Raw genomic sequence first — 57,671 nt, 5'->3', positions numbered from 1 at the left:
TCACCATGGCTAGCCTCAATACCGCCGAGTACTTTCGCCTGGGACGGCGAGGGGCGATAGCCCCTGGGTATATCGCAGATCTGGTAATTTTAGATGATCTACAGGAATTTAAGGTTAACCAGGTGTTTAAAAACGGGCAGCTGGTGGCTGAACAGGGGCGATGTGAAGGCTGGCCCTTGCCCTCGAGTGCTTATCCAAGGTCTCCTTTTCAGGTCCGGAACCTGGCCCTGGAATCTTTCCAGCTTCCGGTGCAGGGTAGCCGGGTAAAGGTTATTGGTCTGATTCCCGGTCAGATTTTAACTGCCTTAAAAGTGCTTCCGACCCCGGCCCGGGATGGCCAGGTAGTGGCAGACATAAGCCAGGATGTGCTAAAGCTGGCCGTAATCGAAAGACATCGGGGAACCGGCAATATCGGTTTGGGACTGGTGCGGGGGTTCGGCCTGCAGAAGGGGGCTCTGGCTTCCTCAGTCGCTCACGACTCCCATAATATTATCGTGGTGGGCGTAAATGAGGCCGACATGCTAAAGGCCGCCGAGCATCTGGTGGCATTGGGAGGAGGGTTGGCAGTGGTTGCCGACGGGCAGGTAAAAGCCGACCTGCCTCTCCCGGTGGCCGGATTGATGAGTCCTGAGCCTTTGGAAGCGGTAGCGGCCCGCCACGCTGAGGTACAGGCCGCCAGCCGCAGTCTGGGCGGGGTTTTACCTGATCCATTTATGGCCTTAGCTTTTTTGGCCCTGCCGGTAATTCCCGAGCTGAAACTTACTGATCTGGGATTGGTTGATGTGAACCGGTTCCGGATCGTTTCGCTGTTTGGTGAGGACTAACGCAACTTAAGTTGGCAATTATATTGACCAATACTTCCAGGAGGATCATATGAGCCTGGTACTGACCGGGGCCGAGGTTTTGGAAATACTGGACATGGAACTGGCGCTGGCAGCTGCGGAAGAAGCCTTTCAGGCCTATGGTCAGGGCCGGGTCAATATGCCCCCCAAGTCTTATCTGAAATTGCCCCATGGCGATTTTCGGGCCATGTATGGGGCCTTGTCCTTAAAAAGCGGAGAAATTTGCGGCCTTAAATGGGTCAATGTCCACCCCGATAATCCGCAACACGGGCTACCCACCGTGATGGCCAAAATTTTACTCAATAATCCGGATAACGCGGTGGAAATTGCTGACCTGGATGGAACCTATATCACTAATTTCCGGACCGGGGCGGCGGGGGGACTGGCGGCCAGGTATCTGGCCCGCCCCGAAGCCGTCACCCTGGGACTGATTGGGGCCGGGACCCAGGCCCGCACCCAGGTGGCCGCTATCTTAAAGGTGCTGGCCATTCAGGAGATAGTCATTTATGACCTTATTCCGGCCCGAGCTCGGGCCTTACGGGATGAAATCATTTCCCAATATGGGGTCCGGGCCATCACCAGTGAAACGGCCGAGGCCGCGGTCCGGGATCAGGAGTTGGTGGTTACCACTACTCCCAATACCACCCCTGTTATCCAGCGGGCCTGGATCAATGACGGCACCCATATCAACGCCATTGGCGCTGATGCCGCCGGGAAACAAGAACTAGAGGCCGCCATTCTGCAAGATGCCAAAATCATCATCGATGATTGGGCTCAAGCCCAGCATTCAGGAGAGATCAATGTTCCTTTGGCCCAAGGCCAACTCCGGCCGGAGCAGATTTTTGGGTGCCTGGGGGAGGTGGTGACGGGCAAAAAACCGGGGCGGGAAAATTCCCGGGAGATCACGGTATTTGACTCTACCGGACTGATAATCCAGGATCTGGCCTTGGGGTGGGCGGTTTATCTTCGGGCCCGGGAGCAAAAGCTAGGGGAGGATAAGGAATTTATTGCTGGTCTAAAATGAAATCGGTAGGAAAGGGAGATAAATCATCCAAGACAACATGTTAAGCTGAAAAATGAATTGACCGCCATCTCTAATTTGCCCTCCCACCAACCCGCCCAGCCACCATGAAAAGTTGCGCGCGGGTTTCACTCTTTGGTTTCATCCCCCTGACCGGCACAGCGCTGACAAAGATAACCGGTTTCGGTCTGCTGATGTAAACCCTGAATCACCATTGCCCCGCAGCGCTCGCAGATTCCCAGGATAGTAGGGATATTCTGGCCGCCCAAGTGGGTGGGCGGATGTGGGGACCTTTTGAAGCAGGAGATAAGCCGATCCCAGAATCGTGTAATGCTGTTTGCGACCAGGGGCTTTCCCATCCGTAAGGCGGGGGACACAATGGAAAAAATTGTTAATTGGGATACCGGACCTCGAACACCCGCTTGGCCACTACAAAGGTATTAATATAGTACGACTGGTTTAAATCCGTAACTGTAACCCCCTTGCGGTGGTTAGAAGCGTGGATCATCTTGCCTTCGCCCATATAAATGCCGGAATGACCTATATACCCGCCGCCCCGCCGGAAAAACAACAGGTCTCCGGGTAACAATCTGGAAAAATCAAGCCGCTGAGTGACGGTTTTGCCTACCTGAGCCTGCTCCCGGCTGGTGCGTGGCAGATCAATCCGAAAACCTTGATAAATGTATTGGACAAATCCAGAACAATCAGTAGCTCCGCTATATTTTAGCGAGGCCCCCAGGGAATAAGGTGCACCCTGGTATTTTTTGGCCAGGGCCAGAACGAGCTCCCTGAAGCTCCAACGGGGATAAATCGGGGTTTTCTTACGGTGGGTCATAGAATAGTCGTCATCACCAGGGCGACGCTTTTTTTGATCTTTAGCTCTGGGGTTGACGGTAGGCTCGCCCACCTTTTTCGGAGATAAAGGTTCCAACAAGAAACTGCCATCCCGTTGCGGGATAATTTTCATCAGCGGAGGAGTCTCACAAATCCCTCCCTGGTAATAACGCCGATATGATGACCGTGAACGAGAATATCTCCGGTATGACCGGCGCTTCGAGCGTTTATATGCCGTCCGGCGACTTTTGCGGCAACGAGAGACTTTTTTACTACTAGAAGATTTCTTTTTTATTTGGGAAGACGCAGACTTTTTTTTGCTTGACTGGGCCTGGCCCTGGCTGATTAAACAAGAGGAAAAAACCAGCGTCAGTCCCAAAGAGAGGCTGATAACTAGACGGCATACCATCATCGACCTCCTTCCTGGTTAACCATGGATCGGGTCTGGTTAGTAGTCATCCGGAGTCTGTCTCAAAGCAACCGGAAGAGATTAAGCGTAATGTATTAAATTGTTTGATATTTTTTTACCCTCATCCCAACCGTCCCAGCAAGGGAAACAAATAATTGGTTTCCGGATAGACGGTGGTTATCGACTTAGATAAAATTTAGTGATTAAATCAATTAGTTAGGCTAACGAGAGGGTGCAACTTTATCAGCCCTGAAAATTTTGTCAACCTTAGTAGAAGTTCGGCTGGATGTCAACCCTTTTTAGGTGATGTTTGTTCGGGGAGTTCAAAATTAAATATTATTATCGGACAGTTATTCAAGTAAAAAAATTCACTTCTTCTAGCTGGAAAGCTCCAGGAAGATTTGCCGAGGGCTATTTTTTGGCTTTGGGGACCAGCAATAACTTTGTGAACACCCTTTTTTTTGGTAACATAAATTTTGGAGATTACGCCATCATGACCATTAAGGGATATTGCTCGCATCTGGCAGACGGCTTCATTGGCAGTGTCTTGGGCACGGCCTTGGGGGATGCCCTGGGCCAAGGGGTGGAAGGCTGGCCCGCGCCTCTGATTCAGGCTACGTATGGCTGGTTGGATCGGATGGTGGAGGGCTGGCAACCAGCCGGGGCCTACACCGATGACACCGAGATGATGGTGGGTATCCTGGAGACCCTGGTGATGGTGGGTGATTTTGACCCGGAAGTCTGCGCCCAGCGCTTTGTCGCCAATTATCACCCGGCGCGGGGCTATGGTGGCCGTATCTCCGGAATTATGCAACGTCTGCGCCAGGGTGAACCCTGGCAGGAGGTGGGCACCGATAGTTTCGGCAATGGCAGTGCCATGCGCATCGGGCCGTTAGGGGCTTTTTACTTTGATGACCTGGTCCGCGTCAAAGAAAAGGCCCTGCTTTCCTGTCTGATCACCCATAAACATCCCGAGGCCCAGGCCGGAGCGGTAGCTCAGGCCACCGGCGTGGCCTTGGCCCTGGAGGCCGGCTGCCAGGGCTGGCCCCTGGAAGTAGACCGGTTTATCAGCATAATCCAAGCCCAGATTGCCGACCTGTGCCCCCAGTTCGCCGAGCGCTTGGAGTCCTTAAGGCACTCGCCAGGTAATGATCGGGAAAGTCAGCGACAGGCACTGCGGCAAGCCTACCGGTGTGATGTCCGGTCCATCGAGGCCGTGCCGCCAGCCTTAGGGGCCTTTTTGTGGACCCGGGAGCCGCGACCGGCCATAGAGCTGGCCGTCAACCTGGGTGGCGATACTGATACCTTGGGGGCGATGGCGGGATCTCTGGCTGGAGCCTATTATGGTTATTCCTGCCTCCCGACGGAATGGCTGGCCATTCTGGAATCCGGCCCCCAGGGTCGGGAGTTTCTCTTGACGCAGGCTGACTTGGCAGCCCAGCGCTTAATTCACCGTTTGAGTCAAAAAGGCCATTGCAACTAATGACTCAGATAAATTCGGTAACCCCTGGTCATGAGCTTTCTCCAGATCGCCGTCAGGCCTTACTGAGCCTGGCAAACCGTGTGGGATACGTGTTTCAGGACCTACACCGGCTGGATCAGGCACTGACCCATAGCTCCTACGCCTATGAATATCCTGGGGTTGGAACGAGCAATGAACGGCTGGAATTCTTAGGGGACGCGGTTTTGGCCCTGGTAATCAGTGATCTGCTGATGGAACAGTTTCCTCAGGCCAGCGAAGGCGACCTGTCTCGCTGGCGGGCCTATCTGGTTAATGCCAAACAATTGGCCGTGATTGCCCAAAAACTGGAACTAGGCAACTGCCTGCTGCTGGGTCGGGGAGAGGAGCAGCAGGCGGGACGGAAAAAGCCGTCGGTCCTGGGTAATGCCTTGGAGGCGGTTTTGGCGGCTATCTATCTGGATGGCGGCCTGAAGGCGGCCCGGCAAGTAATCGCCCGTTTATTCGCTGATCGCCTGGTCTGGCCTGGACAACAGAATTTACTTCAGGATTTCAGAACCAGATTACAGGAATATACCCAAAAATATTTTAAACTAGTTCCCAACTATCAGGTGGTGAGCGAAGCGGGCCCAGCCCATGCGAAAAACTTTGAGGTCGAAGTTCGATTGGATAATCGGTTTTTGGCCCGGGGTCAGGGGAGGACCAAAAAACAGGCGGCCCAAGCTGCGGCGCGACAGGCCCTGGAGTGCTTGATAAGGAATAAGGGCTGAGTAGGCAATCTGAGGCCCGCCCCACCCTACTGATCCAGGTTGACGGTGATCGATGCCTTTTCTCCCCGCTGTCTGAGCGGAAACCTTGCCGCCGGGATCAACTTGCCGAAGCTGACCCGAAGCTCTTTTTGCCTTGCTCAGAGGCCATGGATTCCAGTTCCTGTTGGCAGGCCGAACATATTCCCAGGAACTGGATTGACACCCTTTCAACCTTGAACGGGCCATCAAGGCCCTCTGGATATGGAAGTTCCTTCGGCCATTCCCAATCGACATCCTCTATCCGGAAGCAGCGAGAACAGACCAAGTGGGCATGAGGATGAAGATTGCCATCGTAACGGGCTACCTCATGCAACGGATTGATTTTAAATATCAAACCTTTTTGGCAAAATGTCTCCAAAGTTTTATAAACCGTGTTAAAGGAGATCGTGGGCAAGGTCTGTCGTACTTCGTCGTAAAGAACCTCAGCACTGGGATGGTCACGATGGGCAAGGATAGCCCGCAAAATCGCCAACCGTTGGGGAGTAACCGAAATACGGCACTCCTTCAATCTATTAATTATGGCATTTATAGTCATAATAGTTTAATTTCTATTTTATAATACTAATTACTATGATTTGTCAAATTTTATTTTAGCCCGGGGTTTTAAACGAGGGGTGATTCAAAATAGTTTTCCTCTGTCAATGGAAGGTATTACTTGCATAAATGATTTCAGTAATAGTAGGCTAGACCGATATGAACAAAATTGACATCAAAGCTTGGGTTGTCGCTGTAGAGAGAGGCGTTGGACGAGTGGCGAAAACGGTACGCCAGAGTCAGGGCATAGCCCCCGGTGAGATGGAAATCTACACCAACCCCGGCTTGGGGACTGAAATTAAAGGTATGGGCAAAGGCTTCGCTGTCAATATTTTCGAAAATGATCCCGGCCCCCCCTTCCAGGTAAACCAGCACCTTATTACCCAAGGGATAGGTAAATTTTAGCAGCGGGGTAAAGCCAGCCTCCCAGCCGTCATGGAGAGCGTCAGCATAGCTGATAACGCCTTCGATTAACAGGGAAATGCGCAGCTTACCCAGGTAAGGATTGTCGGCCCGGGTCAGGAAGAGGCCCCAGCGGGGCAACAGGGTGTAAATATCGATAATTTCTTTGGTCCCGAAGGAACGCCCCCAGCCGAAGCGCAGACCACACTCCCGGGTCAGTTCGGCGTAATTGAAATCCGCGGCCCCAGCCCGAGGGACAGTAAATTCTGGTACAAATAGCATGCCAACCAGGCATATCACTACCATCAACCTTTTCAGGCACTTAAACATTATTTGCCTCCTTAAATTGACAGAGTAAATCCAGGCTACCACCAAGGACTAATAATGTCAAAAAAAATATCCATTATGAGTATTAGTTGCTTGTTGGGCGGGGTGCTGGCAGGGTTGGTTGGGCTCGCCGGATGCGGGATCCACCAGTTGGCCACCGGAGATCTGAAGCCGCCTCTGGTGAGCCTCAAAGCGATCACCGTCAATCCCCCCGCGTCCGAGGATTGGCCGCTGGCCTGCACCCTCCTTATAGAGAACCCCAACCCGCAGCCCATCAATATCAAGGGTTTTGATTATGAGCTGTGGCTTGAGGGTCAGCGCATGGTTCAGGGGGAGAGTCTGGAAGCCCTCAAGCTGCCGGCCCGGGGACGGGGAAAAGTCGTGGTGCCGATGCTGATCAAATTGCCCGTCATCCCTAAAGTATTGCGCGGCCTTTTCCAAAAGCGGAAAATCGCTTATGAGATCGCCGGCAGCTTCCGGCTCGGTCCCGGGCCAGGATTATTAAAGCTGCCTTTCCGATTCCAAGGTCAGATTACCGAGAAGGAGGGATGGGGCAGACTCCAAGAGTTTTTTAGACCCCAGACCTAAACGGCCAACGACCCCAAAGCATCCCTAAAAGGGGATAGGGGGAGCTGGAAGGATGGATGGGGTGCGGCAGTCCCTGGCCCTACCTTCAAATTAAACTGTTTAATGCTCCGATTAATAATGTTCAGTGCCGCCAGAAGGGGTCGTCTTGAAAACGGGCGGCTTGGCCTAGCTGTTCTTCAATCAGTAATAATCGATTGTACTTGGCGATCCGCTCGGAGCGGGATAGTGATCCGGTCTTGATCTGGCCCACGCCCGTGGCTACTGCCAGATCGGCTATGAAGGTATCCTCAGTTTCCCCGGACCGGTGGGAGACTACCGCCCGGTAACCATGTTGGCGGGCCAACTGTATGGCGTCGAGGGTTTCAGTAACGGTGCCGATCTGATTGAGCTTAATCAGGATGGCATTAGCGACCTTTTCCGTAATGCCCCGTTGCAGGCGGTTGACATTGGTGACAAAAATGTCATCCCCGACCAGTTGTAGGCGGTCCCCCAGATTGGCGGTCAGATGCTGCCAGCCCGGCCAATCGTCTTCGGCCAGGCCGTCTTCGATAGAGACAATGGGAAACTTCTGACTTATTTTCTGGTAGAATTCGGTCATGGCCGCGGCATCCCGGCGGGAGCCATCCGACTTGGTGAAGACATATTCCCCAGCCTCAAAAAACTCCGAGGCAGCTGGATCCAGAGCCAAGACTACGTCCTGGCCAGGCTGGTACCCGGCCTGCTCCACCGCCTCGATGATCACCTCCAGCGCTGCTTCATTGCTGGCCAGGTCAGGGGCAAAGCCGCCTTCATCCCCCACCGCGGTGGACAGGTGGCGGGAGGCCAGGACTTTCTTTAAGGTATGAAAAACTTCGGCGCCGATCCGCAGGGCTTCGGCAAAGGTCTGGCCGCCGACCGGCATAATCATAAATTCCTGTAGGTCGATGTTATTGCCGGCGTGGACGCCGCCGTTAAGGATGTTCATCATCGGCATGGGCAGGGTGGCGGCATGGGCCCCCCCCAAATAGCGGTATAGCGGCAGTCCCAGGGAAGCCGCGGCCACCCGCGCCGTCGCCATGGAGACCGCCAGAATGGCATTGGCCCCCAAGCGGCTTTTATTTGGGGTGCCATCCAGTTCGATCAGCAGTCGATCCAGGCTGACCTGTTCAAGAGGGCTTTTGCCAATGATCGCCGGGGCAATGATCTCCTTGATATTCTGGACCGCCTTTAATACCCCTTTCCCCAGATAGCGTTTGGGATCGCCATCCCTGAGTTCCAAAGCTTCGTGTTCCCCGGTGGATGCTCCGGAGGGCACCGCGGCCCAGGCCTGAGTGCCGGTGTTGAGGGTGAGATCTACACATACCGTGGGGTTGCCCCGGGAATCCAAAATTTCCCGGGCATTGAGCGACCGGATGGCTATCATGCCCATTCCTCCTTGCGAATAAGTGAACGCAGTGCCCCCGCCCTTATTAGGGAGAACGGTTAAGATCGAGTTATTATTAGCACAAGCCCGGGGGTCCGACAAGCATTATTTCAGCCGCAGGGCCAGGCACAAGCCATCTTCCTCGGGTGAATGGCCGGGCAGAAAGGACAGAAGCTGAACCGACCGCCACCGGGGATGGGAAAACACCTCCTGGCTGAAGGCCACCGAACTCTGGAAGCCGACGTTATCGGTGACCAGCAACCCGCCCACCCTGAGCAGCCGTAAACAATGAGGCCGGGCCGGAAGGTAACCCTCTTTGTCAATTTCCATAAAGATCAGGTCAAACGGCTCGTTCAGGCCAGCCATCAGGCCGATTGCCTCTCCCACTCGGACTTCAATTCGGTTTCCCAAGCCGGCCCGACAATCGGTATTTTCTCCTGTTCGGTCTCCTGCTCCAATTCCACCAGGAGCTCATCCCGAGACGGAACCAAGTCATTAAAATAACGTTTTAAATCTGATATCATTCTGGACATAATTTCACCTAAAAAAGTGGCGCCTGGGTTAGGCAAGGGGCAGGGGGATTGCCGATGAGCTCCATGGCTTTAATGGCCTCAAGTAAAAGGGGGCTTTCATTCTGCCTTGCTTTTTAGCTTTCTCTAGTCTATATGGTATATAATACCACATTGGAATAAAAACCAACTGCTGCATCATCGAAATAGCCCTCTAATCCCAAAGAAGAATTAGGGAGCAAAGAATGTTATGCACGATGAAGAATTGAAGGGAAAGATCAGGGCGGCGGCTCCGGAAGGCAAAATTGCCTGCGCCCGAGCTTTTCAATTGGCGGAGGAATGTGGCCTAACCCGCCAGCGTTTAGGGGAATTATTGAACGAATTGGAGATCAAAATTATCCAGTGTCAACTGGGATGTTTTTAGATTAACGGATAGGATAAAATGGAATACATTTTCGGGCCGGTGCCGTCCCGCCGTCTGGGCCTATCTCTGGGGGTGGATCTGGTGCCTTTAAAAACCTGTACTTTTGATTGCATTTATTGCGAATTGGGGCGGACTGTCCACAAAACCATGGAGCGGCGAGAGTATCACCCGGCGGCAGTGATCATCCAGGAATTACAATTCTATTTTAAACAGGCCGAGATCTTGCCGGACTATGTCACCCTGGCGGGCTCTGGGGAGCCGACACTCAATGTCGGCCTGGGAGAAATTATCAAGGCGGTTAAGCGGATAACCCGGGTGCCGGTGGCGGTATTGACCAATGGCTCTCTCTTTTTCCTGCCGGAAGTGCGGGAGGACCTGCTTCAGGCTGACCTGGTGCTGCCCTCCCTGGATTCGGCCTCGCCAGGAATTTATCGGGCCATTAACCGACCGGTGGCGGGTCTGGAACTGGAACAAATCATCGCCGGGCAGGAGGCTTTCCGGAAGGCTTTTCAGGGCCAGATCTGGCTGGAGATTTTGCTCCTCCGGGGTATTAATGACGATCAGGCGGAACTGGAAAAACTGCGGCACGTTATCGCCCGCCTGAGACCTGAGCGGGTGCAACTCAATACCGCGGTGCGCCCGGTGGTGGAGGACTATGCAGTCCCCTTGAGCCCCGAGCAACTGAGGGCAGCGGCGGCCTTTTTGGGAGAAGGGGTGGAAGTCATCGCGGAATTCGACCCCGCCACCCACGCCAAACTTGCTTTATCGGATGCGGACTTCCTGGAGACCCTGGCCCGGCGGCCGATGACCGCCCAGAATCTGGCGGAAATCCTGGCCCTGCCCTTGCCGGAGGTCCTGAAAAGATTGAACCAATTGAAAAATCGGGGGCTGATCTCTTATAGTGTGCATCATCATCAGGGTTTTTATTTTTATCCACGCAGCCGGGTTGCGCAGCCTTCTTCGAAATGAACGTCGACTAGGGGATATTTTAATAAGCTGTAAACACCCGGCCAAATTTTAGAGGCCGTCAATTTACGAAAATACCATTTCGAGACTCCAAATGGTAGGCACCCGCGGCGAGAAAGGGGGTAAGTACGACCCTGGCCAGCAAAGGTTTAAAATAAGGGTGTGAATCTGGGGGGATTTGGATCATGACGCATATTTTTGATCTGGGTATGGATATCGGTTCGGTAAGCATCAATACCGTGGTCATAAATGAAGCTGGGGAAGTGGTCTTCGAAGATTATCGGCGGACGCAGGGTCAACCACTACAGGTGGCCCTTAACATCCTGGAAGCCCTCCAGGAGCGGTTTCACTCCTCTGCCATCCGCCTGGCGGCCCTGACCGGGATCGGCGGCCAGTGCCTAGCGGAGCGGCTGGGTGGGGTGTTTGTCAATGAAGTCATTGCTCAGGCGCAGGGGACGTTTGTTTTTCATCCCGAAGCCCGCACCATAATTGATATGGGGGGGGAGGATGCCAAACTGATATTGATTGATCAAGATCCTCAGGGCAACTTAATTATTCAAGATTTCGCCATGAATAGTATGTGTGCCGCGGGGACCGGGTCATTTTTAGATCAGCAGGCCCACCGTCTGGGTTATGGGATCGAAGAATTCAGCCAACTGGCCCTAAAATCCACCACCCCACCCCGCATCGCCGGGCGCTGCAGTGTTTTTGCCAAGACCGATATGATACACCTGCAACAGGGAGCAACGCCCGATTATGAGATCATTGCCGGCCTTTGCCTGGCCATGGCCAGGAACCTCAAGAGTAATATCGCCAAGGGAAAAATCATTCAGCGGCCCTTAGCGTTCCAGGGCGGGGTGGCGCACAACCTGGGGGTCCGGCAGGCATTCCGCAAAATTTATGACCTGGCAGAAGGGGAATTGATTATCCCGCCCCACTTCTGTTCCCTGGGAGCGATTGGGGCGGTATCGGTAGCCCGGCAAAACCCACCCCCGGATTTTCGCCTCGACCTGCAAGGCCTTAGAGATTATCTGGCTCACCGGCCTTCGGAGGCCCAACGTCTGCCCGCCTTACAACCTCCGACGGAATTGGCTGCCGAGCACTATGCCATCGCCGAAGTCAGTCCGGAAGATGAAATTGAAGGGTACTTGGGGGTAGATGTGGGCTCGATCAGCACCAACGTGGTGGTCATCGATGCCCAGATGCGGGTGTTGGCCCGGGAATACCTGATGACCGCCGGACGGCCCCTGGAGGCAGTTTCCAAAGGCCTAAAACTGATCGGCGAGAAAATCGGTCAGCGGGTCCGAATCGCCGGGGCCGCCACCACCGGTTCGGGCCGCTATCTCACCGGGGATTTCATCGGCGCCGACCTGGTGCGCAACGAAATCACCTGCCAGGCCACCGCGTCGGCGGCCATTAATCCTGCAGTGGACACCATTTTCGAAATCGGCGGCCAGGACTCCAAATTTATCAGCCTGGAACACGGCGCTATCGTCGATTTTATGATGAATAAAGTCTGTGCGGCCGGAACCGGTTCTTTCCTGGAGGAACAGGCCGAGAAATTGGGCATTTCCATTAAGGATGAGTTCGGGCGGTTGGCTCTGCAAAGCCAGAACCCGGTGCGCCTGGGAGAACGCTGCACCGTGTTTATGGAATCCGATCTGGTCCATTATCAGCAGCAGGGGGTGGCCAAAGAGGACCTGGTGGCGGGACTGTCCTATTCCATTGTGCAGAATTATCTCAACAAGGTAGTGGAAGACCGGCGCATCGGTGATACCATCTTCTTCCAGGGGGCTACCGCCGCCAACCAGGGCATGGTGGCAGCCTTTGAGGCGGTGCTGGGCAAAAAGATCGTGGTTCCGCCGCACCATGATGTTACCGGAGCGATCGGCGCCGCGATCCTGGCCTGTCGCGAACGGACCTGGAAGACTTCCGGATTTAAAGGCTTTGATCTGGCGGACCGGGAGTATGAGGTTACTTCCTTCGAATGCAACGGCTGCCCTAATCATTGTGAAATTCGCCAGGTCAAAGTGGCCGGGGAAAAGCCCTTATTCTATGGCGGGCGCTGCGAAAAGTATGAAGTCAAGCGCGACCAGATCCAGGTGGAACTGCCTGACTTATTCAAGGAACGGGAGGCCTGGCTGTATGGACCAGAGCCGCCCAAGGAAGGACCCCGAGGCCCCATTGGCCTGCCCCGGGTAATGTTTTTCCATGAATTGATGCCCTTTTTCCGGGCCTTTTTCGAATCCCTGGGTTTTACCGTGGTCTATTCCCAAAAGACCAACAAATCGGTGATTCACCGCGGGGTGGAATGCATGGCGGCCGAAACCTGCTTCCCGATCAAGGTGGCGCATGGCCACATCCTCGACCTGCTGGAAGTTGGGGTAAAGAAAATCTTTCTCCCCAGCGTCATCGACATCCACCATCCTCATCCAGAAATCCGCCAGGGGGTGGTCTGTCCCCTGGCCCAGACTCTGGCGAATGTGGTGCCGGCGACTATTAATTTTGCTGACCATGGAGCCCAACTCTACTCTCCGGTGCTCTATTTCGGTCGGGGCCCCAAAGAGCTCCGACGTTCCCTGAGGACTCTGGCACAGCCGTTGCGGGTTTCACCTTTTGCCATCGAACGCGCCTTCCGCCGCGGAGAGGCGGCGCAAAAGACTTTTTATCAGGCCCTGCAGGCTCGGGGCCGGGAAATTCTTGACCAACTCAGTCCTCAGGATATGGCCATGGTCATTGTCAGCCGTCCTTACAACGGCTTTGACCCCGGGGTTAATCTCAACCTGCCCCGCAAATTGCGGCAGCTGGGCCAACTGGCGATTCCCATGGACTTTTTACCCCTGGATGAGGTTCGGGAAATCGAAGATATCAAGCCGATGTATTGGCGTTACGGCCAGAAAATTCTGGCCGCGGCCGAACTGATCCGGAACGACCGCCGCTTGCAGGCGATCTATGTCACCAACTTCGGATGTGGCCCGGATTCCTTTATCCAGCATTTCTTCAAGGATAAAATGCGCGGCAAGCCTTATTTAGAGATCGAGATTGATGAGCACTCCTCCGATGTGGGGGCCGTCACCCGCCTGGAAGCCTTTATGGATAGCCTGAAAAATGTGGCTTACCAGCCGTTCCAGAAAAAGGTCTCTCCTTACCGACGTCGGATTAAAGACCCAATGCGGCGCAAGATTTTCCTGCCGCCGATGACTGACCATGCCCTGGCACTGGTAGCGGCCTTTCAGGCCTGCGGGGTGGACGCGGAGGCCCTGCCGGAATCCGATGAGGAAACCTTGATTCTGGGCCGGCAGTATACGTCAGGCAAAGAATGTTATCCTTGCATCCTGACTACCGGAGATATGGTCAAGCTGGTCCGACGGCCCGATTTTGATCCAGAGCGCAGTGCCTTCTTTATGCCTTCGGGTTATGGACCCTGCCGTTTTGGCCAGTATCACCGCTTCCAACGCCTGATCCTGGATGAGTTGGGCTATTCCCAGGTGCCGATCTATGCCCCGGATCAGAGTGAGACTATGTATGAAGAACTGGGCATGGTGGGCAGCGATTACCCCCGCGTCGCCTGGCAAGGAATTGTCGCCATCGACCTGTTGGAGAAAAAACTGCGGGAAACCCGGCCTTATGAGGCGCAAGCCGGGTCTACCGACGAGGTCTATAGCTATTATCTGCAAAAGGTTTATGAAACCCTGCGGGATCGCGGTGATTTGGACCGGATTCTCCGGGAGGCCCGGGGAGAGTTTGAGAGTTTGACCCTGAACGGCGATGGCGCCAAGCCAATCGTAGGCGTGGTCGGCGAAATCTATACCCGGGCCAATAAATTTGCCAATGAAAATGCGGTCCAAAAGATCGAGGCCCTGGGCGGAGAGGCCTGGCTGCCGCCGATCGGCGAGTGGCTGCTCTACGTCAATTACACCGCCAAGATCCGGGCCCGCTACCTCAAACACTTTTTGAACTATCTGCAGGTTTATCTGACCGAACGGCAGCAGCTCAAGCTGGAACATCATCTGGAGCAGATCTTTCAGGGGGGGTTGAAAAATCTTTGTGAACCCTGCATTGCCGAGACCATCGCCTATGCTCACGGCTATCTCGATCCTTCCTTTGAAGGGGAAGCCATCCTGAGTATCGGCAAATCCAAGGACTTTATCCGCAAAGGGGCTTCGGGGCTGGTGAACATTATGCCCTTCACCTGCATGCCGGGAACCGTGGTCAACGCCCTGTTCAAGCGCTTCCGGGAGGAGCACGATAACATCCCCTTTATCAATCTGGTCTATGACGGCCAGGAACAGACCAACACTCGCACCCGGTTGGAAGCCTTTATGTATCAGGTGCGGCAATTTCAGAAATACCATCGTTTAGGTCAGGAGTAAGGGGTTAAGGGAGAATTCCTGATGCGGGCCGCTATCTCTTAAAGGGCGTCCTCGCAGATTCTTTTGCACTTTTAAACACTCAGCGCTGGAGGTCTGTTATGCCTGTTTGTCCCCGATGTCAACAAGAAGTCCCCGCCGGAGATAAGTTCTGTCCACATTGCGGCTATCAGTTGGAAGTGGCTGCGTCCAGCAGCCCCGGGGGCCCGGAAGCAAGTACCCCAGCCACCCCCGGGGCCGAGCCGGAAACCATCATAGTCAGCGACTATCAGGTTAAACCAGGATATTATCTCAAGACCGGCTGGGAAATTTTTAAACAGAATATACCCGGCTTTGTGGGCTTTACAGTTTTGGTATTCCTTATCCCGATGGTACTCATAGGCCTTTTGGGCCGATTCGGTCAACTAATCCATCTCATCATTAGTGGCCCCTTATCGGCCGGTTGGTTCGTGGTGAGCGCCAAACTGGTGCAACGTCAGCCTACCCAATTCAGCGATTTTTTCGCCGGATTCCACTATTTTCTACCATTATTACTTTACACCATCATCGGGGCGGTATTGATCTCGCTGGGGTTTGTACTGCTGATCATCCCAGGGATTTATCTTTTTGTGGGTTATACTTTTGCGGCGCTGCTGATCCTGGATCGTCGGTTGGATTTCTGGCCGGCCATGGAGTCGAGTCGCAAGACCGTGCACCGGCAATGGTTCGGATTCTTCGTTTTCATCCTGGCTTTGGTGTTGCTCAATCTGGGCGGGGCCTTATTATTGGGTATCGGACTGCTGGTCACCATACCCTGGAGTTTGTGCGCTATCACCGTCGCTTTTGATGACATCTTCGGCCTAAAAGCAACTTCCTATTGAACTTTTTAAACTCGTTCCCAAGTTGTACTTAACTTAGGAACGGAAATGCATGCCAAGCCAAGCTTGGCCGGGGAAGGCGTTCCCCAGCACAGCTGGGGAACGAGGCTAAAAATTTGATTCCCCCTTCCTGTTGTTCAACCATCAAAGGTAAATTGCTGGACTCCGATCTAGTAGAAGTAGCGGTTATTCTCCCCCTGTCTCAAACCCTGACCTATCGTCTGCCCGCCACGCTGACAGATGCCGCCCAGGTGGGGGTGACACTCAAGGTGCCGGTGGGGAGGCGCCGGGTCACCGGCTATCTTTTGGGTCCAGCCCGAGAAATCCCGACGGTGGCCATCCGCCCCGTGGAAGCGCTCCTTGACCCTGTGCCGCGCTTCGGACCGGAGTTGGTGCCCTTTTATCGCTGGCTGGCCGATTATTACCACTATCCGATCGGTGAGGTCCTCAACGCCGCCATCCCCGGCGGCGGCAGCCCCCGAACCGGCCGCCCGGAGCGCTGGGTCCGACTGGCTCCTGACCAGGAAGGCAATTCTCCCCCCGGCCGTTTCAGTGCCAAGGCCAGAGCCATACTGGGTTACCTACATGAGCTCCCCTGCTGTCCGGTCTCGGAACTGGCCCGCCATTTTCCCAAGCCTTATGCCACATTGCAACGCTTGCGGCGGGCTGGATTTATTACCCTGGAAGAGCGCCGGCGGCCGTATGACCCGTTTGCTGAACAGCTGCTCTCGGCCCGGCCCGAGATCCCGGAATTGGGGCCGGAACAAGAGCAGGCCTTAAGTGCGATTGTCACGGGGCTTCAGGCGGGAGAATTTTCGTCGTTTTTGCTCCACGGGGTGACGGCTAGTGGTAAGACCGCAATCTATCTGGCTGCGGCCCAGGAGGCCTTGAGCCAGGGGCGTACGGCCTTGATTCTGCTCCCGGAGATTGCTCTCACCCACCCCATCGGGTTGGCCTTCCGGCAGCGCTTCGGCCCTCGGGTGACCTTACTCCACAGCGGTATGTCAAAAGCAGCCCGGTTGGGAGAGTGGCGGCGGATTATCCAGGGAGAGATCGATATCGTCGTCGGGCCCCGCTCCGCGATCTTTGCTCCGCTGCCCCGGCTGGGGCTAATGGTGGTGGACGAGGAGCACGATCCCTCCTATAAAAATGAAGGGGGCCTGCCCTATCAGGCCCGGGATGTAAGCCTCTACCGGGGCCAACAGGCCGGGGCCACCGTGGTGTTGGGTTCGGCGACGCCGTCGCTGGGATCATTTTATCGGGCCCAGCAGGGTAAACATCATTATCTCCGCCTGTCCCGGCGGGTAACCCCCCACCAGCAACCCCAGATCAGCCTGATAAATCTTCGGCAGCAGAGGAAGTGCCGTCGCCTGCCCATCATTTCCACCCCATTACGCGCCGCCCTGGAGGAGACCTTGGCCCGGGGAGAACAGGCGTTGTTGTTTTTAAACCGGCGAGGCTATGCCAATATTTATTTCTGTCTGTTCTGTGGGCACATTTTCCAATGCCCGGCCTGCAGTGTGGCCCTAACCCACCATCAGCAGGCCCGGATATTGCTTTGCCACTATTGCGGCTTCAAGCAACCTGTACCGGAGGATTGCCCCCATTGCCAATCGACCGCCTTGAAACGTTATGGGCTGGGCACCGAAAAAGTGGAAAGCGAGGTTCAAAAGCTGTTTCCTGCCGCCCGGGTAGCGCGGCTGGATCGCGATAGCGCGCCCCATAGCCGTCAGGCAGTGGCCCTGCTAAGGGAGTTCGGCGCCCAGCGCCTGGATATCCTCGTGGGCACCCAGATGATCACCAAGGGCCACGATTTTCCCCTGGTCACCCTGGTGGGGGTCATTGCTGCTGATCTCAGCCTCTATTTCCCCGAATATCACGCCGGGGAACGGACCTTTCAGCTTCTGGCCCAGGTAGCTGGCCGGGCCGGACGCGGGCTGGCCCCGGGGCGGGTGTTGATCCAGACCTTTAACCCCGACCATTATGTTCTGCAAGCGGTCCAGAACCTGGATTATCAGGCCTTTTATCAGGCCGAAACGGAAGCCCGCCGCGGGCTGGGATATCCGCCCTTTACCCGCCTGGCCCTGCTTCGCCTCAGCGGCACCGATGCAGCTCGGGTGGAGACCGGGGCTCAGCAAGTGGCGGGCTGGCTAAACCGCACCATCCACAACGACCGTCAGATGGCTGATTATCTAAGGGTATTAGGCCCGGCTCCGGCCCCCTTAGCCCGTTTGAAACACCGTTACCGCTGGCAACTGCTGCTCAAGAGTTACGGCCATCGCCCTTTGCACCGCCTGTTATCCGGCTTAAGCCAAAACCGCGGGCAGCTCATCAGCCAGGACGTCGCCCTGGTCATCGATGTCGATCCGGCCAGCCTTATGTAGCCCAATTTTTTATAATTTTTACAAACTTTGAGCCGACCCGCGGCGATTAGGGCTCGCTATTTAAATCAGAGCCTTTAGGGCCTGTTCGTAAGCCTCATACGTAGGTCTGCCAAACAACACAAAGCGGACCCGCTCGATCTCCGGATGGGCTTTGAGATATGCCATTACCGTGCTCAAGGCCACTTTGGCGGCCTCGGACACTGGATAGCCGTAGGCTCCGGTCGAAATGGAAGGGAAGGCCAAGCTTTTGAGGCCTTTGTCCGATGCCAGCTTCAGGCTGTTCTGATAACAGGAGGCCAACAGCTCGGGCTCCCGATGCAGACCGTCCCGATAAACCGGACCGACGGTGTGGATCACATAACGGGCCTTAAGGTTGCCGCCCGTGGTGATCACCGCCTCGCCGGTAGGACAGCCACCGATCTGTAGGCATTCCTCCAAAATCTTCGGCCCTCCGGCCCGGTGGATGGCCCCGTCCACCCCGCCCCCGCCCCGCAGGCTGGTATTAGCGGCATTAACGATGGCGTCGGTATCCTGTTTGGTGATATCCCCTTCTACCAATTCCAGATGAGACTGGTTGATCGTCACTTCCATGATTGCCTCCCAAATTGTTTTACCAAGCGGTCCTCAAAGAATGAAACCGGCTCCTGGTGGAGCCGATTTCCAACTTCCATTGATGATTTTATTTAGCACGGCCCCTCGTGTCAATTGTCTCCCGATCAACTGCCCTGGCGTTAAAATCGGTTTGCCCATTTTATGATTTTCTGATAAGTTTCTTTAACTTCCTGCTGATGCTGGTAGCCTGCATACTTAAGAGGTTAAAGATGATTCCACGTTATAGCCGGGAACCGATGGCCCGGATCTGGACCGAGGAATATAAATATCACACTTGGCTCCAGGTGGAGCTGGCGGCCCTGGAGGCCATGGCCGAACTGGGGCTGATCCCCCAGGCCGCAGCGAGCCAGATCAAGGCCAAAGCCGCGTTTGATCCGCAGCGGATTGAGGCCATAGAAGCCCAGACCAGGCACGACGTCATCGCCTTCCTCACCAATGTCGCCGAATATGTCGGGGAGGACAGCCGCTATCTCCATTATGGCCTGACCTCCTCGGATATCCTGGATACCGCCATGGCCCTCCGCCTTCGGGAGGCGGCAGAGCTGTTACTGGCCGACCTGGATGAGTTGCTGTCGGTGTTGCACCAGCGGGCCTTAGAATTTAAGGATACGGTTATGATCGGCCGCTCCCATGGCGTCCATGCCGAACCGATTACCTTCGGCCTCAAACTGGCCCTGTGGTACGCGGAAATGCAGCGCCATCGACAGCGCCTGGAGCGGGCCCGGGAAGCAATTAATGTGGGCAAATTGTCCGGAGCAGTAGGAACTTTTGCCCACCTGCCGCCGCAAGTTGAAGAGATGGTCTGTGAGCGCCTGGGCCTTAGGCCGGCGCCGGTGTCCACCCAGGTGATCCAACGGGATCGCTATGCTGAATATTTCACCACTCTGGCCCTGATCGGCGGCGGCATCGAAAAGATTGCCGTTGAAATCCGTCACTTACAGCGCACCGAAGTCCGCGAAGCCGAGGAATTTTTTGCCAAGGGGCAGAAAGGCTCCTCGGCCATGCCCCACAAGCGCAACCCTATTCTCTGCGAGAACCTCTCGGGGCTGGCCCGGATATTGCGGGCCAATGCCTTGGCCGCGCTGGAAAATATGGCCCTCTGGCACGAACGGGATATCAGCCACTCTTCGGTGGAGCGTATCATTGCCCCGGACAGCGCCATCCTGCTGGATTTTATGCTGCATCGGCTGACCGGCCTGCTCCGCAATTTGTTGGTTTATCCCGAGGCCATGCGCCACAACCTGGAACGGACCCAGGGTCTAATCTTTTCTCAAGGGCTGCTCCTGGAGTTGATCCGCCGCGGCGCCACTCGGGAACAGGCCTATCTGCTAGTCCAGGGACCGGCCATGCGGGTTTGGGAGGAAGGCTGCGATTTTTATAAGCTGGTCAGCACTGACCCGGCCATCAGGCAATATCTCTCCGAGGCCGAAATAGCCGCGATCTTTGACCTGCGCCACTACCTGCAACATATTGATCGGGTGTATGAGCGGGTTTTTGCAAATAGGAAGCAACAGGGGCGTTAAGCCAAGCTGACTTTTACCACATCTTCCTGAGGGTTAACCCGATCCGGACGCACGTTTACCTGATCGCCGATGATCAGGTTCAGGGAGGGGGGCGCGGGTAGGTCCACTTCCAGCAATAGGTCAGTTAAAAGCAACCGATAGCGGTTGGCCAACTGATCAATGACCACGGCAGGCATCTTCTGCCCCAATCGGGTGCTGAGGTATTTTAACAGCCAGTAGCGCAAGCGTCGGGCTTTGAGCTGTCCAGCCCGGCGCAGGGCCGGATCCAGCTGCGTCAGGATGGCTTCCAGCTCATCTTGGCGATAAGCTGGCAAATGGCCATTGATGGTAGATAGAATCTGGCGATGCATAATTAGGTCCAGATAGCGGCGGATCGGCGAACTGATGGTGGTATAAGCCGGCAGGCCCAGCCCCCAATGAGGCTGCGGTTCCAGATCCAGGACCACCCGGCTCAGACAACGGCGATTCTGCCAGAGTTGCAACAGGGTCGGCGGCACTTGCCGATTAAGCTCTTCCCGCGGCGGGGGCTGAACCCGATAAATCGCCGGGACCCCGTGTTCGGCCAGAAATTGGGCGGCCAGCCTGTTGGCCAGCACCATGGCCTCGGAGACCATTTGCCGGCTGGGGGTTTCGCTATCCTCCAACTGCACGCTTATCTGCCCCCGAGGATCAATATTTACCATCACTTCGGGGAGTTGCAGGTTAATCCCCCCCTGAGCCAGACGCCGGTCCCGCAGGCGGCTACACAGGCGCTCCAAAGCCGCCAGAGTATTATTCTGGGCCAACAACAGATCAGCCTGGTGGTAGGTTAGTTGCCGCTGCACCTGGATGCGGGAGGGAACGATGTGCCAGTCCAGGATTTCGGCAGCCTCATTCAAGAGCGCGAAAAAGCTCAGAGTCAACCGAGGCTTATTGGCCAGCAGGCTTAAAGTGTTTTCCGATAAGGTTTCGGGCAGCATCGGGATACGCTGATCCGGCAGGTAGATTGAAGTGCCTCGCTCCAGCGCCAGGCTGTCCAACAGATCGCCTGTCCTCACATAAGAAGAGACATCGGCGATGTGGACCCCCAACTGCCACCCCCCCGGTACCCGCTTCAGACTCAAGGCATCATCAAAGTCCCGGGTCTGCTCGCCATCGATGGTGATAATGTCTTCCTCAGTCAGGTCAAGACGAAGATCGGCATAAAGATCTACAAAATACTCCGAGCGGCTTAAAGCCAGTGCCGCGCTCTGGGCCTGTGGAGGAAAATCCTGCGGGACCGCCAAGCGATAAAGGTCCAGGTTCTCATCTTCTTGGAAGACCCCTAAAGCCACCAGGAGTCGAAACGGAGCTTCAGGCTTAACTAGCTTGGCCCGCTGCAGATATTCTTTACCCGACTGGTAATAATGACCCTCGGGACCGAAAACCACCATGTCCTTAAGCACTTCGATCAGACGGGAGCGCCAGAACGGGTCAGTAATCTCCCGGCCCTCCCAGGCCGCTTTGAGCCAGTTGGCCGCGGTTTGCAGTTCCTGCTCCCGTTCCTGCTGGCGGCGGTGTTTTTCCCGCAAACTTTCAACCGTTTCGGCGGGGTGCGGCGTCCATAAGCCACCCTTGTGTTTAAAGAATAACCGATCCTCAAACAGGGCCCGCCCCAAGGCCGCCACCTGATCCGGGCTGACCTCGGCGCCGAACCAGGTTTCGGCTAGCTGCTGCACGGTGAAGGTCTCCTGATCATCGACCAGTAACTCCCACAATTCTTCTACAGGGATTTCCTGCTTCCAGGCCTCCCGCCGCTGGGCCACGGCCTTTAAATGCGCCAGCAACTGCTGGCGGGGAAGTTGGGAATCATAGGGACTGGGCGAGGAATGGATGATCCGCTGGCGCGAAAGGGTCATTTCCCGGTTGTTTTCTGAAAGTAACCGCAGCCGGTCCCCGCGGTCCTCCAAACAGATACCACAAAGGATTTTTCTTTCTTCAAAAAACTCAATAATTTTATTAACTTCCATAAACATAACCCAGACCCTGTTTGTCGCCAAACTTATCCAAGAACAGTTAAAAAGTCAAGGACGGCGGCCCACTGCCCAGTAATTACTCAGGTTATAAAATAAATGATTGGAGTTAGAAAAAAAGCTCTGGGGAGAGGGGGCCAGGGGTTGCAGACCCACTCTCCCAAACCCACTACCCTAACCCCTTAAGGTGGGTTGGAAGGGGAGCTCTAGGGGGGATCTTTTGGCCCCTCCCCGCCCTCCCCTCAAATTAACCTTTTAAATGTTCGGCGTAATAGATAATACCGTCATTGGCAAAAAGTGCTGGTCCTGATATAATGTTTGTTAATCAAACCGCCGTTTTTCCCGATTTTGAGGAAAAGGGATGAAAATCGCCCTCATCTCTGACGTCCATGCCAATCTCGAAGCCCTGGAAGGGGTCCTGATGTCAATTGCTCAGGAGGGGGTTGATCTGATCATCAATCTGGGAGATCTGGTTGGTTACAATGCCGATCCAAATGAATGTGTGGAGCTGATTCGCTGCCGCCAAATTCTTAGCGTCGCCGGCAACCATGATCTGGCCGTGAGCAACCCTATCCAGGCCCAGGACTTTAATATCATTGCTTATCAGGCGATTATGTGGTCCATCGATCAGATTGAAGCCGATAACCTGCACTTCTTAAAAAATCTGCCTGCTACCCTCATAATTGACAACCGCTTTCTGGCCTGTCATGGCACTCCCACCAGTGCCGATGCCTATATTTCCTTTCCATTTCAAAGCCGGCGGATCTTTAACTTGATCCGGCGGCAACTTAATCCAGTTCAGATCTGCTTTTTCGGGCACACTCATAAGCGCGCCCTGTGGTACCGGGATGTCCGCGGCAAAGTGGCGCTGCTGCCCCTTAAACCAGGAAAAATTTATCTAAACCAGGATTGTCTCTATCTGATCAACCCGGGCAGCGTCGGACAGCCTCGCAACCACAACCCGGCTGCGTCCTACGCCCTGTTTGATACCCAGGATTATTCTGTCCAGTTTAAACTAGTACCGTATGACATTAAGAAAACCCAGCGCAAGATTCTGGCCGCCAAATTACATCCATATCTGGCCGAACGTCTGGCTCAAGGGGTTTAACCAAGGAAAAGGATGGGGTTGCTGTAAGGGGGATAGCTATGGAAGGGTTTCGAAAAGAAGGAATACTCAAAGACGGCACTCGGGTGATCTTGCGTCCCATGAATCAGGACGACCGGGAAAAATTGATCGATTTTTTCTCCCGGGTGACAGAGGAAGACCGCTTATATCTGCGGAGCGATGTCCGTAACCCTAAAATCATCGACCATTGGGTCAAACATATCGATTATAAAAAGGTCTTTCCTTTGCTGGCCGAGGTGGACGGCAAGATCATCGGCGATGCCACTCTCCATATGCGCAAAACCGGCTGGAAACGCCACCTGGGGAATGTCCGGGTGGTGGTGGCCAAGGAATATCAGAATAAGGGCCTGGGAACCTTGCTGATTAATGAACTGGCCGAACTGGCCGGAGAATTCGGCTTGGAAAAGCTGTTTGCGGAAATCTATTTCAATGCCCCGGCCGCGTTGAATGCCTTTAAACGGGCCGGCTTTGGGGTCAAGGCGGTGTTTGAAGACTTGGTTAAAGACCGCTATGGCCGAAATGCCGATATGATCGTTATGGTCTGTGATATCGAGGCCCGCCGCGACCCTATGAAAGCAGCTGCGTGCTAATCCAAAGTTGGGGCGGCCTGCCGAGGGCACCCCTTTTTTGGGCGAACGGGGGGCAGACGGTCCCCCGGCCCTCCCCTCAAATTAACCTTTTAAAAGCTCGGACTCATCTTGAAAGACTTGATTTTAGCCATCGACACTGCCTGTGCCCGGGGGAGCCTGGCTCTGCTCCAGGGTGAGCACCTTCTGGCAGAATACACCCTGGAAAGTCCGGCCTCCTATTTAAATCGGCTGCTCCCCGGCATCGACCGTCTGTTTCAAGATACCCAGCGGCAGTTGGCTGAGATCCGGGCGGTGATCGTCAGTTCTGGGCCAGGCAATTTTACCGGCCTGCGCATCGGTATGTCCACGGCCAAGGGCTTGGCCCTGGGGCTGGAATGTCCGATAGTTGCGGTCCCGACTCTGGAGACCTTGGCAGCCAATTTTCCTTTTACGGCGCACCCCATCTGTTCGGTGCTGGACGCCAAAAAAAATGAAGTTTACGCCGCCTGTTATCGGTGCGAGCAAGGATTTCCCGAACTTGTCGGGGACTATCTACTCTTAACCCCCGCGGCGCTGGCTGATCGCCTGAAGGAGCCGACGATCCTAACCGGCCCCGGTCTTGACCGCTATGGCCCTTTTCTACAATCCCAGAAAACCAACCTCGTCCTATTGGCGCCCCCCGAATTGCGGCACCTGCGGGCCGGCGTTCTGGCCCGGTTGGGCCTTAAACGACTGGAACAGAGACAGTTCGGGAGCATCGATCAACTAACGCCGTTTTATCTGCGTCCGGCCGAGGCCGAGTTGCAACGCATTCAGATGCGGTAAATCCCCCAGCAGGAGTCCACGATGCGGTCGATCAATTGTTGACAGAGAGCCTCCCAACATGGTAAAATAGATTGGTATCTTGCCTAAATCACTAAATAATTCATATAGGTTAGGAATGGCCCCGGGCATAACCCCAAAAGTGGATTTGCGTTCTCATCAACATTATATTGCTTCTTGCCTTGCTATTGCCCAGGACCGCTTAAATGGGATTAACTCCTTAGCGGAAGCCCAATTGCGTGAAAAAGAGATCAATCGTTATGTCCGCTTGACTCACCTGGAAGACCCCCGACAGATTATTGAGTATGATGAAGAACGGGTTTCGGCCAGCTCTCTAAACCGGGCCCGAGAGGCCATCACCCAGGGTCAGATTCTCTTTGAACACGCGGCCGCGGGCGAAGGCACCCGGTTGATGCTAGGGGCAAAATACCTGGTCAATCCGGCCCAGGATCTGACCGTGGAAAAAATCGCCCGGCTGATGAGTCAGGAGGCTGGGAAGGAAATTGATCCGCGGGAAGTCCACTCCCGGTTGGAACAGCCCCCCGAGAGTTTGCTGCCCTTGGCCCTGGGAACCCGGCATATGCTGCAACTGGCCTTTGAACTGGAACAACTGGCCAAAGAACTGGGGGAAGACCCCAATATCGTACTGCAGCGCCAGCATATGTTGGTCATTGTCGGGGAAGAGATGCTCGCACATATTCTGCGGGATTTTTACCAATGGCAGTTCTTTGGCTTCCGGCCGGCCCATGTCCATTTCCTGGTGCAACAAAGTTATCATGGTCTTAATCTGCAAAAGGGAAACTTTTTTTATGACCCCGGCAGTCCCCGACGCTTACACAACCACGGGCAGATGGTAATGCAGCAGACCATGGACCAGGAAATCTTTACGATATCTCATGAGCTCCACTTTCAAAAAAATCGTCTGCCCCACGACGCGGTAGCCCAGTGGCTCCAGGGTTTCAAAAACAAAATATCGTTTAATATCGAAGACCTGGAATATTTAACCAGAGCCTTGGATTATCCCAATCTGGCCCTGGTGCTGGAACTGGCCGACCAGGGCTATCGCATGGTCATGGAGGTGGTGGCCAACAATCCGATCAAGCCTCAGAAAGGGGGCATGGCCGCCTGGGACCCGATTCTGGGCCGAGACGTGATGATCGAGAGCTTTCAACTAGGTCAAATAAAAAATGAGGAGATCCGCTATTTGAATCGTAATTTTAATCACTACCCCCGGCCATACGAGGCCTGGAAACAGGTCAAAGAGCATGGTTTGCCCATGCCCGTGTCGGTAAAAGACGGTTATCTCTATTTTCAACCGGTACAGGGCGATATAAATTTTCTGGTTCCCACCGCCTTCATACGGCGGAAGGTTTTACGCCCTATCCAAAATCTAAAATCTCCTGCTACCCTGCCCTTGGCCATCAATCGCTTGGCGGCTCAGGAACGACAGCCGGGATTTATAGAATTTGCGGCCCGCTATCGGAGTCCGAAGCAATGAGCGGCGTCCGCAAAATGCTGATCAACGCCAGCGACCCGGAGGAAATTAGGGTGGCTATCGTAGAGAATCGCCGTCTGGAGGATTTCACCTTGGAAGCAGCCAGCCGGGCGCAGACCAAAGGAAATATTTACAAAGGGGTCATCAGCAATATTGAAGCCAGTCTACAAGCCGCCTTTGTCCAGTATGGGGTCGAACGCCAGGGCTTTCTGCCGATTTCCGAGGTTCATCCGGAATACTTTCAAAAAGAGGTGGGGGAGGGAACCCGGCCCCGCATTCAGGATTTGCTCAGCCGTGGACAGGAACTGCTAGTACAGGTGGCCAAGGAGGAGACCGGCACCAAAGGGGCTTATCTAACCACTTACATTTCCTTGCCGGGTCGCTACCTGGTGCTATTGCCCGGGCAGCACCAGATTGGCGTCTCTCGCAAGATCGAAGGCGAAGAATTACGGCAGCGTCTGAAGGAGATTATTCAGGAGTTCTCTCTGCCGCCGGAAATCGGACTGATCGTCCGGACCGCCAGCGCTAACGCCAAAAAGCGGGACCTGACCAAAGATTTTAACTATCTAATGCACACCTGGGAGGAAATCAAAAAATCCGCGCAAGTTTGTGAGGCCCCTTGTCTGGTTTATAAAGAATTAGATCTGTTTATCCGGACCATCCGCGATTATTACACCTCGGAAATCAAAGAAATTCTCATTGATGACCCGGAGATTTATCGGCAGATCAAAGATTTTTTTAAGATCATCGCTCCCAAGCAGTCGCGGGTGCTGAAGCTTTATAAGGGCAACCGACCTCTCTTTGAAAATTATCACATCGAACCGCAGATTGAACAGATTTACCATAGCCAGGTTCCGCTGCCCTCCGGAGGCAGCATCGTCATCAGTCCCACCGAGGCCCTGGTGGCGATTGACGTCAACTCCGGACGCTGCCTAAAACCACAGAACCTGGAAGAAACCGCTTTTAAAACCAATGTTGAAGCCGCAGGGGAGATCGCCCGGCAATTGCGCCTGCGAGATCTGGCCGGACTGATCGTCATCGATTTTATCGACATGAAGGATCGCAAGCACCGGAAAGAGGTAGAAAAAGTCCTCAAACAGGCCCTGAAACTGGATAAGGCCCGGGTGACCGTGGGGCAAATTTCCAAGTTCGGCCTTCTGGAACTTTCCCGTCAACGCCTGCGACCGACCGTCCAATTTTCCACCTATGGACCCTGTCCCTTCTGCGAGGGGCTAGGGTTGGTCAAATCTCCGGAAGCCAGCGGCCTCAGTTTTCTCCGCAAAATTTCTCACGAGATCACCCAAAAGGATATCCAAGAGGTCCGGGCTGTGCTGCCTAGTCAGGTGGCCTATTACCTGCTTAATAAAAAACGCCCGGAGTTATTGCGGCTGGAAAAACAATTCAACCTGCATCTTGTTCTGGAAGGTAAAGAGGGTCTGCCTTGGGGCGAGGTCCAGGTAGAATATATCAAGCGCTCCCTCGAGCCCGAGAGAGCAGAGGTGCCGGCAGGCGGGGTTGAACCCTTAATCGACCGCAAAGGAGCTCAGAATGCGCAGTGATTTAATGAAAACCGGATTAGAAAAATCTCCCCATCGTTCTCTGTTCAAGGCCATGGGTTTGACCGATACCGAGCTGGCCCGACCCATTATCGGGGTTGCCAATGCCAAAAATGAAATCATTCCCGGACATATTAATTTAGACAAAATCGGGGAAGCGGTGAAGGCCGGCATTCGTATGGCCGGAGGTACGCCCATCGAGTTCGGGGTCATTGGGGTCTGTGATGGCATTGCCATGCACCACCAGGGCATGAAATATTCGCTGGCCTCCAGGGAATTAATTGCCGACTCAGTGGAGGTTATGGCCATGGCCCACCCCTTTGACGGCCTTGTCTTGGTAACCAATTGCGATAAAATCGTCCCGGGGATGCTGATGGCCGCCCTGCGCCTGAATATCCCGGCGATCATCGTCAGCGGCGGGCCGATGCTGGCCGGACACCTCAAGGGCCGGACCGTTGATCTGATCTCGGTATTCGAGGCCGTGGGTAAGGTCAAGGCCGGTATAATCAGTGAAGCGGAGCTAAGAGAGCTGGAAGACGCCGGCTGTCCCGGCTGCGGGTCCTGTTCCGGGATGTTTACCGCCAATTCGATGAACTGCCTGAGCGAGGCCCTGGGATTAGCCCTGCCCGGCAATGGCACCATCCCGGCGATCTCGGCGGCCCGCTATCGCCTGGCCAAAATGGCCGGTCAACAAATTATGGAACTGGTCAACCGCCAGCTGCTACCGCGTCAGATTGCCACCTGGCAAGCCTTCCAGAATGCGGTGGCGGTGGATATGGCGCTCGGTTGTTCGACCAACACGGTATTGCACGTCATGGCCCTGGCTCACGAAGCCCAGGTGGACCTGCCCCTGACCCAGTTTAATGTAATCAGCGCCAAAACTCCGCATCTCTGCAGCCTCAGTCCGGCCGGCAGCCATCATCTAGAGGACCTGGACCGGGCCGGCGGCATCCCGGCAGTGATGCGCCAATTGCTGGATGCTGGCCTGCTCTGGCCCGAGCCTTTAACCGTAACCTCCCGGAGCGTCCGAGATAATCTGGATAAGGCCCAGGTTCTGGACTCCGAAGTTATTCGCCCGGTAAATAATCCTTATCATACCGAAGGCGGTATTGCCATCCTTACCGGCAATCTGGCTCCAGAAGGGGCAGTGGTCAAACAGTCGGCGGTCGACCCGCAAATGCTGGTCAATGAGGGCCGGGCCCGGGTATTTGACTCTGAAGAAGCCGCGGGCGCGGCCATCCTGGGCGGTCAGATTAAACCGGGCGACGTCGTGGTCATTCGTTACGAAGGCCCCAAGGGCGGCCCGGGGATGCGGGAGATGCTCACCCCCACCGCCTCCATTGCCGGCATGGGGCTGGATAAGGAGGTGGCCTTGCTGACCGATGGCCGCTTCAGCGGCGGGACCCGCGGGGCCGCCATCGGCCATATCTCCCCCGAAGCCGCCGAAGGCGGACCGCTGGCCCTGGTTCAGGAGGGGGATTTGATCGCTATCGACATCCCTAAAAAAACTTTAACTCTGAAGGTCGGCGACGACGAACTGGCGCAGCGCCGGGCTCAGTGGCGGGCCCCGGAACCCAAGATCAAACATGGCTACGCCTATCGTTACAGCCAGTTAGTGACCTCCGGCAGCCGTGGCGCGGTATTCAAATACTAACCTTGATTCTGGACACTCACGTATCAACTCCCAGAGGTCGCCGACCTGTGGATAACAACCTTAGCTGATATCATCGGTGTTGATAATATATTTCATAAAAACGGAGACTTACTTGGTTAACAACAAAAAAGGAAGGGAATGGTTCTGCGGGTGTTCAAAATCATCCTCAAAGGTCAATAAGACGAACCTGGATGTCGATAATTTATGCAATTAAATAAACTAGTTGAATAGGTTTTCGGCAAATGTTAACAGCTTTATTAAAATAATTATATTTATATAAACAATTAAAAAAATCAGAGGAAAACTTATGAAAGTACAGATTGACCGGGATGTGCTGTTACAGGGAGTAAGCCGGACTCAAGGGATCGTCGACCGGCGGGGAACCTTGCCCATTCTGGGCAATTTGTTGTTTGGAGCTGAAAAAGATCAGGTAAACATCTCGGCCACTGATCTGGAAGTCAGTTTTCGTGGGTCTTATCCGGCTCAGGTCCAGGAGGAAGGCCAGCTCACGGTTCCCGCCATTAGTTTTTTCAATATTATCCGTGAATTGCCGTCTGCTCCCCTCGACCTCCAGGATACTGACAATGCCAATCTGATTATTCAGTTGGGAGAAGCGCGTTATCAATTAATGGGTTTGCCGGCCGACCAGTTTCCGCCGCTCCCCACCGCCGAAACTCAGCAATTGGTGGCCTTTGAAACCCAGATGTTAAAGGAGATGTTCGACCGGACCAGCTTTTCGGTTTCCGGCGATGATATGCAGTATCATCTGGCCGGAGTTTATGTGGAAAAAATTACTGAAAATGATATAATAAAGTTACGTTTGGTGTCGACTGACGGTCATCGTTTATCTCTGATTGACCGGGTCTTTGCCGGCGCAGAGCAATTCGGCTTTGCCGAGGGGGTTATCATTCCCCGCAAAGGCATAGCCGAGATGCAGCGGCTATTAGCCGACGGGGAACAAGGTTTTCTGGGACTTGATCGCAAGACTCTGATCCTAAGGCAGGATAACAAATTTCTTTATGTCCGTCTGTTGGATAAAAAATTTCCGGATTACCGTCGCATTATCCCCTCAGAGTTTCGCCTTCGGATCGTTTTACCGCGGCGGGAGCTCTTCGAGGCCTTAAAAAGACTTTCCCAGCTTTCCAGTGACCGCTTCAAAGGGGTGATTTTAAAATTTAACCAAGACATGCTGGAGATCCAGTATGTTAATCCCGAGGTCGGCGAGGGCCGGGAGCGGTTGCCGCTATGGGTGCCGAAATCCGGGGCCGCGGTGAGCGAGGCTGAAACTGCTGACCAGGAGGCGGAATTTCCTATCGAAATCGGCTTTAATGCCCGGTATCTGTTGGAACCTTTGGGGGTTATGGCCAGCGATCGGGTGATCGTGGAGATTAATGACAAAGATAAACCCTGCCGTCTGCAGGGGGAAAATGACCCGGATTATTTCTGTATTATTATGCCCATGAGTCTGTAACCTTAACCGAACGGTACAACTAGTGGATGTTAACATCAAAGAAGAAATAGAGCAGCATCTTTTAACCACTGAATCAGATAAACTATCGGGAATCACTGATTACGGAGCCGATAAAATCCGCGTTCTGGGCGGTCTGGAAGCGGTCCGGCAACGCCCGGCGATGTATATCGGCAATACCGGTCCTGAGGGGCTGCACCACCTGGTTTATGAGGTGGTCGATAACAGTATTGATGAAGCCTTAGTTGGTTATTGCAATAATATCCTGGTAATAATTCATCCCGACAACAGTGTCACGGTGGAAGATAATGGCCGAGGCATCCCGGTTGACCTCCACCAGACCGAGAACCTGCCGGCAGTGGAAGTGGTGATGACCAGGCTGCATGCCGGGGGTAAATTCGACCATAAAACCTATAAAGTCTCAGGTGGACTCCATGGGGTTGGGGTGTCGGTGGTCAATGCCCTGTCCGAATATCTCGAGGTCGAAATTCGTCGGGACGGCAAGGTCTATCACCAGCGTTATGCAAAAGGTTTTACGGTCAGTGCGCTGGAAGTCACCGGGGAAACCAAGCGCCGGGGAACCAAAATTACCTTCAAGCCCGATAGCGACATCTTCCCAGACCCGGTTTTCAATTACGATACCCTGGCCAGGCGCCTGCGGGAACTTTCTTTCCTTAACCGGGGGGTCCGCATCAACCTGGAGGATGAGCGTCAACTCCGGAAAAATGAATTTTATTATGAAGGCGGTATTCAATCTTTTGTTACTTTTTTAAACCGCAATAAGACTCCGATTCATGACGAGCCCATCTATCTGTCCGGAGAACGCCAGGAGGTCAGCATCGAGGTCGCCCTGCAATATAATGATACCTATAATGAGCAAATTTTTACCTACGCCAATAATATCAATACCCGGGAAGGGGGCAGCCACCTGAGCGGCTTTAAAGCTGGCCTGACCCGCAGCATTAATCAGTATGCCAGCAGTAGTGATCTACCTAAAAATTTAAAAGAACATCTGAACGGCGACGATGTGCGGGAGGGGTTAACCGGGGTGATCAGTGTCAAGCTCCCCAATCCCCAGTTTGAAGGGCAGACCAAAACCAAGCTGGGTAACAGCGAAATCAAGGGGCTGGTCGAGAATCTGGTCTATGAAAAACTCTCCACCTATCTGGAGAAAAATCCTGGTATTGCCCGCCGTATTCTGGCCAAGGTGGTGGACGCCGCCCGGGCCCGGGAGGCCGCCCGCCGGGCCAAGGAGCTGGCCCGCAAAAAAGGCGGCCTGGGAGAGTTGACCCTGCCGGGTAAATTGGCCGATTGCCAGGAACGGGATCCCGCCCTTAGGGAGCTGTACATCGTGGAAGGGGATTCCGCCGGGGGTTCCGCCAAGCAGGCCCGAGATCGCCGCTTTCAGGCTATCTTACCCCTGAAAGGCAAGATTCTCAATGTTGAGAAGGCCCGTGACGATAAGATGCTCCAGAGCCAGGAAATCCGCACCCTGATCACCGCCCTGGGGGTTGGTATCGATAAAGACCGGGAAGATCTGGACCGCTTACGTTACCATCGCATTATCATCATGACGGATGCCGACGTTGATGGCTCCCATATCCGCACCTTGCTGCTGACTTTTTTCTATCGTCGCATGGAGGATTTGATCAAACAGGAACACCTCTATATCGCTCAACCTCCCTTATATCGTCTCACCCGGGGGAACGAGAAAATCTATCTGAAGGATGAGGCCGCTTATAAGTCCCATCTCCTGCACCGCGGGGTGAGCAAAAAAAAATTGCAGCTTAATAATGGCCGGGAGATCTCCGGCCCGGCCCTGATTCAGTATCTGGGGCGAGTCCTGACCTATCAGGAATCCTTTCACAGGTTCGAAAAACGGGGGGCGGATCGGGAGATTCTAAAAAAGTTCATCGATCTCGGTCTGACCGAAAAGGAAATTTTGCGGGATCGGCCTAAATTAGAAGCCCTCGCCGAAATTTTGAAAGCTGAATTTTCGTTATCGGTCCAACTGGAAACCGACGAAGAGCACCATGCCTGGAAACTTTTGGTAGCCCCGCTGGAGCAGGGGGCGGCTAATCCCAGCCTCATCGATTGGGAATTATTAAGTGGCAGCGATTTCCAGTCTCTGGTCCGTCTGCGGCGGGGCTTGGCCGAGTTGCGTCAGCCTCCCTATCTGCTCCAGGAAGGCGCTCGACAATGGGAAATTGCTACCCTCGAGGAAGTACTTGACCTTGTGCTCGAAGAAGGTAAAAAAGGCCTCACCGTGCAACGCTTTAAAGGACTGGGAGAAATGAATCCGGAGCAACTGTGGGAGACCACCATGGATCCCGAGACCCGGACACTCCTCAGGGTCAACATTGAAGATGCAGTGGCGGCTGATGAAATTTTTACAATATTGATGGGGGATAAAGTCGAGCCGCGGCGGGATTTTATCCAAAACAACGCCCTGGAGGTCACTGAACTGGACATTTAAACTGAATCCGGGGACCAGGGACAATCTTATTACCGGATCAACCCAAGGAGGGCTTAACCATGAAACGCAAGGCCACGTACAAAGTGACGGTAACCCGACGCGAGATGCTCCATGTGGGCGATGTTCCTGACCATACCCTGATGCTCACCGAACTGGAAGGGGAGCCGGTCGAGTACCAGGTGGGAGTGGCAGGGGAATTCGTCTCCCGCCGTAGCGTCGGCTTTCATGACCGGATCAAGGGGAGTGGCCCGATGCAGGGCTATGCCATCACCACCTTCGAGGAGGGCCAGGTCTACAGCCGCTTTGAGGGCCACCGGGACGCCCAGACCAAACTCACTACCGGCACCTGGAAGACCTATAAGGGCGTGGGTAAATTGAAAAATGTTAAAGGCCAGGGGAATTTTACCGTCAAGCCCGCTGACCAGCCCGGGGAGTTTCTGCTCGATATCGAAGGCGATTACGAGCTGTAGCATGGCCTCAGCCATCATATCTTGGGGGACGTGGTAGTTTCGCAGACCCCTACCCCCTCTCCCAAACCCACTCCCCCAACCGCTCAAGGAAAATTTAGAATGAGACCACGGCACCGGCAAAACAAACTCGGATTAATAGTTTTGCTATCAATAGCCATTTATTTGGGCTGGTTCTGCTTGCTACCTGCCAGGGCGCAAGCCTTGAGCGTTGGTCAACCGGCTCCTTTTTTTAGCGTAGAATCGGGAACCCAAGACAGACTGACCCTGGATATGGTGAAAGGTAAGGTAATAGTTCTTTTTTATGAAACCAAAGAAATGGTCAAAAAGAATAAAGAGCTAAAAGACAACCTAACCGAGTTTTATCATTCCCAACCGGAAGCGATACAGTCAGAGGTAGTAAGATTGGTGGTTATAAAATGTACAAGTGCCCAATGGCCAACCACAATATTCTGGAAAAATAAATTATATGAGAGTTCACGGCGGCAGCATTTGACCATCTACGGAGATTGGACCGGCAAAATGTTTGCTGATTATCAGATGCGAGATAATGAAAGTAACTTTATAATCATCGATAAAGAAAGTATCGTTAGGTTTGTAAAGACCGGAAAAGTGGAAACCAAGCTCATCCCGGAAATCAAAGACCTCCTTCTCCGACTTGTAAAAAAATAGCCGGCCTCAACAGGGGTGCTACCGCCGTCCTCGATTCACACAACCGATTTTGCCTGCAAATATTCAAAACTATTTTGGGGCTGAGCCGTCGCATCAGCATCAGACCAGAATAAGGCAGCCTCTATGAAATATCGTCCCCTGATGGTCCTGGGCACTGGCTCCGATGTCGGGAAGAGCATCATGGTCGCTGCCCTGTGCCGCATTTTTTATCAAGACGGCATCCGGGTGGCACCCTTCAAGGCTCAGAACATGGCCCTGAACAGCTTCATTACCGCTGAGGGCGCGGAATTGGGGCGGGCCCAGGTGATGCAGGCTCAGGCGGCCGGCCTGGCCCCGCAGGTGGATATGAATCCGATCCTGCTCAAGCCTTGCATGGGGCGGGGCTGTCAGGTGATCGTCCACGGCAAGGTCCGTGCTAACCTTGGGCCCGATGATTACTATGGGCAAAAACCACGACTGGTCCGCCAGGTGATGGCCAGCTTCCGCCGTCTGCAAGAAGCCCATGAGCTCATCATCCTGGAGGGCGCGGGCAGTGCCGCGGAACTGAATCTAAAGAAAAGTGATCTGGTTAATTTCAGTATGGCCAGGCGGGCCGGGGCCGCAGTGCTGCTGGTAGCCGATATCGATCGGGGCGGGGTGTTTGCCGCCACTATCGGCACTTTCCACCTGTTGACGCCCAGCGAGCGCCGCTTGCTCGCAGGATTTATAATCAACAAGTTGCGGGGCGACGTGTCCCTGTTTGCCGAGGGAGTCAGAATCATCCAGGTTCGAACCAAGAGGCCGGTTTTTGGCGTGGTGCCTTTTATCCCAGATCTCAATCTCCCCCAGGAAGACAGTGTGGCTTTGGATCAGAAGTTGGGGCGCTGTCCTCGAAACTTGACGGCCGCCCTGCAGATAGGGGTACTGCGCTTGCCGCATATCTCCAATTACACCGACTTCGACCCCTTGGAGCAGGAACCAGATGTCGCCCTGCATTACCTTGATCATCGCCACGACCTGAAGGCAATGGATCTGGTCATCATTCCAGGCACCAAAAATACCATTGCCGACCTGGGCTATCTCAAACAGTCCGGCCTTTTCCAGCGCCTTAGAGATTATGCCAGTAATGGTGGTCACCTTATTGGCATCTGTGGCGGTTACCAGATTCTGGGTCTTGTAGTCAAAGATCCGCTGGGGGTCGAGGGGACGACACCCGAGGCGGAAGGTTTGGGATTGCTGCCCTTAGTGACCACCATGGCTGGGGATAAAACAACCACCCAGGTTGAGGCCCGGGTGACCGGCTTGCCTGGCTCCGTTGCTTTACTAAGGGGATATGAAATCCACATGGGGATTACAGAGGCGGTTGGCCCCGGCCAGGCTGTGTTTGAAATCTGTCGACGCCTGGGTGAGTCGGTATGGGTGCCAGACGGCTGGATCAGCCCGGACCAGCGCGTTTGGGGCAGCTATCTCCACGGTCTGTTTGACAACGATGACTTCCGTCATTCTCTTCTGCAACAATTCCGGGCGCATAAGGGTTTAAGTGGGGAGCTAACCTCCGCCTTTAACTTTGCTAACGGCCTGGAAGCTGAATTCAATCGGCTGGCCGACATTGTTCGCCGCCATCTCGATCTGGATCACATCCGGGGGTTGATTAAGCCCTGATGTCAGAAAATTAAAAACCTTAAACTGTAAACCCTATAAATCACTCTTCCGCCCGCCACAGCCTGACCATTTGAATATCCTATGCAGTTTTCCATAGAAAACAGAAAAGGGTTATGAACCTTCAGGGCAAGGCCTGTTCGATCTCTTCAACCACCCGCCGAGCTGCTTCAACCGGGTTGGCAGCCAGTCGTATCGGTCTGCCGACCACGATATAGTCGGCTCCGGCCCGGATGGCTTCATAGGGGGTGACGATGCGTTGCTGATCATCGCCAGGCACCGTACTCCACTCCGGACGGATGCCGGGGCAAACGACCAGGAAATCTTTCCCAAAGCGTTCTTTGACTGCCTTAACTTCCCGCCCCGAACAGATCACCCCGCTACAGCCGGCCTCCTTGGCAAACTGCGCCCGTAACAAGACCAGGTCGGTGGGATTCAAGGAATATTGCCGGTCGTATCCCAGGGCCAGCAGATCATCGGGGTTCAGACTGGTAAGCACGGTGACGGCCAGGAATTTAACCCCATTCTGAAAACTATCGATGGTCTCCCGCAGCAATTTCTGGCCTTGCTCGCAATGCACCGTAAAAAAAGAAACATTGTTGAATAATTGCTGCTGCGCGGCCCTGAGGGTGGCGGGGATGTCACTGAATTTCAGATCCAGGAAATAGCCGCGCGGAAACACCGCGGCCATGGTCTGGAGAAATGGCAGGCCTTCGGCCACAAACAGCTCCAGACCCACCTTAAAAAGGCCGACCCGGTCCTGAAGTTGCTCAATCCAGCCTAAGGCGTCTTCTCGGTTCGATACGTCTAAGGGAAATATCAAACGATCCTTAGGCTCCATGATAGCTCCTTTTCGCCCATACTGGTTAACGCCATTATAGAGAATATCAATTTAAAATCAAAGCTTATTAGCATCCCGAGGGGCCTGGTCGATTATGGTTGCTTTCTATGCTTTATATGACATATTATGGGTTATTCCAAACGGAATTAATCTTCTTCTCGATAGGAGGCCTTGAAAGCGATGGGAAGGAGGAAATTCAGTTTGCAATGTTTTAGCTGGCTGTTGGCGGTATTACTCGTGGTTGCCGGGCTGATGTCAGTTCCCCCGGCCTGGGGCGAAGAGCGGATAACCTGTGCTTCTACTACCAGCACCCAGAACAGCGGCTTATTTGATTATATGTTGCCGGTTTTTCAAAAGCAGACCGGCATTAAAGTGGCGGTGGTGGCGGTGGGCACCGGCCAGGCCCTGGAGATGGCCCGTCGCGGCGATGCCGATGTAGTTTTGGTCCATGACCCCGGGGCGGAGAAAAAGTTTGTCCAAGAAGGATACGGCATTAATCGCCGCCAGGTGATGTATAATGATTTTATCATCGTCGGCCCGTGCGTGGACCCAGCCAAAATCAAAGGCTTGAAAAATGCCGCGGAGGCTTTCCAACGGATCGGCCAGGCCGGGTTTAAATTCGTCTCCCGAGGTGATAAGTCGGGGACGCATAGCAAAGAACTGCTACTCTGGGAAAAGGCCGGTCAGAAGCCGCAGGGCCATCAGGATTATCTGGAGGCCGGACAGGGCATGGCCAGCACCCTGCGCATGACCGATGAAAAGCAGTATTACACCTTGGTAGATCGGGGCACCTGGCTGTCCAGCCAGGATCGGGAGCATCTGGACTTATGCCTGATGGTCGAAGGCGATCCCTTGCTTTTCAACCAGTATTCGGTGATCGTGGTCAACCCCGCCAAGATTCCCCATGCCAAAGTCAAGGCGGCCACCAAGTTTGTGGATTGGTTAGTCTCTCCGGCCGGTCAGAAACTGATCGGTAGCTTTAAGGATAAGAAAGGCAATCAACTGTTTCATCCCAATGCGCAGGAGGGCACTAATAAATAGTGGCCATAATACGCTACTCTTTTTTTACTTGGGGGATGGCTGAGGTGATGGGAGGCCCGGAGGACCGCCGGCCCCCTCTCCAAAGAGCCTTGTTTCCTGACCTGACTAATACCACTGAACAGGAGAAGATAAGTAACCACTATCTGGCAAGGAATAATTCACAGCCTGGCCCTTCTGATCAGCGGCGACCCAGAGCTGTATGCCATTATCGGCCGGTCGTTGATGGTCTCCGGCAGCGCGGTGGCCCTGGCCGCTATCCTGGGCGGCAGTCTGGGTATCTGGATCGCCATGACCCCCTTTCGGGGACGGCGGCTGCTCATCAATGTCCTCAACACCATGATGGGGCTGCCGCCGGTAGTGGTGGGTTTGGTAGTCTATTTATGGTTATCCCGCCGCGGTCCTTTGGGAGCACTGCATTTGCTGTTCACCCCAGGGGCCATGATCCTGGCCCAGACCATTTTGGCGTCCCCCATCGTGGCCGCGTTGACGGTCAGCGCCCTACTTAGCGTTGACCCGAAAATCCGTGATAAAGCCATTTCGCTGGGGGCCACCGAACGCCAGGCCGCCTGGGTGGTAGTCCGGGAAGCCCGGTTTGCCCTGATGGCGGCGGTGATTGCCGGATTTGGCCGGGTCAACGGCGAAGTCGGGGCAGTGATGATGGTGGGCGGCAATATCGCCGGCTATACTCGGGTGATGACCACCACCATTGTCCTGGTTACTTCCCAGGGCCGGTTTGAACTGGCCATCGCCTTGGGCCTAGTGCTAATCGGCCTGGCTTTCTTGATTAATCTGTTGCTCCAGCTATTGCAGGGCGAAGGGGGCTAGAATGGCGCGACCACCGGTTCTGGCTGCCGAGGCAGTGTCGCACTGGCGCAACGGGATTCAGATAATAGACCTGATTAATGCTCAATTTGAGGCTGGTCGGGTCTATGCCCTGGTCGGTCCCAACGGGGCTGGGAAAACCACCCTGCTGCGCTTTTTGGGCCTTTTGGAAAAACCGGGAGAGGGGCGAATTTTGCTTAACGGGGTCGATGCCACCCGCCAATGGCCCGATTGTCTGGCCCTGCGGCGGCAGATTGGCTTTATCCATCAGCATCCGGTGCTGTTTCGGACTACCGTGTTCGAAAACGTGGCCGCCGGTCTCCGCTTTCGGGGGCAGACCCGCTCTCAAATCCGCTCCCAGGTTCAGGACATCTTGTTTTCCTTTGGCCTGTCCCACCTGGCCCGACGACCGGCCGCGTCCCTCTCCGGCGGCGAAGCCCAGAAGGTGTCGCTGGCCCAGGTCACGATCTTTGCCCCGGAAATTCTCCTCCTGGACGAACCCACGGCCAGCCTTGATCCGCGCAACACCTTTGAAATCGAAGAGCTTCTGAATTCTATTAATCAGCGCTATGGGACCACCATCGTGCTGGTGACCCACGATCTGGGCCAGGCCGCACGGCTGTCCGACGAGTTGATCTTCATGTGCCAGGGGCAAATAGTCGAATCCGGCCCCACTGCCCGAGTATTAAATAACCCCCGTGAGGCGCGCACCCGGCTTTTCCTGTCCCGCCAGCTGGTGCTTTAGAGTCATTATTAGAGGCGCTCTCCAGTAGGATGCCGAAAGACATGGAAGCCGTCGGGGGCAAGGGTGATCCAGACGGTTTGCCCGGAGTGATAGCCGGGCGCGGCCTGAGTGATGGCCCGCACCGGCAGGCCACTCCGCTCAATGGTCAGGATAGAGGCGGCGCCGCTGTATTCTACTAACTTAACCGTTGCTTCCCAGGCCCCGGAGACCGGAGTCGGAGAAACCTGGACCTCTTCCGGGCGGATACCGAGCCACACCTGTTCTTCTTGAGCAGCAATCGATTGCCGCGGTAGGATCCAATGCGGCGATAGCTGCCAGCCCTGTTCCTGGCGGGTGGCCAGCCAGAGGTTCATGGGCGGGCTACCGATGAAGCTGGCCACCAACCGATTGGCCGGATGTTGATAGAGCTCCCTGGGCTTGCCGACCTGTTGCAACCGGCCGTTGGCCAGGACGGCCACCCGATCGGCCAGGGTCAGCGCCTCCATCTGGTCGTGGGTGACATGGACCACGGTGGCCTGCAGTTGGCGCATCAGCATCTTTAATTCAGCCCGGGTGCGCTCCCGAAGCGCGGCGTCCAGGCTGCCCAGCGGTTCGTCAAATAAAAAGATTTGCGGCCGCCGCACGATGGCCCGGCCCAGAGCCACCCGCTGCCGCTGGCCGCCGCTCAACGCCCTGGGTTTGCGGTGGAGCAAACCATCGATCTCCAACATGGCCGCCACTTTGCCCACCCGCGGCCCGATCTCGGCCCGCGGCACCCGCCGCAGTTTCAGCCCTACGGCAATGTTGTCAAAGACAGTCATGTGGGGATAGAGGGCGTAACTCTGAAAGACCATGGCCATATCCCGGCGCTCCGGCGGGACGTTGGTGATATCTGCCCCATTCAGAAAAATCCTTCCCCGATCAGGAACCTCAAGCCCGGCAATAAGACGCAATAGGGTGGATTTACCTGAACCCGAGGGCCCCAAAAGGGCAAAAAACTCTCCCTCCTCGACGACAAGCGAGATCTGGTCCAGAACCTGTTCAGCACCAAATTTTTTGGAAATATTTTCGACGACCAGTTTAGCCATTTTCAGCCCTTCAAGGCTCCGGCCGTGAGGCCACTGACAATCCAACGTTGGAAAATCAGGATTGCCGCCACTACTGGGGCGGTAGTGGCCACCACCGCGGCGCTGATCGGTCCCCAGGGAATCTCGTAAAGACTGGTGCCAGATAACAGCGCCACCATTACCGGCACCGTGCGTTTGGCCGGGGTGGTAATCAGGGCCAGGGCGAACAAAAATTCATTCCAGGAAAAGATAAATACCAGGATGGCGGTGGCGGCCACTGCCGGGAGTGACAGAGGCAGAATAATGCGGGACAGGATGCCCAGAGTCGAAAAGCCGTCCAGTCGGGCGGCTTCCTCCAATTCGCGCGGCACTTCTCGAAAGAAGGCAGTGAGTACCCAGACGACAAAGGGCAGGTTCAAGGCGGCGTGGCTTAAAATTAAGATCAGATAGGTGTTCAACAGGCCCAGCCGCAGGGCGACCTGATAGAGCGGAATCAATAGGACCGCCGGGGGGAATAGGGCTGCGGCCAGGATGGCTTTTTCCACCAACCCGGCCCGGGGATGACGGAAGCGGGCCAGGGCATAAGCCGCCAAGGCCCCCACCACCAGGGCCAGGGCGGTGGCTCCCAGCCCCACCAGCACACTGTTGGCGACATAAACTCCGAAGGCTCGCTCCACCAAGACCGTGCGGTAGTGTTCCAGGGTGAAGTTATGCGGCCATAAAGTCGGCGGCGCGCTAAAGATCTCGGGGGTCGGCTTCAGCGAAGTGCCCAGGGTCCACAACAGCGGCACCAGGTTGAAGCTGAGAAAGGCCAACAGAATCGTGGCTAACAATAGCCTTTTTACCATTGCCTGTGCCATCTTATTTCTTGGGAGAGGTGGAGGCGGCGGTCCCCTGCTCCTCCCCTCCAATTAACCTGTTAAATGCCCGGAGTAATAGCTCTCCCGCGGCCGCAGCCGTAGCAAGAGCAATACTACCAGGAGCAATAGTACTGCCATGAATATGGTTAAAGTCGCCCCATAGCCCAAGTCCAGGTAGCGGAACACCTGATCGTAGATATACAGGGCCAACATCTGGGTGGCATTGGCCGGACCGCCGCCGGTCATCACCCAGACCAGATCAAAGATGCCCAGGGCGGCGATTACCCGGAAAACCACGGCCAGCACCAGATAAGGACGCAACAGCGGCAGCGTAATGCGGAGAGAGCAGCTAAACGGTCCGGCGCCCTCCAACCGCATGGCCTCATAGAGTTCGGCGGGAATGGTCTTAAGCCCGGCTAATAGTATCAGGGCCACAAAAGGGGTGGTTTTCCAGACATCGGCCAGGATGACGGAGATAAAGGCCTCAACCGGGGTGGCCAGCCAGGCCTTGCCCCCTTCCAGTAGGCGCAGGTCCATAAGCAAGCGGTTGAGAAGGCCATAAGTATCATTATAAATAAGGCGCCAGGCCGCGGCCATGACCGCGGTCGGCAAGGCCCAGGGCAGCAGGGCCAAAGCCCGACAGGGCCCCCCGGCCAATGGGGTGGCGTTTAATGCCAGGGCTGCAGCAAGCCCCAAGAACAACTCCAGAATTACCGACAGCCCGGCAAAAATCAAGGTATTGATCAGAGGACGGGCCAGATTAGGATCGCTTCCCAAACGGAGATAATTTTCCCCGGGGACTCCGAGGGAAGGGGCGACCAGCGAACCGGTAAAGAGGCTGAAATAGACCGTAGCCAACAGGGGCAACACCAGAACCAGCAGCAGGAGCATTAAGGCCGGGGCCAGCAAGAGGTAAAAGGCGCGGCAGGGCACAATTCTAGCCATCAGACTCCCCCAGCACCACCCGGATTTCCTGGGCCGCGGTCTTAATGGCCGCCTCCGGCGACAACTGGCCTATCAGCGCGGCACTTAGGCGGACCTGGAGAATGTCAGAAATGCGCGCATAAAGCGGGTGAACGGGCCGCGGTCGGGCCTGCGCCAGGATGGTTCTCATGACCTTAAGATAAGGACTGGTCCGTAAAAGTTCCGGGTCATCATAAACCGACACTCGGGCCGGCAACAGACCAGTCAGTTGATGCAGCCGTTTCTGATTTTTTCCTTCAAGACAATGGCGGATAAAAGCGTAGGCTGCTTCCGGATGCCGGGAATAGACCGAGATGCCAAAACCCCAGCCTCCCAGGGTCGGGGTGGACTGGCCGCGGGGACCATGCGGCAAGGCATAAAGGCCGAATTTACCGGCCACCGGGGAAGAGGGGGAATTCATAAGTTTTACAGCATAGGGCCAATTGCGCATAAACACCGAGCGACCCTTCTGGAACATCGCCCGGGCCTCTTCTTCCTGATAGGTGGTGACGCCCGGCGGGGCCACCGCTGGAGGGGTCAGCAGATCTCGCATCCAGCGCAAAGCCGCTACCGCGGCCGGTTGGTCCAGCACGACCCAACCCCGAGAATCCAGCAATTCTCCCCCCCACCCTCGCAAGACTTCCAGAAAATTTACTACCAGGCCTTCATATTGCATTCCCTGAAAGACATAGCCCCAGCGTCGGGGCGGCTGCATCAACTGGCGGGCCGCCTGGGTGAGCTGGTTGAAGGTTTGCGGCGGCGGCAGGTGAGCCTGGGACAGGAGATCCGTGCGGCCATAGAGTACTCCGGCGTCAGTGCGCAGCGGTAGGCGATAAAGCCGCCCCTGAAATTTACTGGCCTTCAGGTCGCCGGGAAAGAGATCAGCCAAAATCCCAGGATCAACCCAGTCGTCCAGGGGAAGCAGCCAGCCGGCCTGAGCAAACTTAGCCAGCCAGGTAACGTCTAAGAAAATCAGATCATAAGTAGGGTCCTGGGCCAGCAAAGCCATGGCATAGAGAGACTCCCGGGTATCAGTGTTGTTGGGTCCTTCGATCAGGTTTACCCTGTATCCCGGGTGTTGCTGTTCAAAGGACTGAATCAGGTATTCCCAGGCTCCCCCCACATCCGGCCGGTCCATAAATCGCAGGATCACCGCCTCGGATGAGGGGCGGCAGCCACTTACGATCAGTAACAGGAGCAGGCACCGGAGGGTGCCGGTTATCATTTGGAGCATTTATCAGGTTAATTTGAGAAGAGGGCAGGGATCGCCAAGCCCCTAACCTCCTGAGGATGTGTTACTCAGCAGACGGTCAGCGCCGTACTCGGCTTTAAGTTTGCCATCAGGCGTGAGGGATAAGCCGGATAAAATATAAGGTCCCGAAAGCGCCTTCGGCTCCGACCTGATGGCTGTGGCTATCATAATGGCTGATCCGCGCTTCCAGGTAATCTTCATCCCGACCGATGCTGGTGGCCCAATCCCAGTCTCCCCCGCAGGCATAAACCATGGCCTGCAGCATGGCAGCCCCGCCATTCCGGGCTGTGGGGTCGAAGGCATAGACCGCCCCGCACTCACAGCGTCCTCCCTCGAATTCATACCATTGCTCATCCTCAATCTCCGCGGGTGGCTCAATTTTCCGGTCGCAGAAAGGACAGCGGGGCGGGAAGGTTCTGGCTCTTTGTCTTCCCAATAGATGTTCCCAACGCATTGATTTATCCTCCTCTCTCTAAGCATAACACTTAAGGAGATTTTTTCCACCCCTAAACCTGGAAGCCAGGGTATAATGTCAAAAACTGACCCTGACGCTAGATTTTATGATTTTGCAGGCTATTGACAGTTGCTTGAGGAATGTTTAAAAGAAGTCTGAGTCTATTAATGAGAACAGGGAGGGATTATATGGCCGAAGTCAGGATTCCCTTTTCGGATCAGGAACAGCAGAAGGTAGAGACCATCGTTATCGACAAGGATAAAGATGAGGCCCTCAAATATCTGGCCGATTTGCTGGATAAAATTAGGGGTCACCCAGGACATGCCTGCGGTCCCAAGGTAGTCTGAGGTTTAAGCCCCAGACCAGCCCCGTTGACTGCCAGACGCGAATTGACGGCGGTTAATTCAGGTAATCGGCCAATTCTGGCATTGGTTTCCGATACTCATGGATATGAGGCCGGTCTGCCGCGGTTATTTGAATTATTCCGCCGTCACCACATCCAGCGTCTGGCCTGTTTGGGGGATTGTGAGGCGGAGCCGTTTGACTGGTGGTTGGACCTGGCACCCGGAAATGAGCTTTATTGGGTTTATGATGTGGATGGCGCTGATCATCCGCGGGCGACCCTGACCAACCGGGCTCTGGCCCTTAATAACCGCATTTTTTTGGCCCACACCCGGGCCACTGCCTTCGATTATTTTAAACCCCAGATTAAGGCCTATAAACAGGCCCGCCCGTTAGGCCGCCCCCCCTTGCTGATCTGTCATGGGCACACCCATACCCCCTGTGTGACCCGATTCGGCCGCACCCTCAACAATCTGCTCTACATCCATAGCGTTGCCCGGCCTTATCTGTTTCGACCGTGGCGAGAATGCCTGCAACTGGCCCTGGACACCGTTTATTTGATCGTCCCCGGGGCCTTTACCATGGAGGAGGGCCGCTATCCCACCTTCAGTTTTGCCATCCTGGATCTGGAGCACCACACCGTGGAGATGATTTCTTTGACTGACCTCCAAGACTTGGAGACTATGCAACTGGCTTGTGCGCCAGCTCAGCCAGAACCAGGCGGTCGGTAGGGAAGGCCAGGTTTTCCGGCAAGTTCTGCAGATTAAAAAAGGTTACCTGATCCAGATCGTCCCCGGCGTGGAGGCGGCCGCCGACCACGGTGCCGGCGAACCAGATGCCCACCGTGAGACGGTCGGGATCGTGAAAGTTGGAGTGCACTGCTACTATCTCGCCCAGGACGACGGCCAGGCCGGTTTCCTCTTTAAATTCCCGGACGGCAGCTTGGTGCACCTCTTCCCCCCATTCCACATAACCGCAGGGGATGCACCAGGTCCCGGCATACTGACCCCGGGCCCGGCGGCCCAAGAGAATTTGTTCTCCCCGGCGGACAATCACCGCTACTCCCACGGCCGGATTGAGATAAACGGTGCGACCACACGCCTGGCAGACAAGGCGCTCCCGATAACCCCGGAGCCGTTTTTCCAGAGGCTGGCCGCAACAGGGGCAAAATCGAAAGGCGGTCGGATTACAGGACATGTTTATTCCTAAAGGTTTTATTGTAATCGGCACGAGCCTGGTCAGGTCCTTTAAAACGGCTAATTTATAACCCCTCTGCCCTCCTGATCAAAGCAAAAAGAGCGGCGTTTGCTCGGCCGTTGACCATTAGTAGCTTAATTTATTGATATAATTTGTTAAATATGCAGATACCGGTTGACACCGGTCAGAAAATAACCTAAATAAAATTGGGTCTGGACGTGACCTTGTGGGGACATGAAAGATGGCGGGTGAGGCCAGGATAAAAAAAATCCGCAATATCGGCATTATTGCCCATATCGATGCGGGGAAAACGACGCTAACCGAGCGTATCCTCTATTACACGGGTCGGACCTATAAAATGGGGGAAGTCCACAACGGCGCGGCGGTGATGGACTGGATGCCGGAAGAGCAGGAGCGTGGCATTACCATTACCTCGGCAGTAACCACCTGCACGTGGAAAGGCGCCACCATCAACCTCATTGATACTCCGGGCCATGTAGATTTCACCATCGAGGTGGAACGGTCTTTGCGGGTCTTGGATGGAGCCATCGGGGTCTTCTGTGCCGTGGGCGGGGTCGAGCCCCAGTCGGAGACTGTCTGGCATCAGGCCGACAAATATCGGGTTCCCAAATTGGCCTTTATAAACAAACTCGATCGCATCGGGGCTGATTTCTGGGCCGCGGTGCAAAGTATGCGGGATAAGTTGGGCGCTCATCCTTTGGTGCTGACCATCCCCCTGGGTCAGGAGGACCAGTTCCGGGGAGTGATCGATCTCCTGCAGCAACGGGCGCTCCTCTGGCATGATGAAACCCTGGGGGCGACTTATGATCTAACTGATATCCCAACAGAATTTCAGGCCGAGGCCCGGGTGGCGCGGGAGTCTTTATTAGAAGCGCTGGCCGAAGTCGATGATGATTTCATGGAACGCTATCTGGCCGAAAAGCCATTGGAGCTGGAAGAAATCCAGGCCGCTCTGCATAGGGCCACCATCAGCCTCAAAGGGGTGCCGGTCTATTGCGGGGCCGCCCTGAAGAACAAAGGCGTCCAACCCCTGCTGGATGGCATTGTCCGTTATTTACCTAATCCCATTGAAGTCGCTGCCATTACCGGGGAAAACCCCCAAACCAAAGCTAAAGAAACCCGTCCGGCCCGCGATGACGCACCGCTGGCCGCGTTGGCCTTTAAGATCATGATGGATCAGGGGCGGCGGCAGACATTTGTGCGCATCTATTCCGGCATCCTGAAGACCGGCCAGGAGTTATATAATCCGGTTAAAGACATCACCGAAAAGGTGGCGCGGATTTTACGGCTGCACGCCAACAAACGGGAACGGCTGGATGAGGCCCGGGCCGGCAGTATCGTCGCGCTGATGGGTCTGAAAGCCACCACTACCGGCGACACCCTGTGCAGTGCTGACCACCCCATTATCTTAGAACCGATTTCTGCCTATGTTCCGGTGATTTCTCTGGCGGTTGAACCCAAGACCCGCGAAGATCAGGGAAAATTCGCTCTGGCCCTGAGCCGGCTGGCCGAAGAAGACCCTAGTCTGCGGGTCCAGACCGACGAGGATACCGGTCAGACTATTTTGTCCGGGATGGGCGAACTTCATTTAGAGGTTCTCATTCATCGTCTGAAGCGGGATTTTCAAACCGAGGTTACTGCTGGCCAGCCTCAGGTGGTATATCGTGAAACCATTGCCCGAACCGCGGAGGAAAGCGCCGTCTTTGACCGCGAACTGGCCGGTAAGCATCATTATGCCCAGGTTAAATTGCGCCTCTCCCCCCGGCCTCGGGGCACAACCAACCTGTTCATCTCCCGGTTGGCGGATGATCATCCAGCCGTCGGCTTGGTTCCATTAATCCAGGCCGCGGTAGAAGAAGCCCTGGCCGCGGGGCCGGCCTTTGGCCACCCGATGACCGATGTCCAGATTGAGTTGCTGGACGCCGAAGTCCGGGAAGGTCAGGCCAGTGATATGGCCTTCCGGGTGGCCGCCATGCTGGCGGTCAAACAGGGCTGCCAGGCGGCCCAACCGCTCTTGTTGGAACCGATCATGAAAGTGGAAGTCATTGCCCCCGAGGAGTTTATGGGAGAGGTGATCGGTGATTTCAATGCCCGTAAAGGCAAGATTGAGCAACTCCTGCCCAAAGGGCCGGTAGGAGTGCTTTCGGGCACAGCCCCATTGGCGGAGTTATTCGGCTATTCCACTGACTTGCGTTCGGCCACCCAGGGGCGCGGCACCTTCACCCTGCAGTTTGACCACTACGGTGTGGTAGAGCGCCGAAGTACAGCTTAAATTTAACGACTATTCAGTCTAATCTTGGAATAGGGGGTAGGCCGGCGGTTCTCCGGCCCGCCCCTCCGCTTAACCTTAACTTTGGTAAGGAGATGGCACTTACATGGCAATCGAACAGACACTATCGATCATTAAACCGGATGGGGTGGCTCAGGGCCTGATCGGCGAAGTGATCAGTCGCTTTGAAAAAAATGGCCTGAAGATTCGGGCCCTGAAAATGGTGCATCTCACCAAGGCCCAGGCCCAGGCCTTTTATGCCGTCCACCGGGAGAAGGGTTTTTATGACAGTCTGACCGATTTTATGAGTTCGGGGCCGGTGGTGGTGCTCATCCTCGAGGGCGAGTCAGCGATTGAGGGCAACCGCCAGCTAATGGGGGCGACTGACTACCGGCAGGCAGCGCCCGGCACCATCCGGGCCGACTTTGCCTCCTCCATTGAGCACAATATTGTCCATGGCTCTGATAGCCGCCAGGCCGCCCTTACTGAAATAGCATTTTTCTTCAACCACTTGGAAAAATTCTAGATGCCCACTTGGCCTTTAGGGGAATGGGCCATAATACAGCAACTGGCCCAGGTGTTCGGCCTCCCGCCCATTGAGGTGGTCCAGGGCATCGGCGATGATTGCGCGGTCCTGGCGCTAAGCCCGGAGCGTTATCTGCTGTGGACCATAGACAGCCTGATCGAGGGGGTGCACTTTGACTTGGGCTACACCACCCTCAGACAACTGGGCCGCAAAGCCCTGGCCGTCAACCTGAGCGACATCGCCGCCATGGGAGGAGAACCACAATATGCATTACTTTCCCTGGGATGGCCCCCGAAACGGGAATTAAGCGGGGCACTCGAAGTCGCCGCCGGTCTTCAGGAGATCGCCAAGCAGTACGGGGTGAGCATCATTGGCGGGGATACGGTCCAGTCCCCTATCGGTCTGACCCTTAGCCTGACGGTCATCGGCAGTGTCAACCCAGGGGAGCTGCTATGCCGCCACGGGGCCCAGGTAGGGGATTTGATTTATGTCACCGGTCCTTTGGGAGAGGCCGCCGCCGGGCTGGAAGTGCTGCGTCGGGGCACGGCGTTGCCGGCAGAAACACAGGCAGTCTTACTAAGGGCCTTTTTGGATCCGACGCCGCAATTGCGCGCCGCCCGCGTCCTGGCCCAACATCATCTGGCCACGGCCCTGATCGATCTTTCCGATGGGGTGGCCACCGACCTGTATCATATCTGCTGCCGGAGCCGGGTCGGGGCTCGCCTGCAGGCCGACCGCATTTTGATTTCTACTGCGGTTCGCCAAGCCGCCGAGATTTTAACCCTAGATCCCCTGAACCTGGCCCTGAAGGGCGGCGAAGATTATCAGCTGCTGTTTACGTCCCCAGCCCGCCAGGAAAGCCAATTGCAACGCTGCTTCCAGGCCGCGGCCCTGCCGTTGCCCTGGACCATCGGCCGGATCATTGCCGGAGAACGGGTTTACCTGGAAACCCCGCAAGGGGAAGAGGATATCTCGGGGGCCGGGTTTGACCATTTCGCCCCTTCCGCCCTGACCGAATAAAAGCCATTGCGGGAGGCCGAGAGATATCTGGTCGACTAACTCTGGAAGGGGTTCTGAAGCATAATCGTCTGTTCCCGATCGGGGCCGACCGAGATGATCTGAATTGGCACTCCGACCAGGGCGGTGATCCGCTCCAGATAGGTGCGGGCCGCAGCCGGCAGGTCCTGATAATTGCGGACGGCGCTGATGTCTTCCTGCCAGCCCGGCAGTTCTTCAAAGCACGGTCGGCATTTTTCCAGGGCTTTCAAAGAGGCCGGGACGCTGTCCAGGCGAGTGCCGTTAAGTTCATAGGCCGTACAGATTTTTAACGGGTTGAGGCCGGTCAGGACATCGAGTTTGGTAATCGCCAGGCCGGTCAGACCGTTGAGACGGGCAGCCTCGACCAGCACGACGGCATCCAGCCAGCCACAGCGCCGTTTGCGGCCGGTAGTCGCGCCAAACTCCACCCCTTTGACCTGCAGATGTTCTCCCACCGCATCGTGGCATTCGGTCGGGAAGGGCCCGCCGCCGACTCGAGTGGTGTAGGCTTTAACAATACCTAATACCAGGTCTAAGCGCCCCGGGCCGATACCCGCGCCGGTACAGGCCCCGCCAGCCACTGGATTGGAGGAGGTGACAAAAGGGTAAGTGCCATGATCGATATCCAGTTGGGTGCCTTGGGCCCCCTCAAAAAGGATATTCTTTCCTTGGCGAGCAGCCTGGTCCAGGATTCGAGAGACATTGGCCACCAGCGGCTGCAGCCGCGCCCCCATGGCGGTATAAGGTGGAAGGATTTCCTGGACTTCCAATGGCTGAGCGTCCAAAAGTTTTTGCAGATAAAAGTTCTTTTCGGGCAAGTTGGCCTCAACCTTGGCTTTCAAGGCTTCCGGGTCAATCAAGTCAATCACCCGGACGCCGTGACGGGCAATCTTATCCTCGTAACAGGGGCCGATACCGCGGCCGGTGGTGCCGATTTTGCCAGTGCCCTTGGCCCGCTCCCGGGCCAGGTCGAGGCGCTGGTGATAGGGCATGATGATGTGGGCTTTTTCGCTGATTTGCAGGTTTTCCGGTCCGAGGGCGATCCCTTCCGCCTTTAGGGTGTCGATCTCCGCCAGCAAGACTTCTGGGTGTATAACCACGCCATTACCGATGAGGCATTTTTTCCCCGGACGGAGGATGCCGGAGGGAATCAGGTGAAAAATGAATTTTTTACCCTTTACCACCAGGGTATGACCCGCATTATTGCCGCCCTGATAGCGAACTATGAGCTCGGCATATTCCGCTAACAGATCAACGATCTTGCCCTTGCCCTCATCGCCCCACTGGGTGCCCACCACCACCACACTGGCCACAGCTCAACCTCCTTTTCTCAAAACCAACTCTATTTAAAATATTTCACCTGGCTTGTCAACTAAAGGAAGGTTATTTTTCGGTCAGGGTGGCGGCTCCGTCCCAATCCGGGGGGGGCGGGGATTGGGCAAATTGGCGGCACCGGGAGAGCAATTGCCGGGCCGGAACATCGGAGGGGTGAAAAGATAAGCAATCGGTCAGAAGTTTTTCGGCCAGTTCCCATTGGCGTTGCCGAAAGGCCGCCAGAGCCTGATGAAAAGTCTCCAGGAATTGGGCCTCAGCATCTGTAGGCAACCCTTGGCCCCGGACTTCAAAGATACTGACCGGGACTCGTTTGCCTTTGACCCGGACACGGTCCACTTCGCGCAAAATAAAGGAGTTCTGCAAACGCTTAGCGGTATATTCGCTGACCAGGATTTCGGTTCCGTATTGTTTGTTAAGACCCTCCAGGCGGGAAGCCAGGTTAACGTCATCGCCGATGACGGTATAATCAAATAACCGTTCCGAACCCATGTTGCCCACTGACATCAGGCCGGAATTGATACCCACCCCGATTTGGATCTCCGGCCAGCCGCGCGGCTGCCATTCCTGGCAAAGTTGTCTTAGGGCCGCGGTCATTTCCAGAGCCGTCTGGACGGCCCGATCGGCATGCTCGGGGAGATCCAAGGGAGCCCCATAAATGGCCATCAGGGCATCGCCGATATATTTATCGACCGTGCCGCCATGCTTGAAGACGATTTCGGTCATCGGGGTCAGGTAAGCGTGGAGCAGGCTGACCAGGGTTGCGGCCTCCATCTGCTCGGCAAGGGTGGTGAAGCCCCGGATGTCGCTGAACATTACCGTAAGCTCGCGTTTTTCGCCGCCGAGCCGCAATTTCTCCGGATGCTGCAGCATTTCGTTGACCACCTCCGGGGCGACAAAACTCTGGAACGCGGCCCGGATGCGGCGGCGCTCCCGTTCCTCGGCTAAAAAGCGCATCAATGTAACCCCGACATACACCGTAGCCAGACAGTTAAGGGGATAGAGCATTTGCAGGTGAAGGCGATGACCAGAAAACAGGTAAAAGCCTACCATGATATACGCCATCACCATGACCAGGAAAAGGAAAAGACCTCTTGCCGCCCGCAGCCGGGGCAGCCACCAGCCCAACAGCAAACTCAAACCAATCATTGCCACCAGGTCGAGCCGAAACGCCCTGGCAGAGCTCCGCAGGTAATCCTGCTGTAAGATGTTGTCGATGACCGTGGCTTGGATTTCCACTCCGGGATAAACGCTTTCAAAAGGAGTTATACGAATATCGTAGATTCCGACCGCGGTCGCCCCCACCAGCACAATTCGATCCCGAAAGACCGTCAGCGGCACTCGCCCCTGGATGACGTCGACAAACGAGTAGTACTTGAAGGTCCGGGCTGGTCCCCGGAAGTTGATCAGGAAGCGCCCATAATTATCCACTGGAATCCGCCGGGTTCCCAATCGCAACTGGCTGACCCCGTGGTCGGCAATGCTTATGCTCAAGGGCGGGTTGCCAAAATATTGCTGGAGGACACCCAGCGGCAAAGGGGCAACCAGTTGCCCACGATATCTAATCACCAGCGGCAGCCGGCGGATGGTGCCGTCATTATCCGGGATGGCATTGAAATATCCGGTCCGAGCCGCGGCGGCCATCAGCCGGGGAATATTGGTCTCAATACGCCGGGCGGTTAATAGAGGAAACCGCCGCGCCGCGGGTGATTGCCAGCGGACCAGGTTATAGGTCGAAGATTTCAGTAATTCCGGTGGAATCTCCATCTCCGGGCCGCTTTCCGGATATTTTTGGCTTCCCAGGCCCGGGAAATAATATCCCAGAACCACCGCTCCTTGTTGACTTATTTCCCGAGCCAACTCCCCATCGGGATCAGCGGTTTTTTCCTGCTCCTGCAGCCAGGTCTGGAAACCGGGCGGCCGCCAGCCCTGCCGGTCAACCTCTGCCTGAAGTTTTTTAAGGACCTGTAGTCCGGCTTCTTCCTCTTTTTCGGCAAAAATCATGTCAAAGCCCACTACCCGGGCCGGGGCCTGACGCAGACAGTTCACCAGTCGGGTTATCTGCCGCCGCGACCAGGGCCACCGTCCCAGGGCCTTGACGCTGGCATCATCAATGGCGACGATGACTATATCGGAACCGGGAGACACCACCCCGCGCACTTGGAACATCAGATCATAGAACTTGAGTTCAATTATTTTAATAAAGTTCGGCTCCCAGGCCATGAGTAACATATGACCCAGAATTATCCAGACGGCCAGTTTCAAGTAGCTGAGCCGAAATATTTTCTGGACCAGGGGCAGCATCCCAGCAAATTCTCCTTCATACCTGTAACTTTCCCCTGCAAGTCTTCCTTATACGAGGGAGGAAAACCAAGGGGCCAGGGTTATTCCGGGCCTTAAATAATCTATTGTAATTATCACTGCTTAGGTGGAATAGCAAGGTAAAAAAATTATCAGCGAAATATTGGTGAAAAGGGCATGGGTGGCAAAGTTTAGATGCTGAGGTCCTTTGCTGCTCCGGGTTTTTGATTGACGCGGAGGTTATTTGCTGTTAGGCTACCTTATCTAAACTCACCATCAATTAGATCCTGATGAACTTACTCGATCTGGGTATTTTGATTGTCTTGCTTCTGGTTGGCCTTAGAGGTTATTATCGGGGGCTGTTCCAGGAACTCTCCGTAATTGTGGGGTTATTAGGAGGGCTTCTGGTCGCCGCCCATCTTTATCTGCGCTTAGCGCATCTCTTCCAACCGTGGATAAATAATCCCCTCTACTGCCAGATTCTGGCCTTTATTACCATCCTGATCGCGGTTTACTGGCTGACTCGTATCTTAGGCCATCTGCTGCAACGGGTATTGGCCCGCCTCTATTTGGGAGGGCTGGATCGTTGGCTGGGATGTCTTTTTGGACTGGCCAAGGGGATGCTGATCCTCGGATTTCTGCTGACCGCCTCGCAGTTGGTAATTCCTCATGATTCCCAGCTGCTTAAGGAATCTCGAACCGCCCCCTACCTGAGAACTTTTTTCTTTCAGGCGGTTAATTTACTGCCGGCCGATTTTAAAGCAGGGCTGACCGAGCGAGCCCGTATTTTAGAAAAGCAATGGGGTCAGCCCGCGCCTCCGGCTGATCCTGCAGAGGAGTCTGAATAATATGAGTTTTAGTTTCACCGGTTCTGGTCCGACCCTGTCTGATCCTGCGGCCGCACTAACTAATTTTCTGAACATTGTCCGCCGTCTGCGCGGTCCGGGTGGCTGTCCCTGGGATGCCCGTCAGACCCCCGACACCCTCAAGACCTATGTCCTGGAAGAGGCTTATGAACTGGTGGAGGCCCTGGAATCTCACCAGCCCGAGGAAATCCGGGAAGAACTGGGAGATCTGCTGCTGCACATCGTGTTTCTCAGTGAAATTTTCCGGGAAGCGGAATGCTTTTCCCTGACCGAAGTGATCCAAGGCATCACCGCCAAGATGATCCACCGGCACCCGCATGTGTTCGGCGAGGCCAAGGTCGAGACCATTGAAGAATTGCGGACTGTCTGGGAACAGGCCAAGGCTCAAGAAGGCAAGAGCAAAGGCTCTCCCCGGTTTGCGGAAGTGTCGTCCGGGCAGCCGGCCCTGGTACAGGCCCAGCGTTTGGGCGAAGCCGCGGCCCGCATCGGCTTTGATTGGCCGAATCTAGAGGGAGTCTTAGAAAAGGTGGAGGAGGAATGGCAGGAATTCCGCCAGACCCTGAGCCAGAACGACCAGGCCGCCCAGGAAGAGGAACTGGGGGACCTGCTCTTTGCCCTGGTCAATGTGGCTCGCTTCCTGCACATCAACACCGAGGGGGCTTTGCGTCGCACTATCCACAAGTTCATCAAACGCTTCCACATGGTCGAGCGGGGACTGGCCAAGCAGGGCAAAACCCCAGAAACCGCCACCCTGGAGGAAATGGACGCCATCTGGGAAGCCATCAAAAAGACCGGCAAACCAACTCCATCTGCCCCCTGAGTCAACCATTGGCCGTGTCCGGCGGCCCCGGGAGTATTCAGCAACCCATCGGCGGGTCGCGGCGGCCAACACCTGATAATCGCATCCTTACGGTTATTTTCCCATACCCTGGCCAGCCTGGGCCCATAAGTCCTTCCACTAACTTTCGGGTATGCTGCCTGATGCAGATAAAACCGTCCATCAAAGCCAGGGAGCGTTGCTCTAATACCAAGTTGCGATCAAAGAGCTAAAATGCCCCCTCACCCTCGCCCTTTCCCTCGCCAGCGGGGGAGAGGGGATAAAGAATAAAATTACTCATTTGAAAGCTAATCTGTATAAGACCCGATCAAGCCGATTGTTCCATGCCGATCGTTTTCCGGTGCGCCGCAGCAGGTTCATGACGGAGAAACGGTAAACTAACAGTTCGGTGCCCGGGCTGATGGCAGAAATCAGCGTCGTAACCATTACCTGACCGGAACTGGGCGCAGCCAGGGATTCCTCACCCTGGGGACGAGCTGCCAGCCCATTGGTTGCCAATAGGTACCAGTAGCTATATAAAATGGGTGTTGGGACCTATTTACAGCACATAATTGCTTTTATAAAAAATCTTTGTACTGGCATAGCCGGTAGCAACCAAAGCGGAATATTTATCTTATTAGACCTTAAGTTATTTATTTAAAAGGCCTTTTATGTTTTTCTGGAGGAATCCAGAGGGGCGGAACTAGGTGTCTGCCTTAATTTTGGCCATGACATGGTGGTGGGTGAGTAAAACTAAATTTCTTAATTTATCAAAGTCTTCGCAAAGAAACCTCTTGTTATAGAGAATTTCAACAAATTGTTTGAGCACTTCAGCATCCGGACTTTGATAGATTTCTTCGGTTTTAACCATGATATCTTCTGGGACCGGCCCGGAGAAGAGATGATCAATGGACTTTCCCAAACCTTCCCAGACCTTAAACGCCATGTTGAGGGTTAAATTGCTGCCGCGCAAGCCCCTGATCAGGCGATTCATCTGCTGGTGGGTAATACCACATTTCTCCGCCAGCGAGGCTTGAGTTTCTCCCTGCTGCAGAGCAACCTCAACGGCTGACAGGATTCTCTTGAGGACTGATTTAACCTTAGGATGGACGCTTTTTTTACTTTCCATAGTATCCAATAATCGTTCCTTATAATTTTATGTATAGACACTATTATAACTAAACATTAAAAAAGTCAATAAACAAAAGGCGAACTTTGTTGAAAATTTATTGATAAGTTTTCGTAATCTGGTTATAAATTTTCCGGGGTCAAATCTATCCACAAATTTACCAACTATGATCACCTTTTTTAACCTGTCCCTAATTAACGGACTCAGGGGCCAGAATCCTCGGTTCAGGGTATCCTGATGCTTTTATGGGCTGATTTTCCATAACTGATTAGTATTTTAATATTGAGCTGTCAAGGTGGAAGCCCTTAAGCTGATGTTGGCCAGCGGCCGTCCCCTAGCCCCCTGGCAATAGATGACTATGGCGGTCCCCTGGAGAACCGCCAAAAGTTTCCCTTGGAGGTGGTGTCCCAGGTCAGGGCCGCGGTAGGGGATTTCCCGGTGGGGTTTCGGTTCCTGGCTGACGAATGGCTGCCGGACGGCTTGCCGCTGGCGGAGTCAGGCCATTTCGCCCAGGCGCTGGCACAAGCCGGGGTTTCTTATCTGTCGGTCATGGGCGGTACTTATGAGTCTTTCTTTCTGCCGGAGATCGTGGAGAAATCCAAACAGGAGGGTTATATGGTTGCCCTGGCCGCGGCTATCAAAACCAGGTGAAAGTGCCTGTCATCACCGCCGGCCGTATTACCACGGGGGCGCTGGCAGAGGAGAGCGGATTTAATTGGGCTGGCCCGGGTACTCTGGGCTGATCCGGCCTGGCCTCAAAAGGTGCAACAGGGCAAAGAAAGCGAGATTATTCATTGCGATCCGAACTGCGATACCTGGATGCAGATGATTATGCGGGGCAAGCCGGCTTTTTGCGTCCACTGGCCGGTGGAGAAGATGCGAACCTGGAAGGCTAAATTCATATAACCAGATTCTAAAGAATTGATCAGATAATTACCACATCAACAGGGTGACTGAAATGATCGCCATAATATAGGCTACGAGGTAGAGGGTGATGACCAGGGTGTCCACTCGGTTGACCAGATCCATTCTGCCGTCCATTTCCAACCGCTTCAATACGACGGCCAAAGCCAGCATGAATGGTAATGACGGAGGGAAACATTAAGTTATGGATAAAGGGCTTATCACTCGGAGCATTGAACAGGTTAATTGACCGTATGGTAATTTTGTATTTGCCGTGGAAGAACAGAGATTCATATCTTGACATCCGTAATTTAACTAGATAATTTGCCCTTTAGCAGGGAAGCGCCGCCCAAAGTCTTTGTTAAGGGCACCCCGGAGCACTATGGTGACCAGAATGAATGACCAGCAATCCTGCAGCCGACCTCTACCCTGGGGTCAGGTGCTGATGGTAGGGATACCGGGGTTACAACTTGACCCTGTAGCCAGGCATTTAATTGTGGAGTTTAAAGTCGGCGGGATAATCCTGTTCCGGCGCAATCTGGAGAGTCCACTGCAGGTGGCCGAATTAGTCCGGGAGTTGCAGGAATTATCTCTGACCGCCACTGGTTCAGCGCTGTTGATCGCCATTGATCAGGAAGGCGGCCCGGTGCAACGTTTGCGGTCCCCTTTTACCCAACTGCCCTCGGCCCGGGAGTTAGGC

The 57,671-nt window shown here is 54.9% G+C and carries 53 protein-coding genes and 1 pseudogene (2 of these 54 only partly in view); 34 read left to right on the top strand and 20 right to left on the bottom strand.

What is annotated here, in order from left to right; all coding sequences use genetic code 11:
- Together ade and JRG72_02205 are read left to right on the top strand one after the other, a co-directional pair.
- On the top strand, window positions 1–824 hold the 3' portion of the coding sequence (gene ade / locus JRG72_02210; protein MBW2134037.1) for an adenine deaminase. The gene continues 892 nt to the left of window position 1, outside the view; the window shows 824 of its 1,716 coding nt (coding positions 893–1,716); its start codon lies beyond the left edge, outside the window; its stop codon occupies window positions 822–824.
- A 49-nt stretch (window positions 825–873) separates the two neighbouring features.
- Complete coding sequence (locus JRG72_02205; protein ID MBW2134036.1) at window positions 874–1,866, top strand: ornithine cyclodeaminase family protein; 993 nt, start codon at window positions 874–876, stop codon at window positions 1,864–1,866.
- A gap of 125 nt (window positions 1,867–1,991) precedes the next feature.
- Here JRG72_02205 and JRG72_02200 read toward each other — a convergent pair whose 3' ends face one another.
- Together JRG72_02200 and JRG72_02195 are read right to left on the bottom strand one after the other, a co-directional pair.
- Window positions 1,992–2,222: a hypothetical protein gene (locus JRG72_02200; protein MBW2134035.1), complete on the bottom strand. Its 231-nt coding sequence runs from the start codon at window positions 2,220–2,222 to the stop codon at window positions 1,992–1,994.
- A 32-nt stretch (window positions 2,223–2,254) separates the two neighbouring features.
- The gene (locus JRG72_02195; GenBank protein ID MBW2134034.1) at window positions 2,255–2,830 is read right to left on the bottom strand and encodes a C40 family peptidase; all 576 of its coding nucleotides are present in this window, start codon (window positions 2,828–2,830) and stop codon (window positions 2,255–2,257) included.
- 769 nt (window positions 2,831–3,599) lie between these two features.
- Between JRG72_02195 and JRG72_02190 the strand changes: the two genes are divergently transcribed.
- Window positions 3,600–4,589: an ADP-ribosylglycohydrolase family protein gene (locus JRG72_02190; GenBank protein ID MBW2134033.1), complete on the top strand. Its 990-nt coding sequence runs from the start codon at window positions 3,600–3,602 to the stop codon at window positions 4,587–4,589.
- Window positions 4,589–5,335, top strand: a complete 747-nt coding sequence (gene rnc, locus JRG72_02185) for a ribonuclease III (protein ID MBW2134032.1) — start codon at window positions 4,589–4,591, stop codon at window positions 5,333–5,335. Before JRG72_02190 ends, rnc begins: the two co-directional genes overlap by 1 nt.
- Before the next feature lie 97 nt (window positions 5,336–5,432).
- Here rnc and JRG72_02180 read toward each other — a convergent pair whose 3' ends face one another.
- The gene (locus JRG72_02180; GenBank protein ID MBW2134031.1) at window positions 5,433–5,909 is read right to left on the bottom strand and encodes a transcriptional repressor; all 477 of its coding nucleotides are present in this window, start codon (window positions 5,907–5,909) and stop codon (window positions 5,433–5,435) included.
- A 134-nt stretch (window positions 5,910–6,043) separates the two neighbouring features.
- A complete protein-coding gene (locus JRG72_02175) occupies window positions 6,044–6,640 on the bottom strand; it encodes an acyloxyacyl hydrolase (GenBank protein MBW2134030.1) in 597 nt (198 codons plus the stop codon).
- Between the two features lie 54 nt (window positions 6,641–6,694).
- Between JRG72_02175 and JRG72_02170 the strand changes: the two genes are divergently transcribed.
- Entirely contained in the window at window positions 6,695–7,225 is a 531-nt protein-coding gene (locus tag JRG72_02170; GenBank protein ID MBW2134029.1) for an LEA type 2 family protein, read from the top strand.
- 121 nt (window positions 7,226–7,346) lie between these two features.
- On the opposite strand, the gene eno is transcribed toward JRG72_02170, so the two are convergent.
- From eno to JRG72_02155, 3 genes are all read right to left on the bottom strand, one after another.
- Window positions 7,347–8,627, bottom strand: a complete 1,281-nt coding sequence (gene eno, locus JRG72_02165) for a phosphopyruvate hydratase (protein ID MBW2134028.1) — start codon at window positions 8,625–8,627, stop codon at window positions 7,347–7,349.
- 105 nt (window positions 8,628–8,732) lie between these two features.
- Window positions 8,733–9,014: a hypothetical protein gene (locus JRG72_02160; protein ID MBW2134027.1), complete on the bottom strand. Its 282-nt coding sequence runs from the start codon at window positions 9,012–9,014 to the stop codon at window positions 8,733–8,735.
- Window positions 8,993–9,160: a hypothetical protein gene (locus tag JRG72_02155; GenBank protein MBW2134026.1), complete on the bottom strand. Its 168-nt coding sequence runs from the start codon at window positions 9,158–9,160 to the stop codon at window positions 8,993–8,995. The genes JRG72_02160 and JRG72_02155 overlap by 22 nt, the downstream gene beginning before the upstream one ends.
- Window positions 9,161–9,386: 226 nt before the next feature.
- Here JRG72_02155 and JRG72_02150 point away from each other — a divergent pair, with 226 nt between their 5' ends.
- From JRG72_02150 to priA, 5 genes are all read left to right on the top strand, one after another.
- Window positions 9,387–9,560 (top strand): hypothetical protein, encoded by a 174-nt coding sequence (locus JRG72_02150; GenBank protein MBW2134025.1) that lies wholly within the window; start codon window positions 9,387–9,389, stop codon window positions 9,558–9,560.
- A gap of 18 nt (window positions 9,561–9,578) precedes the next feature.
- Window positions 9,579–10,529: a radical SAM protein gene (locus JRG72_02145; GenBank protein MBW2134024.1), complete on the top strand. Its 951-nt coding sequence runs from the start codon at window positions 9,579–9,581 to the stop codon at window positions 10,527–10,529.
- 182 nt (window positions 10,530–10,711) lie between these two features.
- Window positions 10,712–14,899, top strand: a complete 4,188-nt coding sequence (locus tag JRG72_02140; GenBank protein MBW2134023.1) for a CoA activase — start codon at window positions 10,712–10,714, stop codon at window positions 14,897–14,899.
- 98 nt (window positions 14,900–14,997) lie between these two features.
- Window positions 14,998–15,756, top strand: coding sequence for a zinc-ribbon domain-containing protein (locus tag JRG72_02135; GenBank protein ID MBW2134022.1), 759 nt, complete (start codon window positions 14,998–15,000; stop codon window positions 15,754–15,756).
- 152 nt (window positions 15,757–15,908) lie between these two features.
- Entirely contained in the window at window positions 15,909–18,137 is a 2,229-nt protein-coding gene (gene priA, locus JRG72_02130) for a primosomal protein N' (GenBank protein ID MBW2134021.1), read from the top strand.
- Between the two features lie 60 nt (window positions 18,138–18,197).
- Here the strand turns inward: priA and JRG72_02125 are convergent, their stop codons facing one another.
- Entirely contained in the window at window positions 18,198–18,728 is a 531-nt protein-coding gene (locus tag JRG72_02125) for an O-acetyl-ADP-ribose deacetylase (GenBank protein MBW2134020.1), read from the bottom strand.
- 230 nt (window positions 18,729–18,958) lie between these two features.
- Here JRG72_02125 and JRG72_02120 point away from each other — a divergent pair, with 230 nt between their 5' ends.
- Window positions 18,959–20,272 carry an adenylosuccinate lyase gene (locus JRG72_02120; GenBank protein MBW2134019.1) on the top strand — a complete coding sequence of 438 codons (1,314 nt, stop codon included), beginning with the start codon at window positions 18,959–18,961 and terminating at the stop codon, window positions 20,270–20,272.
- Here JRG72_02120 and JRG72_02115 read toward each other — a convergent pair.
- Entirely contained in the window at window positions 20,269–22,260 is a 1,992-nt protein-coding gene (locus tag JRG72_02115; GenBank protein MBW2134018.1) for an RNB domain-containing ribonuclease, read from the bottom strand. The genes JRG72_02120 and JRG72_02115 overlap by 4 nt on opposite strands.
- A gap of 364 nt (window positions 22,261–22,624) precedes the next feature.
- Between JRG72_02115 and JRG72_02110 the strand changes: the two genes are divergently transcribed.
- From JRG72_02110 to JRG72_02060, 11 genes are all read left to right on the top strand, one after another.
- Window positions 22,625–23,371: a metallophosphoesterase family protein gene (locus JRG72_02110; protein MBW2134017.1), complete on the top strand. Its 747-nt coding sequence runs from the start codon at window positions 22,625–22,627 to the stop codon at window positions 23,369–23,371.
- 38 nt (window positions 23,372–23,409) lie between these two features.
- The gene (locus tag JRG72_02105) at window positions 23,410–23,979 is read left to right on the top strand and encodes a GNAT family N-acetyltransferase (GenBank protein MBW2134016.1); all 570 of its coding nucleotides are present in this window, start codon (window positions 23,410–23,412) and stop codon (window positions 23,977–23,979) included.
- Between the two features lie 108 nt (window positions 23,980–24,087).
- On the top strand, window positions 24,088–24,783 hold the full coding sequence (gene tsaB / locus JRG72_02100) for a tRNA (adenosine(37)-N6)-threonylcarbamoyltransferase complex dimerization subunit type 1 TsaB (GenBank protein MBW2134015.1): 696 nt from the start codon (window positions 24,088–24,090) through the stop codon (window positions 24,781–24,783).
- Window positions 24,784–25,015: 232 nt separating this feature from the next.
- Window positions 25,016–26,278, top strand: a complete 1,263-nt coding sequence (locus JRG72_02095; GenBank protein MBW2134014.1) for a hypothetical protein — start codon at window positions 25,016–25,018, stop codon at window positions 26,276–26,278.
- Between the two features lie 14 nt (window positions 26,279–26,292).
- Window positions 26,293–27,834 (top strand): Rne/Rng family ribonuclease, encoded by a 1,542-nt coding sequence (locus tag JRG72_02090; protein ID MBW2134013.1) that lies wholly within the window; start codon window positions 26,293–26,295, stop codon window positions 27,832–27,834.
- Window positions 27,824–29,485 carry a dihydroxy-acid dehydratase gene (gene ilvD, locus JRG72_02085; GenBank protein ID MBW2134012.1) on the top strand — a complete coding sequence of 554 codons (1,662 nt, stop codon included), beginning with the start codon at window positions 27,824–27,826 and terminating at the stop codon, window positions 29,483–29,485. The genes JRG72_02090 and ilvD overlap by 11 nt, the downstream gene beginning before the upstream one ends.
- A 307-nt stretch (window positions 29,486–29,792) precedes the next feature.
- Window positions 29,793–30,956, top strand: a complete 1,164-nt coding sequence (gene dnaN / locus JRG72_02080; GenBank protein MBW2134011.1) for a DNA polymerase III subunit beta — start codon at window positions 29,793–29,795, stop codon at window positions 30,954–30,956.
- A 91-nt stretch (window positions 30,957–31,047) separates the two neighbouring features.
- A complete protein-coding gene (gene gyrB, locus JRG72_02075; GenBank protein MBW2134010.1) occupies window positions 31,048–33,429 on the top strand; it encodes a DNA topoisomerase (ATP-hydrolyzing) subunit B in 2,382 nt (793 codons plus the stop codon).
- Between the two features lie 59 nt (window positions 33,430–33,488).
- On the top strand, window positions 33,489–33,899 hold the full coding sequence (locus JRG72_02070) for a hypothetical protein (protein ID MBW2134009.1): 411 nt from the start codon (window positions 33,489–33,491) through the stop codon (window positions 33,897–33,899).
- 99 nt (window positions 33,900–33,998) lie between these two features.
- The gene (locus JRG72_02065; protein ID MBW2134008.1) at window positions 33,999–34,568 is read left to right on the top strand and encodes a redoxin domain-containing protein; all 570 of its coding nucleotides are present in this window, start codon (window positions 33,999–34,001) and stop codon (window positions 34,566–34,568) included.
- Between the two features lie 123 nt (window positions 34,569–34,691).
- On the top strand, window positions 34,692–36,209 hold the full coding sequence (locus JRG72_02060; protein MBW2134007.1) for a cobyric acid synthase: 1,518 nt from the start codon (window positions 34,692–34,694) through the stop codon (window positions 36,207–36,209).
- 121 nt (window positions 36,210–36,330) lie between these two features.
- Here the strand turns inward: JRG72_02060 and pyrF are convergent, their stop codons facing one another.
- Window positions 36,331–37,047 (bottom strand): orotidine-5'-phosphate decarboxylase, encoded by a 717-nt coding sequence (gene pyrF, locus JRG72_02055; GenBank protein ID MBW2134006.1) that lies wholly within the window; start codon window positions 37,045–37,047, stop codon window positions 36,331–36,333.
- A 180-nt stretch (window positions 37,048–37,227) separates the two neighbouring features.
- Here pyrF and JRG72_02050 point away from each other — a divergent pair, with 180 nt between their 5' ends.
- The 3 genes from JRG72_02050 (at window position 37,228) to JRG72_02040 (ending at window position 39,655) form a co-directional block, all read left to right on the top strand.
- On the top strand, window positions 37,228–38,088 hold the full coding sequence (locus tag JRG72_02050; protein MBW2134005.1) for an extracellular solute-binding protein: 861 nt from the start codon (window positions 37,228–37,230) through the stop codon (window positions 38,086–38,088).
- Between the two features lie 222 nt (window positions 38,089–38,310).
- Window positions 38,311–38,913 carry an ABC transporter permease gene (locus JRG72_02045; GenBank protein MBW2134004.1) on the top strand — a complete coding sequence of 201 codons (603 nt, stop codon included), beginning with the start codon at window positions 38,311–38,313 and terminating at the stop codon, window positions 38,911–38,913.
- A gap of 1 nt (window position 38,914) precedes the next feature.
- Window positions 38,915–39,655, top strand: a complete 741-nt coding sequence (locus JRG72_02040) for a phosphate ABC transporter ATP-binding protein (protein ID MBW2134003.1) — start codon at window positions 38,915–38,917, stop codon at window positions 39,653–39,655.
- An 8-nt stretch (window positions 39,656–39,663) separates the two neighbouring features.
- Here the strand turns inward: JRG72_02040 and JRG72_02035 are convergent, their stop codons facing one another.
- From JRG72_02035 to JRG72_02015, 5 genes are all read right to left on the bottom strand, one after another.
- The gene (locus JRG72_02035; GenBank protein MBW2134002.1) at window positions 39,664–40,722 is read right to left on the bottom strand and encodes an ABC transporter ATP-binding protein; all 1,059 of its coding nucleotides are present in this window, start codon (window positions 40,720–40,722) and stop codon (window positions 39,664–39,666) included.
- 2 nt (window positions 40,723–40,724) lie between these two features.
- Window positions 40,725–41,561 (bottom strand): carbohydrate ABC transporter permease, encoded by an 837-nt coding sequence (locus JRG72_02030; GenBank protein ID MBW2134001.1) that lies wholly within the window; start codon window positions 41,559–41,561, stop codon window positions 40,725–40,727.
- Between the two features lie 51 nt (window positions 41,562–41,612).
- Window positions 41,613–42,506, bottom strand: coding sequence for a sugar ABC transporter permease (locus tag JRG72_02025; protein ID MBW2134000.1), 894 nt, complete (start codon window positions 42,504–42,506; stop codon window positions 41,613–41,615).
- Window positions 42,499–43,758 carry an ABC transporter substrate-binding protein gene (locus JRG72_02020; GenBank protein ID MBW2133999.1) on the bottom strand — a complete coding sequence of 420 codons (1,260 nt, stop codon included), beginning with the start codon at window positions 43,756–43,758 and terminating at the stop codon, window positions 42,499–42,501. The genes JRG72_02025 and JRG72_02020 overlap by 8 nt, the downstream gene beginning before the upstream one ends.
- A 106-nt stretch (window positions 43,759–43,864) precedes the next feature.
- Entirely contained in the window at window positions 43,865–44,230 is a 366-nt protein-coding gene (locus JRG72_02015; GenBank protein MBW2133998.1) for a hypothetical protein, read from the bottom strand.
- 188 nt (window positions 44,231–44,418) lie between these two features.
- Here JRG72_02015 and JRG72_02010 point away from each other — a divergent pair, with 188 nt between their 5' ends.
- Window positions 44,419–44,577 carry a hypothetical protein gene (locus tag JRG72_02010; protein MBW2133997.1) on the top strand — a complete coding sequence of 53 codons (159 nt, stop codon included), beginning with the start codon at window positions 44,419–44,421 and terminating at the stop codon, window positions 44,575–44,577.
- Between the two features lie 24 nt (window positions 44,578–44,601).
- Window positions 44,602–45,303, top strand: coding sequence for a metallophosphoesterase family protein (locus tag JRG72_02005; protein ID MBW2133996.1), 702 nt, complete (start codon window positions 44,602–44,604; stop codon window positions 45,301–45,303).
- Here the strand turns inward: JRG72_02005 and JRG72_02000 are convergent.
- A complete protein-coding gene (locus tag JRG72_02000; GenBank protein MBW2133995.1) occupies window positions 45,254–45,769 on the bottom strand; it encodes an NUDIX hydrolase in 516 nt (171 codons plus the stop codon). The two genes, JRG72_02005 and JRG72_02000, sit on opposite strands and share 50 nt — an antisense overlap.
- Before the next feature lie 241 nt (window positions 45,770–46,010).
- Here JRG72_02000 and fusA point away from each other — a divergent pair, with 241 nt between their 5' ends.
- The 3 genes from fusA to thiL all read left to right on the top strand — a co-directional run bounded on the left by fusA (window position 46,011) and on the right by thiL (window position 49,605).
- Window positions 46,011–48,062 carry an elongation factor G gene (fusA, locus tag JRG72_01995; protein ID MBW2133994.1) on the top strand — a complete coding sequence of 684 codons (2,052 nt, stop codon included), beginning with the start codon at window positions 46,011–46,013 and terminating at the stop codon, window positions 48,060–48,062.
- A gap of 103 nt (window positions 48,063–48,165) precedes the next feature.
- Window positions 48,166–48,585: a nucleoside-diphosphate kinase gene (ndk, locus tag JRG72_01990; protein MBW2133993.1), complete on the top strand. Its 420-nt coding sequence runs from the start codon at window positions 48,166–48,168 to the stop codon at window positions 48,583–48,585.
- Entirely contained in the window at window positions 48,586–49,605 is a 1,020-nt protein-coding gene (thiL, locus tag JRG72_01985; GenBank protein ID MBW2133992.1) for a thiamine-phosphate kinase, read from the top strand.
- 35 nt (window positions 49,606–49,640) lie between these two features.
- Here the strand turns inward: thiL and JRG72_01980 are convergent, their stop codons facing one another.
- Together JRG72_01980 and JRG72_01975 are read right to left on the bottom strand one after the other, a co-directional pair.
- The gene (locus tag JRG72_01980; protein ID MBW2133991.1) at window positions 49,641–50,936 is read right to left on the bottom strand and encodes an adenylosuccinate synthase; all 1,296 of its coding nucleotides are present in this window, start codon (window positions 50,934–50,936) and stop codon (window positions 49,641–49,643) included.
- Between the two features lie 70 nt (window positions 50,937–51,006).
- A complete protein-coding gene (locus JRG72_01975; GenBank protein ID MBW2133990.1) occupies window positions 51,007–53,259 on the bottom strand; it encodes an adenylate/guanylate cyclase domain-containing protein in 2,253 nt (750 codons plus the stop codon).
- A gap of 287 nt (window positions 53,260–53,546) precedes the next feature.
- Between JRG72_01975 and JRG72_01970 the strand changes: the two genes are divergently transcribed.
- Both JRG72_01970 and mazG read left to right on the top strand, forming a co-directional pair.
- A complete protein-coding gene (locus tag JRG72_01970; GenBank protein MBW2133989.1) occupies window positions 53,547–54,104 on the top strand; it encodes a CvpA family protein in 558 nt (185 codons plus the stop codon).
- Between the two features lies 1 nt (window position 54,105).
- Window positions 54,106–54,942, top strand: coding sequence for a nucleoside triphosphate pyrophosphohydrolase (gene mazG / locus JRG72_01965; GenBank protein MBW2133988.1), 837 nt, complete (start codon window positions 54,106–54,108; stop codon window positions 54,940–54,942).
- Window positions 54,943–55,236: 294 nt separating this feature from the next.
- Here the strand turns inward: mazG and JRG72_01960 are convergent, their stop codons facing one another.
- Both JRG72_01960 and JRG72_01955 read right to left on the bottom strand, forming a co-directional pair.
- Window positions 55,237–55,458 carry a hypothetical protein gene (locus JRG72_01960; GenBank protein ID MBW2133987.1) on the bottom strand — a complete coding sequence of 74 codons (222 nt, stop codon included), beginning with the start codon at window positions 55,456–55,458 and terminating at the stop codon, window positions 55,237–55,239.
- A 184-nt stretch (window positions 55,459–55,642) separates the two neighbouring features.
- Window positions 55,643–56,068, bottom strand: coding sequence for a helix-turn-helix transcriptional regulator (locus tag JRG72_01955; protein MBW2133986.1), 426 nt, complete (start codon window positions 56,066–56,068; stop codon window positions 55,643–55,645).
- A gap of 342 nt (window positions 56,069–56,410) precedes the next feature.
- On the opposite strand from JRG72_01955, the pseudogene JRG72_01950 reads away from it, so the two are divergent.
- A pseudogene (locus tag JRG72_01950) lies at window positions 56,411–56,974 on the top strand (hypothetical protein).
- A 391-nt stretch (window positions 56,975–57,365) separates the two neighbouring features.
- Window positions 57,366–57,671, top strand: partial view of a beta-N-acetylhexosaminidase gene (nagZ, locus tag JRG72_01945; protein ID MBW2133985.1) — the start only. It continues 744 nt past the right edge of the window; 306 of the gene's 1,050 nt are visible here — the first part of the coding sequence; it begins with the start codon at window positions 57,366–57,368; the stop codon falls past the right edge of the window.

This window comes from Deltaproteobacteria bacterium (assembly GCA_019309545.1).
In the GTDB taxonomy this organism is placed as follows: Bacteria; Desulfobacterota; Desulfobaccia; order Desulfobaccales; family Desulfobaccaceae; genus Desulfobacca_B.
Note: the sequence above shows the minus strand (reverse complement) of the source record. Positions and strands in the feature narration are given on the sequence as shown.

Excerpts from the sequence above, each read along its gene's own strand:
- JRG72_02205 (MBW2134036.1), top strand. The coding sequence starts at position 874 with ATGAGCCTGGTACTGACCGGGGCCGAGGTTTTGGAAATACTGGACATG.
- JRG72_02200 (MBW2134035.1), bottom strand. The coding sequence starts at position 2,222 with ATGGGAAAGCCCCTGGTCGCAAACAGCATTACACGATTCTGGGATCGG.
- JRG72_02195 (MBW2134034.1), bottom strand. The coding sequence starts at position 2,830 with ATGAAAATTATCCCGCAACGGGATGGCAGTTTCTTGTTGGAACCTTTA.
- JRG72_02190 (MBW2134033.1), top strand. The coding sequence starts at position 3,600 with ATGACCATTAAGGGATATTGCTCGCATCTGGCAGACGGCTTCATTGGC.
- rnc (MBW2134032.1), top strand. The coding sequence starts at position 4,589 with ATGACTCAGATAAATTCGGTAACCCCTGGTCATGAGCTTTCTCCAGAT.
- JRG72_02180 (MBW2134031.1), bottom strand. The coding sequence starts at position 5,909 with ATGACTATAAATGCCATAATTAATAGATTGAAGGAGTGCCGTATTTCG.
- JRG72_02175 (MBW2134030.1), bottom strand. The coding sequence starts at position 6,640 with ATGTTTAAGTGCCTGAAAAGGTTGATGGTAGTGATATGCCTGGTTGGC.
- JRG72_02170 (MBW2134029.1), top strand. The coding sequence starts at position 6,695 with ATGTCAAAAAAAATATCCATTATGAGTATTAGTTGCTTGTTGGGCGGG.
- eno (MBW2134028.1), bottom strand. The coding sequence starts at position 8,627 with ATGATAGCCATCCGGTCGCTCAATGCCCGGGAAATTTTGGATTCCCGG.
- JRG72_02155 (MBW2134026.1), bottom strand. The coding sequence starts at position 9,160 with ATGTCCAGAATGATATCAGATTTAAAACGTTATTTTAATGACTTGGTT.
- JRG72_02150 (MBW2134025.1), top strand. The coding sequence starts at position 9,387 with ATGCACGATGAAGAATTGAAGGGAAAGATCAGGGCGGCGGCTCCGGAA.
- JRG72_02145 (MBW2134024.1), top strand. The coding sequence starts at position 9,579 with ATGGAATACATTTTCGGGCCGGTGCCGTCCCGCCGTCTGGGCCTATCT.
- JRG72_02140 (MBW2134023.1), top strand. The coding sequence starts at position 10,712 with ATGACGCATATTTTTGATCTGGGTATGGATATCGGTTCGGTAAGCATC.
- JRG72_02135 (MBW2134022.1), top strand. The coding sequence starts at position 14,998 with ATGCCTGTTTGTCCCCGATGTCAACAAGAAGTCCCCGCCGGAGATAAG.
- JRG72_02125 (MBW2134020.1), bottom strand. The coding sequence starts at position 18,728 with ATGGAAGTGACGATCAACCAGTCTCATCTGGAATTGGTAGAAGGGGAT.
- JRG72_02120 (MBW2134019.1), top strand. The coding sequence starts at position 18,959 with ATGATTCCACGTTATAGCCGGGAACCGATGGCCCGGATCTGGACCGAG.
- JRG72_02115 (MBW2134018.1), bottom strand. The coding sequence starts at position 22,260 with ATGGAAGTTAATAAAATTATTGAGTTTTTTGAAGAAAGAAAAATCCTT.
- JRG72_02110 (MBW2134017.1), top strand. The coding sequence starts at position 22,625 with ATGAAAATCGCCCTCATCTCTGACGTCCATGCCAATCTCGAAGCCCTG.
- JRG72_02105 (MBW2134016.1), top strand. The coding sequence starts at position 23,410 with ATGGAAGGGTTTCGAAAAGAAGGAATACTCAAAGACGGCACTCGGGTG.
- JRG72_02090 (MBW2134013.1), top strand. The coding sequence starts at position 26,293 with ATGCTGATCAACGCCAGCGACCCGGAGGAAATTAGGGTGGCTATCGTA.
- ilvD (MBW2134012.1), top strand. The coding sequence starts at position 27,824 with ATGCGCAGTGATTTAATGAAAACCGGATTAGAAAAATCTCCCCATCGT.
- dnaN (MBW2134011.1), top strand. The coding sequence starts at position 29,793 with ATGAAAGTACAGATTGACCGGGATGTGCTGTTACAGGGAGTAAGCCGG.
- JRG72_02070 (MBW2134009.1), top strand. The coding sequence starts at position 33,489 with ATGAAACGCAAGGCCACGTACAAAGTGACGGTAACCCGACGCGAGATG.
- JRG72_02065 (MBW2134008.1), top strand. The coding sequence starts at position 33,999 with ATGAGACCACGGCACCGGCAAAACAAACTCGGATTAATAGTTTTGCTA.
- JRG72_02060 (MBW2134007.1), top strand. The coding sequence starts at position 34,692 with ATGAAATATCGTCCCCTGATGGTCCTGGGCACTGGCTCCGATGTCGGG.
- pyrF (MBW2134006.1), bottom strand. The coding sequence starts at position 37,047 with ATGGAGCCTAAGGATCGTTTGATATTTCCCTTAGACGTATCGAACCGA.
- JRG72_02050 (MBW2134005.1), top strand. The coding sequence starts at position 37,228 with ATGGGAAGGAGGAAATTCAGTTTGCAATGTTTTAGCTGGCTGTTGGCG.
- JRG72_02045 (MBW2134004.1), top strand. The coding sequence starts at position 38,311 with ATGGTCTCCGGCAGCGCGGTGGCCCTGGCCGCTATCCTGGGCGGCAGT.
- JRG72_02040 (MBW2134003.1), top strand. The coding sequence starts at position 38,915 with ATGGCGCGACCACCGGTTCTGGCTGCCGAGGCAGTGTCGCACTGGCGC.
- JRG72_02035 (MBW2134002.1), bottom strand. The coding sequence starts at position 40,722 with ATGGCTAAACTGGTCGTCGAAAATATTTCCAAAAAATTTGGTGCTGAA.
- JRG72_02030 (MBW2134001.1), bottom strand. The coding sequence starts at position 41,561 with ATGGCACAGGCAATGGTAAAAAGGCTATTGTTAGCCACGATTCTGTTG.
- JRG72_02025 (MBW2134000.1), bottom strand. The coding sequence starts at position 42,506 with ATGGCTAGAATTGTGCCCTGCCGCGCCTTTTACCTCTTGCTGGCCCCG.
- JRG72_02020 (MBW2133999.1), bottom strand. The coding sequence starts at position 43,758 with ATGCTCCAAATGATAACCGGCACCCTCCGGTGCCTGCTCCTGTTACTG.
- JRG72_02015 (MBW2133998.1), bottom strand. The coding sequence starts at position 44,230 with ATGCGTTGGGAACATCTATTGGGAAGACAAAGAGCCAGAACCTTCCCG.
- JRG72_02010 (MBW2133997.1), top strand. The coding sequence starts at position 44,419 with ATGGCCGAAGTCAGGATTCCCTTTTCGGATCAGGAACAGCAGAAGGTA.
- JRG72_02000 (MBW2133995.1), bottom strand. The coding sequence starts at position 45,769 with ATGTCCTGTAATCCGACCGCCTTTCGATTTTGCCCCTGTTGCGGCCAG.
- fusA (MBW2133994.1), top strand. The coding sequence starts at position 46,011 with ATGGCGGGTGAGGCCAGGATAAAAAAAATCCGCAATATCGGCATTATT.
- ndk (MBW2133993.1), top strand. The coding sequence starts at position 48,166 with ATGGCAATCGAACAGACACTATCGATCATTAAACCGGATGGGGTGGCT.
- thiL (MBW2133992.1), top strand. The coding sequence starts at position 48,586 with ATGCCCACTTGGCCTTTAGGGGAATGGGCCATAATACAGCAACTGGCC.
- JRG72_01975 (MBW2133990.1), bottom strand. The coding sequence starts at position 53,259 with ATGCTGCCCCTGGTCCAGAAAATATTTCGGCTCAGCTACTTGAAACTG.
- JRG72_01970 (MBW2133989.1), top strand. The coding sequence starts at position 53,547 with ATGAACTTACTCGATCTGGGTATTTTGATTGTCTTGCTTCTGGTTGGC.
- mazG (MBW2133988.1), top strand. The coding sequence starts at position 54,106 with ATGAGTTTTAGTTTCACCGGTTCTGGTCCGACCCTGTCTGATCCTGCG.
- JRG72_01955 (MBW2133986.1), bottom strand. The coding sequence starts at position 56,068 with ATGGAAAGTAAAAAAAGCGTCCATCCTAAGGTTAAATCAGTCCTCAAG.